Annotated in this window: 36 protein-coding genes and 2 pseudogenes; 9 read left to right on the forward strand and 29 right to left on the reverse strand. The window is 65.0% G+C overall.

Annotated elements, in window-relative coordinates:
* From CcI49_RS38045 to CcI49_RS41285, 4 genes are all read right to left on the reverse strand, one after another.
* Nucleotides 1-645: CocE/NonD family hydrolase (locus CcI49_RS38045; protein WP_158230886.1), on the reverse strand; the 645-nt coding region annotated here is incomplete at its 3' end.
* A gap of 398 nt (nucleotides 646-1,043) precedes the next feature.
* Nucleotides 1,044-1,385 (reverse strand): hypothetical protein, encoded by a 342-nt coding sequence (locus CcI49_RS41840; RefSeq protein WP_131831297.1) that lies wholly within the window; start codon nucleotides 1,383-1,385, stop codon nucleotides 1,044-1,046.
* 196 nt (nucleotides 1,386-1,581) lie between these two features.
* Nucleotides 1,582-3,822, reverse strand: coding sequence for an alpha-L-rhamnosidase (locus CcI49_RS38050; protein ID WP_076834519.1), 2,241 nt, complete (start codon nucleotides 3,820-3,822; stop codon nucleotides 1,582-1,584).
* On the reverse strand, nucleotides 3,791-4,627 hold the full coding sequence (locus CcI49_RS41285; RefSeq protein ID WP_076834520.1) for a hypothetical protein: 837 nt from the start codon (nucleotides 4,625-4,627) through the stop codon (nucleotides 3,791-3,793). Before CcI49_RS41285 ends, CcI49_RS38050 begins: the two co-directional genes overlap by 32 nt.
* Before the next feature lie 655 nt (nucleotides 4,628-5,282).
* On the opposite strand from CcI49_RS41285, the pseudogene CcI49_RS44645 reads away from it, so the two are divergent.
* Both CcI49_RS44645 and CcI49_RS38065 read left to right on the forward strand, forming a co-directional pair.
* A pseudogene (locus CcI49_RS44645) lies at nucleotides 5,283-6,644 on the forward strand (NF041680 family putative transposase); the annotation flags it as partial.
* 107 nt (nucleotides 6,645-6,751) lie between these two features.
* Nucleotides 6,752-6,994, forward strand: a pseudogene (locus tag CcI49_RS38065) (IS5/IS1182 family transposase); the annotation flags it as partial.
* A gap of 97 nt (nucleotides 6,995-7,091) precedes the next feature.
* Here the strand turns inward: CcI49_RS38065 and CcI49_RS38070 are convergent.
* The 9 genes from CcI49_RS38070 to CcI49_RS38110 all read right to left on the reverse strand — a co-directional run bounded on the left by CcI49_RS38070 (nucleotide 7,092) and on the right by CcI49_RS38110 (nucleotide 21,546).
* Nucleotides 7,092-8,798, reverse strand: coding sequence for an AMP-binding protein (locus CcI49_RS38070; RefSeq protein ID WP_076834522.1), 1,707 nt, complete (start codon nucleotides 8,796-8,798; stop codon nucleotides 7,092-7,094).
* Between the two features lie 332 nt (nucleotides 8,799-9,130).
* Nucleotides 9,131-10,393, reverse strand: coding sequence for an alpha/beta hydrolase (locus tag CcI49_RS38075; RefSeq protein WP_198955749.1), 1,263 nt, complete (start codon nucleotides 10,391-10,393; stop codon nucleotides 9,131-9,133).
* A gap of 419 nt (nucleotides 10,394-10,812) precedes the next feature.
* Nucleotides 10,813-11,718: an SMP-30/gluconolactonase/LRE family protein gene (locus tag CcI49_RS38080; protein WP_076834526.1), complete on the reverse strand. Its 906-nt coding sequence runs from the start codon at nucleotides 11,716-11,718 to the stop codon at nucleotides 10,813-10,815.
* Nucleotides 11,719-11,809: 91 nt separating this feature from the next.
* Nucleotides 11,810-13,279, reverse strand: coding sequence for an FGGY family carbohydrate kinase (locus CcI49_RS38085; protein WP_076834528.1), 1,470 nt, complete (start codon nucleotides 13,277-13,279; stop codon nucleotides 11,810-11,812).
* A 15-nt stretch (nucleotides 13,280-13,294) separates the two neighbouring features.
* Nucleotides 13,295-14,488, reverse strand: a complete 1,194-nt coding sequence (xylA, locus tag CcI49_RS38090; RefSeq protein ID WP_076834530.1) for a xylose isomerase — start codon at nucleotides 14,486-14,488, stop codon at nucleotides 13,295-13,297.
* Nucleotides 14,489-14,744: 256 nt separating this feature from the next.
* Entirely contained in the window at nucleotides 14,745-16,265 is a 1,521-nt protein-coding gene (locus CcI49_RS38095; RefSeq protein WP_076834532.1) for a long-chain fatty acid--CoA ligase, read from the reverse strand.
* Nucleotides 16,266-16,627: 362 nt separating this feature from the next.
* Nucleotides 16,628-17,782 carry an acyl-CoA dehydrogenase family protein gene (locus CcI49_RS38100; protein ID WP_076834534.1) on the reverse strand — a complete coding sequence of 385 codons (1,155 nt, stop codon included), beginning with the start codon at nucleotides 17,780-17,782 and terminating at the stop codon, nucleotides 16,628-16,630.
* A 207-nt stretch (nucleotides 17,783-17,989) separates the two neighbouring features.
* Nucleotides 17,990-20,416 (reverse strand): glycoside hydrolase family 2, encoded by a 2,427-nt coding sequence (locus CcI49_RS38105; RefSeq protein ID WP_076834563.1) that lies wholly within the window; start codon nucleotides 20,414-20,416, stop codon nucleotides 17,990-17,992.
* 542 nt (nucleotides 20,417-20,958) lie between these two features.
* Complete coding sequence (locus CcI49_RS38110; protein ID WP_158230887.1) at nucleotides 20,959-21,546, reverse strand: TetR/AcrR family transcriptional regulator; 588 nt, start codon at nucleotides 21,544-21,546, stop codon at nucleotides 20,959-20,961.
* Between the two features lie 266 nt (nucleotides 21,547-21,812).
* Between CcI49_RS38110 and CcI49_RS38115 the strand changes: the two genes are divergently transcribed.
* Nucleotides 21,813-22,997, forward strand: a complete 1,185-nt coding sequence (locus tag CcI49_RS38115; protein WP_076834538.1) for a serine hydrolase domain-containing protein — start codon at nucleotides 21,813-21,815, stop codon at nucleotides 22,995-22,997.
* A gap of 91 nt (nucleotides 22,998-23,088) precedes the next feature.
* Here the strand turns inward: CcI49_RS38115 and CcI49_RS38120 are convergent, their stop codons facing one another.
* The 4 genes from CcI49_RS38120 to CcI49_RS38135 form a co-directional block, all read right to left on the reverse strand.
* Complete coding sequence (locus tag CcI49_RS38120) at nucleotides 23,089-27,987, reverse strand: diguanylate cyclase (protein WP_076834540.1); 4,899 nt, start codon at nucleotides 27,985-27,987, stop codon at nucleotides 23,089-23,091.
* Nucleotides 27,988-28,464: 477 nt separating this feature from the next.
* Nucleotides 28,465-29,160, reverse strand: coding sequence for an SDR family NAD(P)-dependent oxidoreductase (locus tag CcI49_RS38125; protein WP_076834542.1), 696 nt, complete (start codon nucleotides 29,158-29,160; stop codon nucleotides 28,465-28,467).
* Complete coding sequence (locus CcI49_RS38130) at nucleotides 29,157-31,952, reverse strand: FAD-binding and (Fe-S)-binding domain-containing protein (RefSeq protein ID WP_076834544.1); 2,796 nt, start codon at nucleotides 31,950-31,952, stop codon at nucleotides 29,157-29,159. Before CcI49_RS38130 ends, CcI49_RS38125 begins: the two co-directional genes overlap by 4 nt.
* The gene (locus CcI49_RS38135) at nucleotides 31,939-33,669 is read right to left on the reverse strand and encodes an IlvD/Edd family dehydratase (RefSeq protein ID WP_076834546.1); all 1,731 of its coding nucleotides are present in this window, start codon (nucleotides 33,667-33,669) and stop codon (nucleotides 31,939-31,941) included. Before CcI49_RS38135 ends, CcI49_RS38130 begins: the two co-directional genes overlap by 14 nt.
* 126 nt (nucleotides 33,670-33,795) lie before the next feature.
* Between CcI49_RS38135 and CcI49_RS38140 the strand changes: the two genes are divergently transcribed.
* From CcI49_RS38140 to CcI49_RS38160, 5 genes are read left to right on the forward strand one after another with little or no spacing between them, the layout of a single operon-like run.
* Nucleotides 33,796-34,563, forward strand: coding sequence for an IclR family transcriptional regulator (locus CcI49_RS38140; protein ID WP_054571312.1), 768 nt, complete (start codon nucleotides 33,796-33,798; stop codon nucleotides 34,561-34,563).
* Nucleotides 34,560-35,471, forward strand: a complete 912-nt coding sequence (locus CcI49_RS38145; protein WP_054571311.1) for an SMP-30/gluconolactonase/LRE family protein — start codon at nucleotides 34,560-34,562, stop codon at nucleotides 35,469-35,471. Before CcI49_RS38140 ends, CcI49_RS38145 begins: the two co-directional genes overlap by 4 nt.
* A gap of 51 nt (nucleotides 35,472-35,522) precedes the next feature.
* Nucleotides 35,523-36,386: a fumarylacetoacetate hydrolase family protein gene (locus CcI49_RS38150; protein ID WP_054571310.1), complete on the forward strand. Its 864-nt coding sequence runs from the start codon at nucleotides 35,523-35,525 to the stop codon at nucleotides 36,384-36,386.
* The gene (locus tag CcI49_RS38155) at nucleotides 36,383-37,411 is read left to right on the forward strand and encodes an alcohol dehydrogenase catalytic domain-containing protein (protein WP_076834548.1); all 1,029 of its coding nucleotides are present in this window, start codon (nucleotides 36,383-36,385) and stop codon (nucleotides 37,409-37,411) included. Before CcI49_RS38150 ends, CcI49_RS38155 begins: the two co-directional genes overlap by 4 nt.
* A gap of 49 nt (nucleotides 37,412-37,460) precedes the next feature.
* On the forward strand, nucleotides 37,461-38,729 hold the full coding sequence (locus tag CcI49_RS38160) for a lysylphosphatidylglycerol synthase transmembrane domain-containing protein (protein WP_083749967.1): 1,269 nt from the start codon (nucleotides 37,461-37,463) through the stop codon (nucleotides 38,727-38,729).
* Between the two features lie 18 nt (nucleotides 38,730-38,747).
* On the opposite strand, the gene CcI49_RS38165 is transcribed toward CcI49_RS38160, so the two are convergent.
* The 12 genes from CcI49_RS38165 to CcI49_RS38210 form a co-directional block, all read right to left on the reverse strand.
* The gene (locus CcI49_RS38165) at nucleotides 38,748-40,034 is read right to left on the reverse strand and encodes an ABC transporter substrate-binding protein (protein ID WP_083749968.1); all 1,287 of its coding nucleotides are present in this window, start codon (nucleotides 40,032-40,034) and stop codon (nucleotides 38,748-38,750) included.
* Nucleotides 40,031-41,167, reverse strand: a complete 1,137-nt coding sequence (locus tag CcI49_RS38170; protein ID WP_076834552.1) for a serine hydrolase domain-containing protein — start codon at nucleotides 41,165-41,167, stop codon at nucleotides 40,031-40,033. Before CcI49_RS38170 ends, CcI49_RS38165 begins: the two co-directional genes overlap by 4 nt.
* 94 nt (nucleotides 41,168-41,261) lie before the next feature.
* Nucleotides 41,262-43,823 (reverse strand): alpha-L-rhamnosidase, encoded by a 2,562-nt coding sequence (locus tag CcI49_RS38175; RefSeq protein WP_076834554.1) that lies wholly within the window; start codon nucleotides 43,821-43,823, stop codon nucleotides 41,262-41,264.
* Entirely contained in the window at nucleotides 43,823-44,806 is a 984-nt protein-coding gene (locus tag CcI49_RS38180) for an alpha/beta hydrolase (protein WP_076834557.1), read from the reverse strand. Before CcI49_RS38180 ends, CcI49_RS38175 begins: the two co-directional genes overlap by 1 nt.
* A 9-nt stretch (nucleotides 44,807-44,815) precedes the next feature.
* The gene (locus tag CcI49_RS38185; protein ID WP_241840525.1) at nucleotides 44,816-47,056 is read right to left on the reverse strand and encodes a glycoside hydrolase family 3 C-terminal domain-containing protein; all 2,241 of its coding nucleotides are present in this window, start codon (nucleotides 47,054-47,056) and stop codon (nucleotides 44,816-44,818) included.
* The gene (locus tag CcI49_RS44650) at nucleotides 47,053-47,316 is read right to left on the reverse strand and encodes an alpha-L-rhamnosidase C-terminal domain-containing protein (RefSeq protein WP_198955751.1); all 264 of its coding nucleotides are present in this window, start codon (nucleotides 47,314-47,316) and stop codon (nucleotides 47,053-47,055) included. The genes CcI49_RS38185 and CcI49_RS44650 overlap by 4 nt, the downstream gene beginning before the upstream one ends.
* Before the next feature lie 10 nt (nucleotides 47,317-47,326).
* Nucleotides 47,327-47,473: a hypothetical protein gene (locus CcI49_RS42905; RefSeq protein WP_198955752.1), complete on the reverse strand. Its 147-nt coding sequence runs from the start codon at nucleotides 47,471-47,473 to the stop codon at nucleotides 47,327-47,329.
* A 20-nt stretch (nucleotides 47,474-47,493) separates the two neighbouring features.
* The gene (locus tag CcI49_RS38190) at nucleotides 47,494-48,336 is read right to left on the reverse strand and encodes an ATP-binding cassette domain-containing protein (protein WP_076834559.1); all 843 of its coding nucleotides are present in this window, start codon (nucleotides 48,334-48,336) and stop codon (nucleotides 47,494-47,496) included.
* Entirely contained in the window at nucleotides 48,333-50,183 is a 1,851-nt protein-coding gene (locus tag CcI49_RS38195) for a dipeptide/oligopeptide/nickel ABC transporter permease/ATP-binding protein (protein ID WP_076834560.1), read from the reverse strand. Before CcI49_RS38195 ends, CcI49_RS38190 begins: the two co-directional genes overlap by 4 nt.
* On the reverse strand, nucleotides 50,180-51,118 hold the full coding sequence (locus tag CcI49_RS38200; RefSeq protein ID WP_076834561.1) for an ABC transporter permease: 939 nt from the start codon (nucleotides 51,116-51,118) through the stop codon (nucleotides 50,180-50,182). The genes CcI49_RS38195 and CcI49_RS38200 overlap by 4 nt, the downstream gene beginning before the upstream one ends.
* Before the next feature lie 60 nt (nucleotides 51,119-51,178).
* On the reverse strand, nucleotides 51,179-52,693 hold the full coding sequence (locus tag CcI49_RS38205) for an ABC transporter substrate-binding protein (RefSeq protein WP_076834140.1): 1,515 nt from the start codon (nucleotides 52,691-52,693) through the stop codon (nucleotides 51,179-51,181).
* Nucleotides 52,694-53,494: 801 nt separating this feature from the next.
* Entirely contained in the window at nucleotides 53,495-54,175 is a 681-nt protein-coding gene (locus CcI49_RS38210) for an SGNH/GDSL hydrolase family protein (protein ID WP_054571300.1), read from the reverse strand.
* A gap of 267 nt (nucleotides 54,176-54,442) precedes the next feature.
* On the opposite strand from CcI49_RS38210, the gene CcI49_RS38215 reads away from it, so the two are divergent.
* Nucleotides 54,443-55,069: a TetR/AcrR family transcriptional regulator gene (locus tag CcI49_RS38215; protein ID WP_054571299.1), complete on the forward strand. Its 627-nt coding sequence runs from the start codon at nucleotides 54,443-54,445 to the stop codon at nucleotides 55,067-55,069.
* The last annotated feature ends 80 nt before the right edge of the window (nucleotides 55,070-55,149 follow it).

Raw genomic sequence — 55,149 nt, forward strand, 5'->3', positions numbered from 1 at the left:
CATCGGAGCCCAGTATTCTTCGTCGATATCGTCGCTGTTCATCCGCTCAAGCACCCAGGGACGATCATCTTCGAATAGAGGCTGGGCGGCGGACAGCACAGGAACCGACTTGATGACCTCGTCGATCGCCCTTCGGAACTCCCTTTGCACCTTCAAGTTGCGGAAAGGGTTCCTGCTTACGGGTGGCCCGCCAACTTGTCCGCTCCACCCAATCAAGTCGGTGCGAAACGAACCAGACCCCCACGTGTACTCGGCGAAGTCGTGCGGTCCCATGACAACGACGGCCGTCGCGAGGTCATGCGGTGGGTCTGCCATGAGCGCCCACTGCGCGTAGCCGTGGTATGAGCCGCCAGCTGCGGCGAAGCGGCCAGGGTACCAGCACTGGCTGCGCATCCACGCGACGATGTCCTGACCGTCTTGCGCGTCAGTGCGCATGGGGTCGAGTTCGCCACCTGAATCGGCGGTGCCCCTTGTGGACGCGAAAACGACCGTATACCCCTGCCCCGCGAACGCTCGCGCAGAGCTCACTGTGAATACGAACCCACGACCGTACGGACCCACGATCAAAATCACGCCCCTGGACGACGCGAGCGGCTCATAGACATCAGCACCCAGAGTCACACCGTCGCGCATCGGAATGCGCACGGGCCATACGCGCCAGGGTGCCGGTTTCGGTATGCCGGTGCGGCGCGCGTGCCACCGATTCCACAGCGGAAGAGTAGGCTTCAACATTCGTTCACCTGCCATCGTGCGCCCTACCGCCGGGATGGACTCTATCGCGGATCCGACCGGCCATGATCCTCACGCCGCTGCCACTGCGTCGTCACTCGGTGCCGGGTAATGGATCCCGAATGCAAGGTAGTCGACGGAGACGGCTACGGCCCCCGCTTGGACCCGGACCTCTTGCACGGCGGCCTCGGCATCATGTAGGTCAAGTTTTTCGGAAATGAACGACCCTCCCAGGCACGAGACGAGCGACGGACCTCCGCCGCCGGCGACAGTTTGAAACACGTAAGTGTGTGGGACAATTCCGCCGCCTTCTATCATTTCTTTGCACCACCCATCCTCGGGAGGATGTACTCAAGCCTCCCCGGCCACGGACCAAGCACATGCATGATTAATGAGGTTTCGTCACTTCCCGGTTGATTTGCCACCTCTGCCACGCAGCACTTCATCCGTTCAAAACTCATATTCCACACCTCTCGCTTCGTCTCAGATCCCATCAAAAATCCGTTCAAGATCTCGCCTGCATCCGGCGTCATCACCACACCGACCACCGCCCATGAGGTGGGTGCGAAGGGCTTGCCCCGACCGATCCGTCCAGACAGCGGGCCCGAGATCTGAGGATGAAAATGATGGCCCCAGCCGTGAAGTCCGTCCGACATGCGCACCACCACACGTCCAACTTCCCCCTCGAAACGCTGCGTCGTCCAAGTATCTAGTGTCCTGAGTCGTTGATACGAACTAAGTCCGTGATCATTTGCCAAATTTACGACTCAGGAAACTACCCACGGCAGCAGTTCCACCTTCTGTTCGATTGTCAGCGTCACACCACCCCATCCTTCGTGCTGTCGTTCTTCACTACGCGCCCTTCTCCGTTCGAATGCGATGTGACCCGCTCGTGAGCAGGCGGGTAGTTCCATCGGGCAGGTACAGGTCCGCCTCCACGCCGTCGGGGACGACGCACTCGATCGTGATGACGCCATCGCTGTGTCGAGTCCATCCGCACTCCACCCGTCCGCGCCGGGTTTCCACCTGTCCGCGTGCCCAGTCGAGTCCGGGCCCAGGGATCGGCGCTAGGTGCAGGCGTGCGTACCCAGGCTGGGCGGGACGGATGCCGGCGACGCACTTATACAGCCAGTCGACGACCGCCCCCAGGGCGTAATGGTTGAAACTCGTCATCTCACCCGAATTCACCGTGCCATCAGGTAGCAGCGAATCCCACCGCTCCCAGATGGTGGTCGCCCCCATCGCCACCATATACAGCCAGGACGGCGGCTCCTCCTGCAGCAGAAGCCGATACGCCACCTCAGCATTCCCGGTCTCGGTCAGCGCCCACACCACAAACGGTGTCCCGGCGAATCCGGTCCCGACCCGATATCCGCCCTCCGCGATGAGACAGGCGAGTCTTTCGCCAGCCTCCGCCTTCTGCACGTCATCGAGCAAGCCGAAGTGGATCGCCAGGGCATACACAGCTTGGGCATCCGAGGTGATTCGAGTACCCTCCACGACATATCGCGCCTGGAACGCCGACCTCGTACGCTCTGCGAGTTTCCGCCATCGTTGCTCGTCCGCCTTCAGGTCGAGATGCGCGGCAGCATCTGCTGCGATCAGGGCAGTTCGGTAAAGACRCGCTGTGGCGATGACCGAAGGGTCGGCCGTTGCAGCGAGTGGCTGTTCCGGAGGCGCGGTGGGATCCAGCCAGTCGCCGAACTGGAATCCCGTATCCCAGACCCCCGTCTCGGATAGACGCGGCAGGATCGATTCGAGGTGCAGAACCATCGCAGGATAATGTGCGGCGAGGCGTTCCAAGTCGCCGAACGCTTGCCACAGCGCTTCTGGTACCCAGACAGCCGCGTCGCCCCACACAGCGGTGGGGCCGACGATGTGCGCGTGCGCTCCCAATGCTTCTCTCGGCGCAAACTTCAGGACGTTCGGCACAACAAAGGGCACGTAACCGGCGACCTCCATCTCCGCGCGCAGGTCCTCCAGCCATCCGTGGAGGAGGTCCGCGCAGTCGAACTGGTAGCATGCGGTCGCCGCGTAGACGGCAATATCACCGGTCCAGCCGAGACGCTCATCACGCTGGGGGCAGTCGGTGGGAACGTCGAGGAAATTGCCCTTCTGGCCCCACAGCGAGTTCATGACCAGGCGATTGACGCGCGGGTCCGAGCACTCGAACGTTCCCGTCCGCCGCATCCGGGAGTGCACCACAACCGCCTCGACGGCCGCGGGATCGAGTTCCCCGGGTAGTCCAGTGAACTCCGCGTAGCGGAAGCCGTGGAATGTCAGCGTCGGCTCGAACAGGTCCTCCCCACCAGAGAGGATGTATGTATCGGTGGCACGGGCCCCGCGCAGCGGGCGCGTCGCCAGTTCGCCGTTCTCGAGGACCTCGGCATGCCGGACGGTAATCGTCGTTCCGCGCGGACCGGTCACCCGCAGTCGGGTCCAGCCGACGAGGTTCTGCCCAAAATCAATCAGCGTGCCACCAGATGGTGAAGTCCAAATCCGTCGGGGTGGAATCACCTCCTGGCGCTCGATCGGCGGTTTGATCTGCGGAACCAGCACCGCACGGTCGATGGGCAGTGCCTCCACTTCCAGCCTCCGGGGTTGCGCAGACGCGTCGATCCGCACGCCGTCGTAGATACTGTTGTCGGAAATGGCTGCGGTGCGGGCGGTCCATGTGGTGTCGGTGCTGACCCGCTGGGTACGCCCGCTGGCGTACGTGATCTCGATCTCTCCAATGAACCCAATGCGGTCGCCATAATCCAGGCCCAGGCCTTCGAAGCCCAGCTTGCCGCGCCACCATCCGTTACCGACGAGGATCTGCAGCTGAGCGCCGTCTCGTATCAGCGCGGTGACATCGTGTTGTTCAACTGGCAGACGTCGGTCGTATGCGCTCCAACCCGGCGCGAGGACCCCACCGACTGGCTGTCCGTCGATGCGTACTTCGAACACGCCGTGGGCCGTGCCACGCAGTGTGGCCGCACGCACCTGGTCATGGTCCAGGGTGATGAGGGTGTGCAGAGTGAAAGCGCCCGGCGCGTCTACGGCGGTTATGAGCTCAGCGTCAGCCAGCAAGGTATTCTCCTGTCGTGTCATGCCGTGGGCTTCTGCAAGCGTGCGGCGGCGCGCTTCCCGCGCCGCCTAGTCGTCCGGATCCGAGACCGGTGCGGCGCGGTCGGCTGGTCCGCGTCGTCGGCATAGACGGGCGACCCACACCCGCTTCTCCAAGGTGGTCCCACGCGGTCCAGGCGAAGTCACCGATGACCTGCGGGTGCCGCTCCACCAACTCCCAGAGCACGTCGAGTGCTCCGGGGAAGGTCTCGGAACCAACCAGGATACGCTCAGGAAAACGCTGCGCGTCCAGAGCGTAACGTGCCTCCGAGTAGTTGATGCCGCAGACATCGGCCTGAGAGTGCGTCTCCTCGGTCCTACGCGTGACCAGCTCCGATGCACCAAAAGCGCTCACGCCACCCTTTGACAGGACGGCGTTGATGTCGAAAGGCTCGTCTGTCGGGCTGGTTCCGAGAAGCACGTCCGTTGCCGCAAGTAGGCCATTGACGGCGTTCGTGACAAGGCGCGAGGCATCGAGTGAGCGGACCTTGTCCGCGATACGACGTCCCCAGGCCGAGCCAAGAGGGCGACCGACCTCGAGGATCTCGTTGCCGATCGAGCACGTGATCACGCACCACTGGCTGTCGTCATGCGCCCCGAGCTCCACCCTGATGACGTTGTCCCGCCCGAAACGCAGGAGGTGATCCAGCGTGAGCGAAAACGGACTGTAACCATTGGGCCGCTGCACGACGAAGTTTCCGGTGACGTAGACCGTGGCATCGCGGTAGACGTCCTCGAACGCGACGGAAGCAGCCTTGTCACGCCATTCCGCGGGATGATCTAACGTCATCTCATAAGCAAGGTACGCGCTCGGGAGGTAGCCACTCCCACTTCCGCTCGGACCGGCCGGATCCCGATCCAGATCCCGCAATTCGTCGCGCGGCAGGCACAGGGTCGCGATGGTGTACCAGCAGCCAGCGCCGCATAGAGTGACTCCCTCGGCGCGACAGTCCAACCGTCGTTGAAGGATTTTTGAATCACCGGGGCTCCCCGAACTAACCACCTGCGTCCATACATTCGTCGCGCCTGCTCCAGGATGGGGAACCACAGGTGCCCCCGACGGCCCGGCGACACGATCATCGCGCTGCGTTAGGACCGCTCCGCGCCGCGATGCACTCACTTGGTCGCGACTCCTGTACCGCGCGAGCGCCAAGGCAGCACCCGCAGTGAAGCCCGCCGCAGATCCTAATCGCAACAAGGCCGATCCTCTGCTCCTCCGAGACTAGCGAGCCGCAAAGCATGACGTGATCAAGATTACAGCAAAAATCTTCCAAATGGAATGGATTCGCGCGGGCGCTCGAAGCCACCGGCGTACGCACCGTGCACGACCGAGATCATCTGCCGCACCCCTCAACCAGGACAGCCAGGGAGAGATCTGCCGACCTCCACCAGCTCGAGAGCCCAGCACGAAGACCCGCCCCCTTCCGGACTTTGCCGACCGAGAGATCACGTCGAGCGTTGCAGCCGCCACCCGGGACTGCAAACCGGAGGCGGTGCTGTGCACCGACGGCCCGATCCGGACGCTGGTCGACCTGACACTGGCCCCGGAGCACCGTCGCGGCCATGGAGCCTTGTACGACGGGCTGAACAGCGGCCGATGAGAGATTGCCCGGCTGCGACGTGCGCTCGCGGACCTTCCTCTGCCCGCGGCGGCCGACGGACGACTCGTGCTGGCCGTCGACGTCAGCCCGTGGCTGCGTCCGGACGCCTCGACCAGCGCGGACCGGCTGTTCTGCCATGTGCACGGTCGGGCGAAGAACCAGTCCCAGCTGATCCCGGGCTGGCCCTACTCCTTCATCGCCGCCCTCGAACCCGGCCGGACGTCGTGGACCGCGGTCCTGGACGCGGTGCGCCTCGGCCCCACCGACGACGCCACAGCGGTGACCGCCGACCAGCTCCGGGAGGTCGTGGGCCGTCTGATCACCGCCGGGCACTGGCACGACGGAGACCCGACCATCCTGATCGTGATGGACGCCGGTTGTGACGTGACCCGGCTGGCGTTCGTCCTGGCCGACCTGCCCGTCGAAGTGCTCGGCCGGATCCGTTCCGACCGTGTCCTGCGCCTGGCCAAACCACCGAGGCAGCCGGGTACCAACGGCCGTCCACCCAAGCACGGCCCCGAGTTCGCCCTCGACAGGCCCGCGACCTGGCCCGAACCGCAGCACACCACGATCACCAACACCAGCCGCTACGGGCAGGCCACCGCGACCAGCTGGGACCGGCTACATCCCCGGCTGACCCACCGCACCTGCTGGCTCGACCACCCCGGAGACCTGCCGATCATCGAAGGGACCCTCATCCGCCTACAGGTCGACCACCTGCCCGGCGACCGCGACCCCAGGCCCGTCTGGCTGTGGTCCTCCGCGGTTGACGCCACCGCCGCCGACATCGACCGCGCCTGGCAGGCGTTCCTGCGCAGGTTCGACCTGGAACACACCTTCCGGCTGTTCAAACAGACCCTCGGCTGGACCCGCCCGAAGATCCGAACCCCGCAGGCCGCCGACCGCTGGACCTGGCTGATCATCACCGTCCACACCCAGCTCCGCCTCGCCCGATCCCTGGCCCGCGACCTACGCCGCCCCTGGGAGAAACCCTCCCCACCAGGACGACTCACCCCCGCCCGAGTCCGACGAGGATTCCGGAACATCCGCGCGATCACGCCCCTCCCCGCCAGCGCACCGAAACCCACCAAAGCTGGCCCCGGCCGCCCTCCCGGCTCCCGCAAACGTCAGCCCGCACCCCACCACGACGTTGGAAAGACCACCCGACGGGACCTCACCATGACCGCCCACCAACACCGAACAGGTAAAAGATCAAGCTTAATCCATCCCCGTACTAGCCAGGAGTGCGGGAACCGGCCTGTCGTCCGCTTACCCAACCCGGCGGCGGTCGCCGGTGACAAAAGTAACTCGTACGGGCCAACCGTGCCTGCCTGCGCCGCCGTGGGATCAGGGCGGTCGTCCCGCAGAAGGTCGACCAAGCCGCGAACCGGCGGAACAAGGGCCGCGAGGGTGGCCGTTCTTTCTGTCACGACGCCAAACTGCACCGGGAACGGAACACCATCGACCGACTGATCAACAAACTGAAGGCCCGGCGAAGAGTCGCGACTCGCCACGACAAGACCTGGAGCCGACAGCTTGCGCGAACCGCACCTTGATCATGAACAGATACGCACCCAAACGCACTCCAGGTGCTCTAAGTGCGCCACGGAGTGACGGATGCATCTGGACGAACACTGGTTCAGAACCGACCGGTCAGCCCTTGAGGCCCGGGAACTGATCGTCGCGCCACTCAGTGCTGGTGCCGTCGGCCGGGCATTCGTACAGGTCCTTCTCACGAGCGCGGAGCTCGACCCGGCGGATCTTCCCAGAGATCGTCTTGGGTAGTTCGTAGAACTCGATGCGCCGGACTCGCTGGTAGGGAGCCAGCCGCTCACGCGCGTGCCGCAGGATGGACTCCGCGGTCGCCGCGGTCGGCTCCACCCCGGGCACCAATGCGACATACGCCTTCGGGACGGCCAGGCGGACGGGGTCCGGCGCGGGAACAACCGCCGCCTCGGCCACGGCGGGGTGTTCGATCAGGACCGATTCCAGCTCGAAAGGACTGATTTTGTAGTCACTGGCCTTGAAGACATCGTCCATACGACCGATATATGTGATGTATCCGTCGACATCGACACTCGCCACATCCCCGGTATGGTAATAACCGCCTGCCATCGCCTCCGCAGTGCGCTCCGGATCGTCCTGATAACCGGTCATCAGTGGCAGGGGACGGGCCGAGAGATCCAGGCAGATCTCACCCTCGCCGGGAGCGACCACCGGCTCCCCGGAGACCGTATCGACCAACACCACGGGCACCCCGGGCAGCGGCCGGCCCATGGAGCCCGGTCGAACAGGCGAGCCGGGTGTGTTACCAACTTGGGCGGTGGTCTCCGTCTGCCCGAAGCCGTCGCGGATCGTCAGCCCCCAGGCTGCGCGAACCCGTTCGATCACCTCAGGGTTGAGCGGCTCGCCTGCGCCGAGCACCTCCCGCAGCGCCGCGGGTCGCTCGGACAGATCCGTGTTGATCAGCATGCGCCAGACGGTCGGGGGCGCACAGAACGTCGACACCTCGTATTCACGGAGGCTATCCAGCAGAGGTCCGGCCTCGAAGCGTCGATAGTTGACGACGAGTATCGTCGCCTCCGCGATCCATGGCGCGAAAAAGCAGGACCAGGCGTGCTTGGCCCAGCCTGGCGACGAGATGTTCAGATGGACGTCACCAGGCCGCAGGCCAATCCAGTAGACGGTCGACAGGTGCCCGACCGGGTAGGAGATCTGTGTATGCCGCACCAGCTTGGGCCGCGACGTCGTGCCCGAGGTGAAATAGAGCAGCAGCGGGTCGTCCGGGGCGGTCCCCGGGTGCGGCGCCGGTACCGTCTCGATGGCCTCGGCCGCCTTGATGTCGAGCCACCCCTGTGCCGCGCCGACGCTGAACCGAGAGTAGCCGCCTGGGACATCGTTGAACTTGCTCGTGTCCTGCGCGTTACAGATGACATGTCGGACGGCGCCCCGAACGGTCCGCTCGATGAGGTCCGAAGGGCCGAGGGCGGTAGTCGTCGGCATGATGACGGCGCCCAGCTTCATCACAGCCAGCATCGACTCCCAGAGTTCGACCTGATTTCCCAGCATGAGCAGCACCGGGTCGCCCCTGCCGACGCCGTGGCCGGCTAGCCAGGCCGCAAGACGGTCCGAGGAGGAAGCCATCTCGTCGAACGAGCGGCGCGTCGAAGAACCGTCCACCTCGACGATAATCAGCGCCGGACGGGAATTTCGGCGTGCAATGACATCGAACCAGTCGACCGCCCAGTTGAACCGTTCCCCGAGCGACGGCCACCGGAATTCCTGTACTGCCCGTCCATGATTCCCCGAAAGCTTCAGTAGTTCGTCTCTACTCTCCCGGTAGACATCGGTCGCCTTCATTGTCGCTCCCATTCTTTTTGCCGAAGTGCAAGTAGTCAGCGCATGAGCGCCGGAGTCGCAGGTGCAAGGATGTGCCTCCCTCGTCTAGAGCGACCCCGCCGGCTGGCACCTTCCCGCGCTTCCCCCGCGCTGGGGTAGCACCACCGGTGACGCCCGTGCCTCGCGGGCATGGGGCTAATTGGCGGACGTCATTCACTGGGGGAACCATGGAAGACGCCRCCGCTGTCCGTCGCCATGTATCGATCGAACTCTCCCGGAGCCGACGATCTAACCACCACGATAACGGACATGGGGTGCGACTGTCCGCATCCTCGCCCCGCGCTTCGAAGTCACTACCCGAGAGAGTCTTGTGCGGTCGCGGCCACATCAGCCAACTCATCGTGGGCCTTCTTTTCCTCCGTTTCACCGATGCCCGAGTGCGCCTCAAACCAGTTCACGGTCAACTCGATGATTGCCTTGCTACCGGCGCCACTCAGGCCGATCAGGTGTCCCGTCCAGGGGACTGGAACAGCACTCACAGCGGCACCCATCGCGCGTGCGTGTTGAGCGTATGTCAGTATTCCTTGGCTCGGCACCAGCCAGTCGTTGGGGCCATACACAAGCAATGTCGGCGGCGAGGCTTGGCTAACAAAGTTAGTAGCGGAGACGGCCGCGTATCGCTCGGGGAACTCCTCCGGGGTACCACCCGTATATCTCTGTGCAAAATGTCGAGCCAGGGTTCCGGAGATCGCAAATGGGTTGCCTTCGGCGAAGCCTGGATCTACGGCGGGGATACTCACGGCCACCGCTTTTATCACGGGCATCTCACCCTCATGACCGAAGGATTCTCCTCGCGCGATGCGATTCACCACGAGTGGGGCAAGATTTCCACCGGCAGAACCGCCGGTAACGTAGAAGTGCCGCGAGGAACCGCCGTACTTCTCGCTCATTTTTCTTGCCGTCGCCAGCGCGCACGCAATCTGGCGCGGAGCTAGCTCCCAGGTCGGAAAACTCTCGGTCGCGAGCGTGTAGGTGGGGGCAAACACGAGGAATCCGCGATCCGTGAGATGCCGGGCGAACGCCGTATCGATCGTCTCACTGCCCGCCGTCCAGCCCCCACCATGGATGTGGACGACAACGGGCGCAGCAGCGACAGACGTTCGTGGCATATATACAGCCATACGCGGTGAATGGCCGTCGACGGGACCATAGGTGACGATGTCGTCCGGACCATTCTTCGACCAGGAAAGCCGGCCAAAGTAATCCTTCGCCGATGATCGAACACCAAACGATTTCAATTGCCGACGCTGATCGACAATTACCTTGACGCCGGCCGCAGCCGAGAGGACACAGAACGCGATCATGATCAGGGCCACAACAGAGGGGTTCAGCAGCCACGCGCCGATGCCAGCCGCCGCTCCCGCCGAACTCATGACGAGCAGCCACCCCGGAACATAGCCACCAAGTGAACCGACAAGCCCGATCCCCGGAGCCTGCCAGGCAAATGTGCCGACCGCCAACACCATTGAGAGCGCAGCCAGAAGGCCGCTTACCCAGATCACGTTCAAGTCCTCCGCTAGCCTGCTGCGCAGCACTGCCAGCCGCGACTCGTCCATAAAACCACACATGCGGGTGGTTTTCACCCCCGGGCCAAGCCGTGGCCGATCCTCCCGCGCGTCCGCTGGAGCCGCCACGAACAGGGCGAGGCCGGCCTCACGGGGCACCAGGCCCGGTGCTGGTGGCGGTGTTCACCGTCGCCGCGACCCGGCAGCGGCGGGTCACCGCGGGGGTGGCGGCGTTGGTGTTCACTGCAGGTTGGGCCTGCCCGGCAGCCCTTCGGTCAGCAGCGAGTGTCCTGGAAGGGCGTCCAGCCCGAAGCACCAAGCTCTCTCGATGGCGAGCCACTTTCCGACTTTCGATTGCCAACCCGCCGCCCCAGGACCACTGACGACCAGCCGGTTGGTCGGTCAGTTGCGGCGACAACGGACAGCCTGAGCTGGCATTTCCCGACCTCACTGGGAGCCCCCGAAGCCCACTAACCTGCGAACAGTGAGACCGGCAAACCGCGCACGCCCACTTGGGCGGCGTACACGGCCCCAGCGGCGGGATGCCGCTCGCGATCGGTCTCCGTCTGTGAGGTGGTGATGTAGAGCGTGTCCAGGTTGTCACCGCCGAAGGTGCACGCGGTGACGCGGGGCACCGGAACCCGGAGCACTGCGTCCATGCGGCCCCGCGCATCGAAGCGGCACACCGCCCCACCCCCGCAGAGTGCAACCCAGACTCCGCCATCCGCATCAACGGTGAGTCCGTTCGGTGCACCGTCCGTCGCCGACGCGACTGCCCACGGTCGGCGGCTACTCAGCCCTGTGTCCGGGTCGTAGTCAAAGACGTCGATGCAGCCGGATGCCGCGTCGATGTGGTAGGCGCGAGAGCCGTCCGGGCTCCAGGCAAGTCCGTTGGAGATGCCGACGGAGGTCAGCGCCACGGTGGCAGAGCCATCGGTGTCGAGGCGGTAAAGTGCCGCTGCCCCGAGTTCCGAGCCGTACGCCAGGGAGCCGCAATAGAAGTTCCCGTTCGGAGCACATGCGCCGTCGTTCATACGTATCCCGGCCTCCACGGACCAGAGCTCCGGCAGTAGGCGCAGCGGCGGAGACCGTCGACCGTCCCGACCCGCGCCGAAAGGCGAGCGGCCCACCACATCCGACGGGTCCAGAAGCGCGAAACCTCGCTCCATCGCCAGCACGGCTCCGCCGTTGGCTCGCGGGCGCAACGCGGCAACGATCGTGCCGAGGTTCCTGCGCGATACCGCCGCCGTATGAACGTCGAGCGAGAGGACGTCGCCAGCCAGGAGATCAACGAGATGGAGACCGCCCCAGTCCGGCGCCCATACCGGACTCTCCCCATGGGACGTGACCGAGGCGGTTACCCGTTCTATCTCCATAGCCGCAGGCCTGCCTGACTACCTTTCACAGAATTGCGCCGTTGAGGCAACCGCCGCGGGTTCTTCTCCTCCAGCGCGGGAGACATGGAGATCATTGATTCCGTGCCGCCTTCGCCGCGGCGGCTCGGTACCGGTCAAGAACCTTAGGCGGGGCCGGCGCGGCCGTGTGTGTGACGGCCTCGATCTCCTCCCAACAGGGCCGGTGGCCCGCGAGCACCGTGGCGGCCTGGCGGGCGGCGCCGGTGGCGACGTACTCCCCCGGCCTGGGGGTTATCACGTCGATCCCGAGTACTTCCGGCGCGATCTCGCGAACGGCCAGGGAGCGGGCGCCGCCGCCGACCAGGGTCACCCGTTCGACAGCCATGTCCTGTGCGCGCAGGACCTCCACACAGCCCGCCAGATGACCGAGCAGGCCCTCGACAGCGGCGCGGGCGAGGTTCTCCGGCGTCATCGAGGCCAGGGTCAGCCCGTGCAGGCTCCCGGTCGCCGTCGGCAGGTTCGGGGTGCGCTCCCCCGCCAGGTACGGAACGAGGACCAAGCCGTCGGCGCCAGGCCGGGCGGCAAGAGCGAGATGGTCGAATCCGTCATGGTCGACGCCGAGTAGCCGGCGAGTGGYGTCGAGCACGCGGCTGCCGTTGAGTGTGCAGGCGAGCGGGAGGTGGTGGCCGGTGGCGTCAGCGAACCCGGCGATGCCACCAAAGGCGTCCGCCGTGCTCGCCGTGGAGACGGCGGCGACCACGCCGGAGGTGCCCAGCGACATCAGGCAGTCCCCGGGCCGCAGGTCCAGGCCGAGCGCCGCACCGGCGTTGTCCCCGCAACCTGGGCCCAGCAACAGATGGCCGAGACCCAACGCGGGGTCGCCACGCCCGACCGCGTCCCAGGGCCGCACAACCGCGGGCAGGACGATCCGGTCCGCATCGGTGTGACGGTGGCGCAGTGCGAGCGCGAGCAGATCACGTCGATAGCGGCCGCCGGGCGGATCGTATGAGCCAGTTCCCGATGTGTCGTAGTAGCCGGTTCCCGAGGCGTCGGAGCGGTCGGTCCGCAGTGAGGCGAGCGCGTGGGCCCCGGACAGCCTCCAGGTCAGCCAGTCGTGGGGCAGCGCGACAGCGGCGATCCGGGCCGCGGCGGCGGGCTCATGGTCAGCGAGCCAGCGCAGCTTCGTCACGGTGAACGACGCGACCGGCACAGACCCGACCGCGGCGGCCCAGGCCTGGGCGCCCCTGGCCTGATCGCCGTTCCCGAGGTCGGTGACCAGGTCACGGGCGGCCCGCGCCGACCGGGTGTCGTTCCACAACAGCGCCGGCCGGATCACCTGCCCGGCGCTGTCCAGGCAGATCAGCCCGTGCTGTTGGGCAGCGACCGACAGGGCCGCCACATCCGCGAGGCCACCGGCCCGCTCCACGGCAATCAGCAGTGCGGTCCACCAGGCCTCGGGATCGACCTCCGTCCCGTCGGGATGCGGCGCCGTCCCGGATCTGACGACGCGGCCGGATTCGGCGTCACAGACGACGACCTTGCACGTCTGGGTGGACGAGTCGATGCCCGCGACCAGCGTCACAACAACCCGTCCCGCTCAGCCGAGGAGGTGTTCGACGGCGAGCTGCTGGAGGTGGACGAACCCGAGATCACGCTCGGCAGCCTTATCCGGGTCGAAGTTGTCGACGGCACCGGTGGCTCCGCTGGCGAGCAGGTCCGCGGCGGTCTCCCCCGGTGCGAGCGTCGGCTCGGCCAGTTCCAGCACACCCGAGTACGCGATGGCCTCACGCACCCGCGGATCCGCCCGGAACCCGGCCGCCTTCTCGGCGAGCATCAGGTAGGTCGACATGCAGGCCGCGGCCGACGCCCACACTCCGTCCAGGTGCTCGGTACGGGACGGCTTGTAGTCGAAGTGCCGCGGCCCGGTGTAATGGGGGCCATCCGGGTAGCCGGGGAAGCCGTTCTCGATCAGATCGACGGTGAAGAACGCCGACAGCAGATCACCGTGCCCGAAAGCGAGGTCCTGGTCGTACTTCAGCCCGCGTTGGCCGTTCAGGTCGAGGTGGAACAGCTTGCCGCTCCACAGCGCCTGGCCGAGCGCGTGCGTATAGTTCAGGTTCGCCATCTGCTCGTGCCCTGTCTCCGGGTTGAGCCCGACGATGTCGCGATGGTCGAGTTCCGCGATGAGCGCGAGCGCATGCCCCACCGTCGGCAGCAGAATGTCGCCGCGGGGCTCGTTCGGCTTCGGCTCCAACGCAATCCGCAGGTCATAGCCCTGCGAGCGGATGTAGCCGGCGACGGTGTCGATGCCCTCCTTGTAGCGTTCCATCGCCGCGTAGATGTCCTTGGAGCCGTCGTACTCGGCGCCCTCCCGGCCGCCCCACATCACGAACGTCGTCGCGCCCACCCGCGCCGCCAGGTCGACCGCGCGCAGCACCTTGCGCAGCCCGAACCTGCGCACTGACCGGTCATTGGCTGTCAGCCCACCGTCCTTGAACACCGGGTGGGTGAAGGTGTTGGTGGTCACCATCTCGATCACCAGCCCGGCGTCGTCCGCCGCCGCCTTCAGCCTTCCCACCCGCGCGTCCCGTGTCGTCTCATCCGCGTCGAAGGGGAACACGTCGTTGTCGTGGAGCGTGATCCCCCACGCCCCCAGCTCGGCGAGCCGGCCCGCGTACTCCCACGGGTCGAGCGGCGGACGGGTCGCCGCGCCGAACGGATCCGCGCCGGTCCAGCCGACCGTCCACAGGCCGAAGGAGAACCTGTCCTCACGCGTCGGCTGCCGCACCATCTCACACCTCTCGCCATTGCCGGCAGCCTTGTACTGCCGAAAACATGAAGCCGCCGGGACGGATCGCCCAACGTCATGCCGAGCCCTGCCCTGGCCTGGATCGCAGCTATTGCGCCGGGCACGGATGCGGCACGTTCGAGATCGCCGAATAGTTTCTGACCTTCCAGGATTGGACTGTCCGGCCACGGTCGAGCAGGATCGTGACCAGCACGCCTGATATTGTCGGAATGGGTGAACTCGCCGGAAGCGGACCGACTCAGGGCGTCAACTCTCTCTTAAGAATCTTGCCGGTAGAACCCTTTGGCAATTCAGCCACAAAGCGGATCTCGCGGGGATACTTGTAGGCCGCGAGTCGCTCCTTGGTGAATTCAATTAGTTCATCGGCGGATACCGATACACCCTCCGCGCAGGCAACGAACGCGAGGATCTCCTCACCCAACCGGTCGTCGGGCTTCCCGATCACGGCTGCCTCAACCACAGCGTCGTGTGCATACAGGACCTCTTCGACCTCACGCGGGTAGACGTTGTAGCCACCCCGGATGACAAGATCCTTCTTTCGGTCGGCAATATAGAAGTAGCCGTCACCGTCAGTGTAGGCCAGATCGCCGGTATGGAACCAGCCGTCGCGGAGGGCCTCAGCAGTGGCTTCGGGTCGCTTGTAATATCCCTTCATGATGTTGTGACCCCGAATCACAATCTCGCCGATGTGCTCAGGTCCAGACGGCAGTTCATTGCCCTTCTCGTCCACCACCCGAACTTCGACCCCCCAGATCGGCTTGCCGACCGAGAGCACCTTGCGCTGCTCGGCGTTGATGTTGAACGTCGTCGCGCTAGCAGACTCCGAAAGCCCATATCCCTCGAGGATGACGCAACTCTGGAACTTCTTCTCGAAGGATCTGATCACATGACCGGGAAGCGAGGAGCCGCCAGCCACCCCAACCCGAAGGCATGACAGATCTCGCTGCGTGGTGTCGATGCTGAGCAGACCGGCGTACATCGTCGGCACGCCCGAAAACACGGTGCACCGGTTCTTCGCGATGGCATCGATCACGGCTTCGGGTTCGAACCTGGGGACAAGCACCAGCGCCGCGCCGTGCCGGACTGTGCAGTTCAGCACGCTGGACAGTCCAAAAACGTGGAACAGTGGCAGCACCGCGAGATGGATGTCCTCGCGGTGCAGCCCGAGCAGCTCCCCGGTTATGGTGCAGTTCATGTACAGCTGAAAGTGGGTGAGTTCGGCGCCCTTGGGCTGCCCGGTGGTTCCGCTCGTGTAGATCAGAACCGCGGTGTCGTCGGCGTTCGTCGGGTGGAGGTCTCGACCGTCCTCGGCGAAGTAGAGCTCGTCGTAGTGTTTCGCCCCTTCCGGGAGCGCGGTGCTGTCCGGAAGGTTGACGACATACGTCGGAACGCCGCCGGCTTCCACCGCGCCACGCCGCGCCTCTGCGGCAAACATTTCGAAAGTCACCAGGAGCTTGGCGTCGCAATCACGCAGATGGTATGCAACCTCAGGGGCCTTCAGCAGCGGGTTCAAGGGAACCAGCACCAGACCGGCCTTGAGGACCGCGAAGTATGTGAAGACGAACTGGGGAAGATTGGGCAGCTGAACCGCAACCTTGTCACCCGGCTCCAGTCCCAGTCCCAGCAGGCTCGTTGCGATTCGCCCGGAAATCTCGTCGACCTGCGAGTAAGTGAAGGGCGTCTCATTGATCTGACACAGAAGGCTTCCTGGACGCGCTTTGGCTGATTCACGGAGGATGCCGGCCAGATTGAACGACATGAGTTCTCCTTAGGAGGGTTCGCGGGTAGGAGGGGCGTCGAGGAGCAGCCACAGTGAAACGACCTTCAGGAGATTTTCCGGCCCACCACAGACCAGACTCCAAATCAGGATCACACCGGCCGGCCCGGTCGGATCAGCAGTCATTCACAGGGGTAGAGGTTCGCCAGTTCGAGGATCGCGACGTTCAGTCACCGACCACGGGTGCGGAGTTTCGGTAGCTTTCACCGACCCAAGAGCCCAGCAGGAAACACGTAGACGTCCGCGACGCGATCGGTCCGCAGCATCAGCGCTAAGCTATTTCCCCACAACAGGGGCAGTTGGAGCAGCAGACCGGTTGGATTGGGGGGACCGGAGATGTTGCACTATAGACCCATATCCTTGGCTATGAGCATCTTCATGACCTCCGAGGTTCCCCCGTATATGCGGTTCACGCGGTTGTCCGCGTACAGTCGCGCGATCGGGTACTCGTTCATGTATCCGTAGCCTCCATGAAGCTGCAGACAGCGATCTACGACGCGGTGAGCAACCTCGGTGCAGAAAAGCTTGGCTGAGGCAGCCTCAGCGGCGGTCAGCTCGCCGGCGTCATAAGCCTCGATCGCTCGGTCGGAGACGGCCTGTGCGGCGTCGACTTCCGCCTTACATGACGCCAGCTCAAACTTGGTGTTCTGATAGTCCGCGACCGGACGGCCGAACACGGATCTGTTCTGGGTGTACTCGATCGCGAAGCGTAGGGCGGCAGCTGCCTGCGCCGCAGAGGAGATCGCAATCGTGAGCCGCTCCCGAGGCAGGTGCCGGATCAGGTAGTTGAAACCCTCTCCGACCTCACCCAGCACATCCTCGCTGGGCACCTCGACCGAGTCGAAGTAAAGCTCAGCCGTGTCGGAGACCTTCAGTCCCAGCTTGTCCAGCTTGCGCCCCACGGTATATCCGGGAGCGGCCGTGTCGACGACCAGAAGAGTGATTCCGTGGCGCGGGTTCCTATCGACGGGAGAAGTGCGTGCGCACACGATCACCCGGTCCGCGAGCACACCTCCGGTGATGAAGGTCTTGGAGCCGTTGAGGATGTAGTGCGAGCCGTCCTCCGACAGTGTCGCCGTGGTCCGCATGCCACTTAGGTCCGAGCCGGCGCCGGGTTCAGTCATGGCTATCGCGAACATGGTTTCCCCGGAGATGAAGTCCGGAAGCCACCTCATCTTCTGCTTTTCTGTCGCGTGCGCCAGCAGGTATGGCAGGCAGAGGGCAACGTGCACTGCCGAGCCGCCGAAAGCCACTCCAGCCCGGGCCAACTCCTCGGACTCGACTGCCAGATACTTGATCGACTCGATCCCCGCACCGCCATACTCCTCTGGCACCTCGATCCCGAACAGCCCCAAGGCCGCCAGGTGCTTGTAGAGTTCCCGTGGCACCTGACCAGCTTCCAGCCAAGCAGAATAGTGTGGCTGGACCTCGTTCTCGATGAAAGTGCGCAGGATCTGCCGAAAAGAATCATGATCTTGAGTAAACACAGCACGACGCATTAGATAAGTTCTCCTCATTCAAGGACGGTCAGGCCGGACCCGCACACCAATATTCTGCGTGAGCCCGAAAGGGAGGCACCTGCGCCACAGACATAACGATAATCGGCAACACCATGCTTCCCACCGGCCGCCATGATGCGACATCTGTGCCACGGATCGTCGCTCCGACGTCACTCTTTAAAATATATGTATCTTGGTCACACAGATTCATCCCTCGGCTACGGCTGTCACCGAGACCGATGTACCGGGAAGATCGTCCGCCTCAGCTGTGAGCAAGATCCGGCCTGGCCGGGTCGGCCGCAGGATCGCGAGCACGCGACCTTCATAGGTCGTATGAGCATCGGAGCCGAACGGTTCGGTGTTGTCCGGTCGCGCGCTGGCGAAACCCACCAACTCAGCAGCGCCGTCAACCCTGAGGCTGACGAGGGCCTCCACCTCGTTCGCGACGGTCCCGCTCTCATCAGCGATCGCGATCTCGACGTACGCCAGGTCAGTCCCATCGGCGGCGATCTGGTCCCGGTCGATGGACGCGACAAGCCTCAGGTCGCCCTGTCCGCTCCGCAACGAAGCGCGGCCCACTTCCAGCCCGTCTCGATACGCCACTGCCGTCAGCGTGCCGGGCTCGTATGCCGTCTCGAATCGCGCGATACAGGACTTGACTGCTCCGACCGACGCTTTGCCAAGCAGCCGTTCGTTCAGGTGAAGCTCCACCTCGTCGGCATCGCTGTAGACGTCGACGATGATCGGCGAGCCGGGGGCGACCGCCCAGTTCCAGCTCTCGAGCGCGTCGTCCCACGACCACGCGGTGAGCCGCACCTGGCGCCCGTGGAACTGCGGGCGGTGCACCGCGATGTACGGCTCCGTCCGCAAACCCCAGACCGTCTCCCGCCAATAGGAGATTGGCCGACGCCGTCCGGTGATGTCAATGGTCCCAGCACCGGACAACAGCCACGGATAGGGCGATACGAGCCCGGTCGGCTGGTCCGCGTCGTCGGCATAGACGGGGCGGCCCACTCCTGCTTCCCCAAGGTGGTCCCACGCGGTCCAGGCGAAGTCACCGATGACCTGCGGGTGCTTCTCAACCAACTCCCAGAGCACGTCGAGGGCTCCGGGGAAGGTCTCGGAACCAACCAGGATGCGCTCAGGAAAAAGCTGCGCATCGAGGGAGTAGCGCGCCTCGGAGTAGTTGATGCCGCAGACATCGGCCTGAGAGTGCGTCTCCTCGGTCCTACGCGTGACCAGCTCCGATGCACCAAAGGCGCTCACTCCATCCTTTGACAGGATGACATTGATGTCGAAAGGCTCGTCTGTCGGGCTGGTTCCGAGGAGCACGTCCGTAGCTGCAAGTAGGCCATTGACGGCGTTCGTGACAAGGCGCGAGGCATCGAGTGAGCGCACCTTGTCCGCGATACGACGTCCCCAGGCCGAGCCGAGAGGACGACCGACCTCGAGGATCTCGTTGCCGATCGAATACATGATCACACTAGGGTGGTTGAAGTCCTTGCGGATCATCGCCTCAATGTCTCGTTCCCACCATTCGGGAAAGGTGAGCGCCGCATCGTGGGAGGTCTTGCTCTCGGTCCACACATCGGCGAGCTCGTCCATGACGAGGAGGCCGACGCGGTCGCACGCGTCGAGGAAGGCCGGGCTGATGGTGTTGTGACCGCTACGCACCGCGTTGAAGCCGGCGGCCTTGAGAATCTCAGCGCGACGGTACTCCGCGCGGTCGATGGCAGCGGCTCCGAGCGGGCCATGATCGTGATGTACACAGCCGCCGCGCAGCTTCACTGTGCGCCCGTTGAGGCGCAGGCCGTTCACGGGATCGACCTGCACCGTCCTGAAACCGAAGGTGGCCGCCGCCTCGTCGAGCTGGGCGCCGCTCTCGTCGGTGACCACTGCCTGTACTGAGTAGAGCGATGGCTCATCGACGTCCCACAGCTGCGGATGAGTGACATAATGCCGCAGGCGCGCTATCGCTGGCTCGCCTGGCAGCACAGTCAGCGGAATCGACGACCGCGAGGTCGAGCGCCCGGCCGCGTCCCGAATCTCGCTGTGGACACGGACGGTAACCGCGTGCCGCAGTGGATTTGCGACCTCGACATGCACGGCAGCGACGGCGAGATCACGCTCGATGTCGGATGTACGGACCTGGACACCGCCGAAGGGGATGTGCACGGGGTCGGCAACCCCGAGCCACGTGTTGCGATATATTCCCGCGCCGGTGTACCACCGGCTATCGTCATGCGCCCGGAGCTCGACCCTGATGACGTTGCGCTGACCGAAGCGCAAGAAGGGATCCAGCGTCAGCGAAAACGGGCTGTAGCCATTGGGTCGCTGTGCGGTAAAGTCTCCGTTGACGTAGACCATGGCATCGCGATAGACRCCTTCGAACTCGACGGCAACAGTCTTGTCACGCCATTCGGCGGGAACGTCGAACGTCTTCTCGTAGGCAAGGTGTGCGCTCGGGAAGTAGCCACTCCGACTTCCGCTCGGACTGGCCGGATCTCGATCAAGATCTCGCATTCCGTCGTGCGGCAGACGCACGGGTCGCGATGACACACCACCAGCCATCACTGCATAGAACGTTTTCTTGGGCGCGACAGTCCAGCCTTCGTTAAAGGATTTTCGAATCACCAGGGCTCCCCGCACTCGCCGCCTGCATCCGTGAACTCGGCTCCGCCTGCTTCAAGATGGGGAACCCAGGTGTCCTCGACAGCCAGGTGTCCCGATCACCTCACTGGGCGGCACCGCCCCGACCCGCGACGTACTCGCCTGGCCACGACTCCTGTATCCAGTGAGCACCAAGTCTGCGTCCGCGGTGAAGCCTTCCGCGGACCTTAATCGCAACAAGGCCGACCCTCCGCGACTCCGAGGCTGGCGAACCGCACAGCATGACGTGATCAAGATTACAGCAAAAATCTTCCAAATGGAAGGGATTCGTACGGGTGCGCTAGAGGCACTCCGGGACACACCGGGCACGCTGGGTCACCTGCACACCTCTCGACCAAGACGGTCCGGGAACGATCCCCGGCCCCTACAGGCTCGAGGGCCCAGCAGGAACACGCAGCCCGCCTCAGGGCTTCAACCGGCCGATAGATCACGCYGAGCGCCGCAGCCGCCATCCGGGGCCGCGAAAACAGTGATCATCCCTCAGGGCAACAGCCCGAGGCGCGAGCTCAGAGCTGGACCGTGACCAGCGTCTGAACCGATCTCCGCAGCTCTTCATGCAGGTTGATCGAGCGGTCCAGCAGCCACATCGACTGCAGTCCGATGGTGCATGCCACGACCATCCGGGCAGCACCCTCCGGGCTGAACCCACACACCAGCTCGCCACGCTCCTGAAGGAGCACGAAGGCCCGCTCGAGCAGCGCGATCGCGGCCATGCGCTGCTCACGGAAGTAGTCGTGCGCCGGGTGATCGGGTGCCACCGCCTCGGCACTGAGTGTCATCTCGAGCTCTACCAGCACGGGCGTGTCGGTGTTGTGTTGGATGGCCCCGATCCAGACCCGCAGCAGGTCGAGCCCTGCGGGTCGACCCTCGCCGCCGCGCGCGAGCGCCTCCTCATCGCGCCAGGCTAGAACCGCTTCGAGTAGCTTCACCTTGCTCGGGAAGTGGTGGCGGATGCCGGCGTGGGTCATGCCCGCACGCTCGGCAACATCACGCAGCGAGCCGTCCCGAAACCCGTTCTCGGAGAAGACCTGGACTGCGGCGGCGATGATGTCCCGCCGGCGCTGGGCGGTGCCTGCGTACTCGCCGCGAACCACGCCTGCCATGATCCGCCCCCTTGCCATCCGAACTGGGCTCGACGCTCGATGGACACCTCTGTTCCTCATGAGAGTACTCAGGAGGGTACAGTCACCATCATTCAAACCCTTCCACATGGATAGATTTAACCGTAGCGTCGACGCGTCCGGATGGCCGGATCAACCGGCTGGGCGCGCCGCCCAGACTCGCGCATCGATGCGAGTCCGACCACCTCCGTCTCCGAGGAGAGTCGTTGAGAAATGTCCAGGGAACGTTCCCTGAAACGATGGAGCCCGTCGTCGAGGCCTTCAGCGCGACCTTCGACCCCGTAACAGGTGGTGCCGCCCTGTCGATCTGGCACGACGGTCAGGAGGTCGTCAACATCTACGGCGGCTTGGCCGACGTCCGGACGCAACGCCCGTGGGCGGAGGACACCAAGACAGTCCTGTTCTCAACGACCAAAGGACTCGCGGCTCTCACGGCCGCCTGGCTGGTGGCGAACAACCGCCTGGACGTCGACGCGCCCGTCTCCCGCGCGTGGCCCGAATTCGCTGCTCAGGGCAAGGAGAGCATCACGGTCGGCGACGTCCTCGCCCACCGAGCTGGCCTCATCGCCCCGGACGATGACATGACGGTCGACGACCTGATCGACATCCGAGCCTTCGCGGCCCGACTGGCAGCACAAGCACCCTTGTGGCCCAGCGCCTCGAAGCACCTTTACCACCCGTTCACCTGGGGTCCCCTCATCAGCGAGATCCTGCGTCGCGCCACCGGTGAAGATCTCCCGGAGGTCTTCGCGCGGGAGATCGCCACACCTCTGGACGCGGCCGTCACCCTTCGGGCCGACAACCACGACGTTGAACAGGTCGCGCACGTTACGACGTCGACGGAATGGAGCAATCAGGCTGCCCTGATCAAGACCGTGCTGCCGAAGGCGGCGCTGCGTGCGTTCACCGCCGGCGGCGCGCTACCGTCGGACCTGGTCGGCGCAGGCGGCGTGAATGATCCCCGGGTGCAGAAGGCTGGCCTCGTCAGTGCGGCCGGGCTTGGTACGGCATCTGGCCTGGCCCGGATCTGGTCGGCGACGGTCGCCTCGACCCACGGTGTTCGACTTCTAGGCGATGAGGATGTGAAGCGTCTCGTCGCGGTGCGGAGCGAGGGCCCCGGCTGGGACGGCCTGTCAGAGGACGACAGCGAGCAGCGACTCGTCACTCCGGACGGCGAGCTGAGTGGCGACGACAGCGTGTCCGGGTCCCACCCACGCTGGGGCGCCGGTGTGCAGCTCGGCTCCGGCTCGATGACATGGCTCGGACCCAACTCACTCGGCCATGACGGCGCCGGCGGCCAGACAGCCTTCGCCGACCCTGACTATGGCATCGCGTTCGCTTACCTCACGAATCACGTGCGCGCCACTCCCCCGTTCGGTCCGATCGTCGATGCTCTACGTATTGCTCTGGACAACGGAAAATGACAAAAGATAGTTATTCCGTTATAGCATGCGATAAGCAACCGTGCGCGGTCGCCGCGACGGTCCGGCTATCCGATATGACGGATCCGCCGGGCTATCGACGTGCCACGGCTACCCGATTGCGGCCGCGGCGCTTGGCCTTGTAGAGCGCGGCGTCGGCGGCCTCGAAGAAGGCATTGAGATCGCCGTCGGGGGTGGGAGTCGTCGCCGCGACACCGATACTCACGGTGACGACTCCCCTGTCGACCAACGGATGTGGTTCGGCCAGCTCCTCGACTGCAAAACGGCTCCGGTGAGCGAGCCGGGCGGCCGCACCCAGGCCGGTGTGTGGCATCACAATGGCGAACTCCTCGCCACCATAGCGAGCAACTAGATGGTTCTCACAGACATTCCTGGCGAGGCAGGCGGAGACCTTTTTGAGGCACCGGTCGCCTATGCCGTGCCCAAAGTGGTCATTGTAAAGCTTGAAATGGTCAATATCGACCATTGTCAGCGCGATTTGGGTGAGATGGCGTCCCGCGCGGTTCCATTCCACATCGAGGACCTCGCTGAGGCGCCGGCGGTTGGCCAGGCCAGTCAGCGGATCGGTAGTCGACAGCTGTAGCAGCCGGCGGTTCACGACGGAGAGCTGTTGGGTTCGTTCGGCAACCTTGCGTTCCAGCGATGCGTAGATCTGGGCGTTGTCCAGCGAGACCGCCAACTGCCCGGCAACCAGCATGATTCCGTCGAGGCGTTCAATCGTGAACGCGCTTCGGATCATCCGGTTCTCCAGGAGAAGCATCGCTCCCTGCGTGCCGCGAATTGTGATCGGCAGGGCCAGTAGGGAGCAACGGTCAAGATCTGCGAGGTAGGGGTCGCGGCGAAACCTGTCGTCGTGGGTCGCGTCGTCGATGACCAGGGGCTGGCGGGTCCGATCGACGTACCAGATGACCGAGGCCGGCAGCATATGCCGCCGGCCGGCCTCGTCGAGTGAGACGGTGCCGCCGTCGCCTACCGGCACGGACCAGCCGGCTTTCGCCTCCTCATGCAGCAACAGGTGGACGCTGGTGGCCCCGGTCATTTCCGACAGGATTCCTCCGACCCTTGCCCGTAGACCGTCAATGGTGGTCTCCGCACCGAGTGCCTGGGACGCGGCCGCGATACCGAACAGGTCGATGGTTCGGGTCGTGGCGGCGGGCCTGCACCCGGCGGGCTCCGCCAGCCGCCGCGCATCGGGATCCATGGTGGTGAACTCGATGCCCTGCACCGGATGGACCCAGTCGAGCTGGYTGACCTTCGCCGTCGCGCCCCAGGCCAGATACTGACGGCGGGCAGCCGCGAGCGGAGCGCTTCCGGCCTCCAGCATGCCGTGGGCGAAGTAGAACCGGGCGGTGCGTTCGAGGATCAGCGCTCGGTGCCATGGGCGTTCCCTCGTCGACGCCTCGCGCTGCGCGATGTCGAACGTGTACGCCGCCTTGCGGAAATCATCGACAGCCCAGGCCTGTTCTGCCTCGACCAGACGCAGCAGGTGGAGGAAGTTGACCGGCGCGTCGGCCGCGCGCGCGGACATCCAGGCGACCAACTCGTCCAGCTCGGCCAGCAAGGCCTCACGCTGACCGCCTTCAGTGGCCCGTGCCTGTGCCGCGAGCGACATAGTCCTAAGCAGGCGTGCTGTCGTTGTCACATACATCGGCTCGACCACCGGAAGCAACCGCATCGACGCCGCCGTGTGCCGCGCCAGCCTGGTCGGATGATCGAAGATTGCTGCGGCGAGCGCCGAGGTGACGTGCAGGTGAGCGAGTGCGAGCGGGTTGATGGCCAGCCTGTTCAGGGCAGACGCCTCGTCGGCTTCCGATTCGACGGCCTCTCCACGCAGAATCTTTATCAGATGGCGGCACGGCTGGACGGTCTCCACAAGATGCGCATTGCCCGTGCTCACCGCAGATGCGAGCGCCGCGTCGGCCTCGGTAAGAAGAGCGTCGAGAGACGGGGCGCAATCCAGCAGGTTGTACGTCAGCATGTAACGTGTGAAGGATGCATTCTGCAGATCCCCACTGTGGACAAGCGCCTCCAAGGCACGACGGCCCCTGGAAATATTGTCATCGAGGGAGTCGAACCAGTGTCCGGCACCGGCCGCGTAGAGGAACTGGGCACGTCCGATCTCAAGGTCATAGCCGAGTTTCCTGCTCACCGAGAGGAGGCGCTGCACGACGCGGTACCCGGTGTGATAGTCGCCATGGCGGCCGATGGTCACAAACGCAGCGCAGGCGGCCGGACCGAGGAAGGTGGGATGCGGGCCATGCTGTGCCCACATCTCCAATACCTTCACGGTCAGCCAGCCCAGCATCGCCTGATCGCAGAAGTAGGCCGCGGGCAGAAGCCGGTCGATGACCCTGCAGGCGGCGAGTAGGGAGTGGTCGATACAACCCGCCCGTCGAAGATCATCCGACTCGTTGGTCCGATCGATCCACCGACGGAGCTCGTCGAGCCCGCGGTCGATGTCCGCGTCCAGATGATCCCGCTCCGGGAAGGCGAAACCGAGGTGCCCGAGCTGGTCGAGGCCGAGCCGCATCGCCTCCCGAGCCAGGCCTCGGTTGGTCAGGCTGACAACCTGCGCCTCGACGGCCGCGGTGCGTTGGGCTGGATGGCTACAGAGCCGACAGACAGCTTCGTAGGCCTCATCGGCGTCTTCCAGCAGACCACGCCGGTAAAGGGCGGCGTGCCGCTCGGTGCCGACCGCGATCAGCTGCTCAGTATCAGCCGGATCGATGAGCGGCACCGCCGCGGTCAGGAACCGTTCCTCCAGCGAGTAGTTACTGAGCACCCGAGCCTGGCCGGCGGCCCGTCGGAAGAGCCTGGCCATGAGCTGCCGCTCCTCCGTGGCCTGAACCACGTCGGCGACCAGCAGATACTGCGCCGCCGCCACAGCGAAGAACTCCTCTCGTTCGGCCAGACGCCGGGCCAGGCACAGCCGGATGGCACGCTGTTCGGTCGCGGTGATCGTGTCCAGGAGTGACTTCTGCGTCCGATCGTGATGAAACCGGATGGCCGGCCGGTCGTCGTACTCCCGCACCAGCAAGGCGGCGGCGTAGGCGGGCGCGAGCCGTCGCTCGACCTCCTCGGCTGCAAGCCCGGTCCCCACCGCCAAGAGATCCAGCTCCACCCGCCCGGCCAGGCAGGCCATAACCATGAGCACCTCGCGGGTCTGCGCGGGCAACGATGCCACGCGGGAGGCCAGCAGCTTCCTGATGTCTAGGACGGCAAGCCGGCAACGCAGTGCGGCCCGATCCGACTGCCAGCCGCTCGCTCCAGGAATGAGCAGGCCCTCGTGACGCAGCGCGTTGAACAGTTCAACCGTGTCGTATGGACTACCCTCGGTAATAGGTTCAATCATCCGCGCCAACTCCGCGGCCGACTCAGGGGCAATCCGCAGGACGTCGGCGACCATGGCCCTCTGCCCCGCGGGCGACAGGTTCCCCAACCGCTGATGACGAGGTTGTACCGGCAGGTGACCCCAGCGGTCGAGCATCGGTGTCAGCGGGTGAGCGATATCTACCTCGTTGTCCCGATAGGCACCGACCAGAAGTAACCCCTCTGCCTGTTCCTCACTGCCGAGGATCAGGTCGATGAAACCCAGTGGTGTCCGCCCAGCCCACTGCAGGTCGTCGACGAAGAACACCACCGGCCGCCGCAAGGACGCGACGGTGCGCAGTACCGCGACTGAAGCGTGCTGTAGCCGCACCTGGGCCGTCATCGGATCACCCGGGTCAGGAGCGACCTTCAATAGCGCGGCCAGCTCCGGAAGGGCAGCGGCAACCAGTTCGGCGTTGGGTCCCAACGCCTCCAGGAGCTGGCCTCTGACCTTGGCCAGATACTCTTCTGGCTCGGCCAGCAACAACCGGCCTAGTGCCCGGAACGCCTGGCGAACACCGTCATACTCCTCGTCCCGGCGAAACTGGTCGAACTTGCCGGCCACAAACCAGCCGTTGTGTCCGGCCACAATCGGCCGGAGCTCGTTGACCAGGGATGTCTTACCTACTCCCGGCGCGCCGCTGACAAGGACACCGCGGCAGCCGCCCGCCATCGCCTCCGCGAACGCCTTATCCAAAGCCCGGATCTCGTCCTCCCGCCCGGCCAGCCGGGACGGTGTCAGGGGGCGCAGCGGAGAGTCGTGCGCGCCGGGATCGCGTACCCGCTCACCGCGGCGGAGCCGAGCGAGATCATGCACCAGCCCATCGGCAGTCTGGTAGCGATCGTCCGGCTCTTTCTTCAACAGATGCATGATGATCGCCGAGAACTCCGCCGACAGCAGCGGGTTCACCGCCGCGGGTGGCACTGGAACCCGCACCAGGTGATCCTGGATGATCCTTGACGGGTCGCTCGAACCGAACGGCGGCGCGCCGGTAGCCAGCTCGTACAAGGTGGCCCCGAGTGCATACAGGTCGGCCCGCTGGTCGACCAGGCGGGCGGTCCGCCCGGTCTGCTCCGGCGCCAGATACGGCACCGTTCCCACGATCTCTCTGTGATGGAGAAACGCCGGCCGAAGCTCGGCGATACTGGCCGCAAGGGCGAAATCGACCAGATACGGGGCACTCCCGTCCCCACACACCACGATGTTCGCCGGATTGATGTTCTGGTGCACCACACCCAGGCGGTGCACCCCGGCCACCGCGCGCGCAAGCGACTCAGCCAACTCGACCAGTCTGGCCGGGGGTAACGGAGCGGGGAGCTCTCGCAGAGCAACTCCCCCGACGTCAGTCAGGAGGATCGATCCAGGGCAGAGCGGCGCATCAGCCGCCAACTGTGCCACCCCGTCAACACCGGACAGCCGCTTCAGGATCTCGATCTCATGACCCAACCGCCGTTCCGCACCAGGCCCCAGCGGCTCCTTCCGGATCAGACTCCCAGCCGGCAACATCACCCGGGTCACTCGGGTCCGTTCCGTCTCGTGTAGCACGTCCATCCGCACTATGCCTGGCGGATGTCGGCCCAGCTCCGTCCTCTCTGATCCCATCTACACCCCGCACCTCGTGCCCCGTCTCGGCCTACGTTCAACCCATCCATCCAGTCTGCATCTGGCCCGATTGACGGCAACAACACTGTCCGATAAGAGATGTTTCCAAGGTTTTAGCCATCGACCTGGCCGGGCGGAATGATCCACGACCGACCGTAGCCGGCGATGAACCCGACATGCGGCGAATCTCCGCCCGCCCACCACATCCGGGCCGAAGCCGGCGTCCCATGCCATCTTACGTACAACCGGACAAATATCTAGCCGGACAGCTGGTCACGTCGGTTCATGCCGTGGACGGTGGGAAATCCCTAATGATTCCCGTGACGGCAGATCTTCCGTTTTTCGGCCCTGGCAGGCGAACGGATTCACGGCTTTCGTCCGCGACAACAAGGTCCGGCTTGGCGCCTGGCAGGCTGACTCGAATTCACCGCACGGAAGGCGGCCATGTGGAATCCACGCATCAATAGGTCATCCACCTCAGTAGGTGGCGCGGCCGCCGCTGATGTCGTAGACGGCGCCGGTGGAGAAGCTGACGCGAACCGAGGCGAGGAAGGAGACAAGCTCGGCAACCTCTTCGGGGCGTCCGATCCTCTTCATGGGAATCAGGCTAGCGATGTGGTCAAGCACCTCTGGTGCCGTGGTCGCGTTCATGGGCGTGGCTATCACCGCGGGCGCGATGGCGTTGACCAGGACGCCGGTGGTGGCGAGCTCCTTGCCAGCGGACTTGGTCAGGCCGATCACAGCCGCCTTGGAGGCGGAGTACGCCGCGAGGTTGGGGTTGCCATCCTTACCAGCCATGCTCGCGACGTTGACCACCCGCCCCCAACCACGCTCGACCATTCCCGGGACGAAGGCACGCATGCAGTTGACGGTGCCAAGCACGTTGATGTCGAGAGTGCGCCGCCATTCGTCCGCTCCGGTGTCGAGCAGTGGCCTGTTCGGGCCCACGATGCCGGCGGAGTTGACCAGAACGTCAACCGGCCCCGCCTCCCGCACGATGTGGTCGACCGCGGCCTCGTTGCTGACGTCGGCGACGAAGTCCGCCCCGTCAGTGAGGTCGAGGGTAAGCACCCGTAGGCCGTCAGCGCGCAGCCGCTCGGCCGCGGCGGCACCCAGGCCACTCAGTCCGCCCGTGACCAGGGCCGTCCTGGCGGTCACGTCCGGTGCGGTCATGAGCTCGTTACCTCCGCAAGGATTTCGAGAACGTGTCTGTAAGGGCGGCCGGTTGCCCGGCTCATCCCGAGTTCGCAGGTTCGGTTGAGCGATGCGTAGGCTGCCGCGTCCACCATGGCGACAGTGCGCACCTGCGCCGCGGTCGCCGAGGCGGTGAGCTCCGGGTGCAGGAGCCCGCGGTCGCCCGCGAACGCGCAGCAGCTCCAGTCCTCCGGCACCACGACCTTCTCCGCCACCACCGCCGCGATGCGCAGCAGCGCCGGGTTGAGGCCCAGCTGTGTGGAGGAGCAGGTCGGGTGCACGACCAGCGAGGACAACGCACGGCGGACATCGAGTCGCGGCAGAACCATCGCGTCGACGAACTCGACGGCGTCGAGGACCCGCAGCGAGGCGTCGTCTGCGAGCAGCGTGTGGAGGCCTTCCGTACAGGAGGCGGCGTCCACCACGACCGGCAGTTCACCACCGTTCGTGGCCCGCTGCAGAAGGGGCATGACCTGGTCGCGCATCGCCTTGTGACCCCGCGTGAGTCCCTTTGACTTCCACGGCGTGCCGCAACACAGGGAGGCGATGCCTTCGGGCACGCGGACCGGGACACCGGCTTGTGCGCACAGGCCCAGGAAGGCCGCCTGCACCCCGCGGCCTTCGGCCGCCGGCCCGAACATCGTGGAGACACATGCCGGGAAGTAGACCGCCACCACCGCCTCGGCCTCGAACGGTCGCCGTCGCGGGCCACCGCGAGGGAGGTCGGCGGACCATGACGGTACAGCGTCGTCGCCAAGCACCTTCCGGGCCGCCGCGGTGACGGCCGTGGGGATCGGTGCGGGCATGGCTTTGGCTGCGCTGAGCGATGCTCCGGCGGCACGGCTGGCGCCGTCCCAGTGCCTGGCCGCGGCGAGCCAGCCGCGCTCCGCGACGCGCCCGACCCCCTCGGCGCGCAGACGCCGGGTGAGGTCGCCGGTATTGATGTGGACCGGGCAGGCAGTGCTGCACATCCCATCCACGGCGCAGGTCTGTACCGCGTCGTAGTCGAAGTCGGCCGCGAGCTCGTCGGCGAGCGCCGAGTCGCCGGCCTGTCGGGCGCGTACGATCTCGCGGCGCAGCACGATGCGTTGCCGAGGCGTGGTGGTGAGGTCCCTGCTGGGGCAGACCGGTTCGCAGTAGCCACACTCCACACACCGATCGACCTCGGCCTCCACTGTCGGGGTCGACTTGAGGTGACGCACGTGCACGGTGGCGTCCTCGGCGAGGAGAACCCCCGGGTTCAGCAGACCACTGGGGTCGAGCAGCCTCTTGATCTGCCGCATGACGTCGTAGAGCTCGTCGCCGTACTGCCTGCGGACGAAGGGCGCCATCATCCGCCCCGTGCCGTGCTCTGCCTTGAGAGTTCCGTCGAGGCCGAGCACGAGGTCGACCATGTCGTCAGTGAAGGCGAGGTAGCGGCCGAGGAGAGCCGGGTCGTCGAAGCGCTCGTTGAGCATGAAGTGGATGTTGCCGTCCTTGGCATGCCCGAAGATCACGCTGTCGGCGTAACCGTGCCTGGTGAACAGTATGGTGAGCTCGCGGCAGGTGGGCTCCAGGTTTCCGACCGGGACGGCGATGTCCTCCAGCAGCGCGGTCGTGCCGGAAGGCCGAGCACCCGCGACCGTGGCGTAAAGGCCTTTGCGGATGTGCCACAGCGCGGACCGGCCGGCCGGATCCCGACTCAGCTCCCCGGGGGACTGGAGCCCGAGCGTGCCGAAGAGCCTGCCTGCCATGGCGATCCGGTCGGCCAGTGCGTCTGCCGTCGGCTGCTGATGCTCAACCAGCAACGCGGCGTGGTCGCGAACCGCAAGGCCTCTGAGCCCTTGGCCGGCCTGCGGGTCTCGCTGCGCGACACGAAGGCTTGTTGCGTCCAGCAGTTCGATGGTCGCGAACTCGGCAGCTACCAGCTCGGGCAGCGCCGCGGTGGCCTCAGACAGGTCGGAGAAGAGCAGAAGTCCCGTGGCGGCATGCGCCTGGACGGGGACGGTATGGAAGGTAGCGGTGGCGACGAACGCAAGTGTGCCCTCGCTGCCCACCACCAGCCGGAGTAGAAGCTGGACAGGATCATCGTGGTCGAGGAAGGCGTTGACGCCGTACCCCATGGTGTTCTTGATCGAGAACAGCCGTCGGATCGTGGCGACCGAATCGGCGTTGCTGCGGACCCGGTCCCGCAGCGCCAACAGGCCCGCGTGGATGTCCGGCTCGAGGGCGCGCAGTTGCTCGCCCGCGTCCGGCTCGGCGGTGTCGAGGACGTTTCCACTGGGCAGGACGAGGACCGCCGACTCCAGCGTGCGATATGTGTTCTGCTCGGTGCCGCAGGCCATCCCGCTGGAGTTGTTCGCCACGACGCCGCCGATTGTGCACGCGGACTCGCTCGCCGGGTCCGGACCCAGCTTGCGTCCATAGCGGGCCAGCCGAGCGTTGACCGCACGCACCGTCGCGCCGGGTTGCACCCGTACCCGGAGCCCGTCACCGAGGATCTCGACGCCTTGGAAGTGCTGGCGGGCGTCGACGAGCAGTCCGTCGGTGCCGGCCTGACCCGACAGGCTCGTGCCGCCTGAGCGGAAGGTGAGAGGCACTCCCTGCTGGGCACTTACCTGAAGCAGCCTGGCGACGTCCCCAGTATCGCGGGCGACGACGACGGCCTTGGGCTCGAGCAGGTAGTGCGACGCGTCGTGCGCGTGTGAAAGCCGGTCCGCCGCTCGGGCCCGGACAACGCCGGCGCGAGCCGCCTTCAGAACGGCGAGCAGAGCCGTGTCAGTGGGACTCACGACTTACCCGCGATCCCGACGAGCCGACGAGGAAGTCGAGGTCGACTCCGGTGTCGGCCTGGAGGACGTGGTCGACGTAGAGCCGTTCCCAGCCACGCTCGGGGTTGGCGAACCCTGCGATGGTGGTCTGGCTCGGCGTTCGCCGCGCGAGTTCCTCGGCCGGGACGTCAACGTCAACACGTCGGCCGGGCACATCGAGGACGATGACGTCACCGGTGCGTACCAGGGCGAGCGGACCGCCGGCGGCGGCCTCCGGAGCGACGTGCAGGACGACGGTGCCGTAGGCCGTGCCGCTCATCCGGCCGTCGCAGATCCGGACCATGTCCCGGACTCCCTGCTCGAGCAGCTTTTTGGGCAGCGGCATGTTGGATACCTCGGGCATCCCGGGGTAGCCCTTCGGCCCGCAGCCACGCAACACGAGGACAGAGTCGGCGTGCACGTCGAGGTCGGGGTCATCGATCCGGGCATGGAAGTCCTCGATGCTGTCGAAAACCACGGCACGGCCCCGGTGTCGCAGCAACTGGGGCGAGGCGGCGGCGGGTTTGACGACCGCGCCCGCCGGCGCGAGATTGCCGCGCAGCACGGCGATCCCACCGTCACCCATCAGCGGCTCCGCGCGGGAGCGGATGACCTCGGAATCCCATCTCGATGCCTTCCCCAGGTAATCGACGAGCGGTCGGCCCGTGACCGTGAGAGCTTCCGGGTCGAGCAGGTCCTCGACCTCGCGCAGGACCGCCAGCAGCCCGCCGGCGCGGTGGAGGTCGTCCATCAGGTAGCGCCCCGCGGGCAGCAGGTCGACGAGCACCGGGACGCCGGATCCGATCCGGTCGAAGTCGTCGAGGGTGAGCTCGACACCGAGCCGACCGGCGATCGCGAGCAGGTGCACCACGGCGTTTGTCGAGCCGCCGATCGCCGCCAAGGTGACGATGGCGTTGCGGAACGAGCCCTTGGTGAGGACGGAGCGCGGGCGACGGTCCGCTCCGATCATCTCGACCACCAGCCGACCCGTGTCGTGGGCACCCTCCAGCAGGCGGCTGTCCGGGGCAGGTGTGCCGGCCAGGCCCGGGATCACCGTGCCCAGCGCCTCCGCCACCAGTGCCATCGTTGACGCGGTCCCCATCGTGTTGCAGTGCCCCCGGCTGCGGATCATGGACGACTCCGAGCGGGTGAAATCCGCTGCCGACAGGGTTCCGGCGCGGACCTCCTCAGACAGCCGCCACACGTCGGTGCCGCAGCCCAGGGGCGTGCCGCGGAAGGTCCCGGTGAGCATCGGGCCGCCCGGGATCACCACGGCTGGCAGGTCGACCGAGGCCGCCGCCATGAGCAACGCCGGGATCGTTTTGTCACAGCCACCGAGGAGCACCACGCCGTCGATCGGGTTAGCGCGAAGCATCTCCTCGGTCGCCATCGCGGCCATGTTGCGCCAGAGCATGGCGGTCGGCCGGACCTGGGTCTCCCCCAGAGACACCACTGGAAGGTCCAGCGGGATACCGCCGGCCTCGTAGACCCCGTTCCTGACCGATGCCGCCACCTCGTTCAGGTGGGCGTTGCAGGGCGTGAGGTCCGACGCCGTGGTGGCGATGGCGATCTGAGGACGCCCGCTGAACGCGCTGGGCGGCAGCCCCCGGCGCATCCACGCCCGGTGGATGTAGGCGTTGCGGTCATCCCCGCCGTACCACTGCGAGCTGCGCAGGCGACCTGGTCGCCGTTCATCCACAGAGCCCACCTTCGTTCCAACTATTGGAATTCAATCTGCGAAACACGGACCCGACGAGCAGGAGGCCAATGCCGGCAGCCTACCGCCCTGTTCCATTCACTGGAAAGGTAGTCTAAAGTTCGGAACGTGACGGTGGACGACGAGCGGTTGGTCGGGGCCGATCGRGTGCTGGCCGTGCTGAAGGAGCTCGCCAGGCATCCCGACGGTGTGACCCTGGACGAGGTGACGCGCGCGATCGAAAGCGCCAAACCGACGGTGCACCGGGCTCTGGCGTCGCTTCGGCGAGCAGGCCTGGCGAGCCAGGACAGCCGCGGCCGCTACCTCCTGGGCGACGAGCTGCTTCGCATGGCGTTCACGTATCACGAGGCGCGGCCGGATCATGTCCGTATCCGGCCGGTGCTGGACACGCTGGCGGAGCGGTTCGGTGAGACGGTGCACTACGCCGTGCTCGACGGCCGCGAGGTCGTCTACCGGGCCAAGGTTGATCCGCCTACCGGAGCCATCCGTCTCACCTCGACCATCGGTGGACGTAACCCAGCGCACGCCACCGGCGTCGGCAAGCTTCTGCTGGCCTACGAACTGACCTCCCTCACGGCGATCAGGAGCTGGATCGGCGGGGCGCCTCTGCCCCGCAAGACCTCCAACACTCTCTGTACCGCCGAGGCACTGCACCGCGAGCTGGATCTCACCCGAGAGCGCGGCTATGCCGTCGACGACGAGGAGAACGAGATGGGCGTGACCTGCATTGCCCTTCCGGTCGTCGAGCTGTCCGAGACGAAGCCCCCCGGGGGGGTCAGYGTCAGCGCACTGGCCTACCGCACGCCGCTTGCCACCCTGGTCAGCCGGGTCGGCGAGATCCGGGATGTACTCGCTGCCCCGGGGGCCAAGAGTTGACCGCTATCGCGCAGGTGGCGACCAAGGAATCGTTCCACCTCGCGGAGGGACCGGTCTGGGACGCCACCCGTGGTCGATTGCTCTGGGTCGACATCCTCAAGGGCGACATCCTCGAGGGCGAGGTCGTCGACGGCGGCGGGCACGGGTCCAAGATCGCCGTGACCTGTCGCCGCTCCCTCGGCGAGATGGTGGGTGCGGTGACGTACGCGGCGGACGGCTCACTACTGGTGGCTGCGCAGGAACGACTTGTGCTGTTCGGGCCGGACGGCACCCGGGTCGACGGACCTCGGGTGGTGCCAGCGGGCGTCGACCGGCGCTGCAATGACGGCAGCACCGACCCGGAGGGCCGCTTCCTGGTCGGCACTCTGACGCTCAGCAAGGGCTCCCGAAACGAGTCCCTGGTCCGCCTCGAGGAGGACGGCTCGCTGGCGACTCTGGATGACGACCTGATGTTGTCCAACGGGCTGGCGTGGTCGGCCGACGGCACCCGGATGTTCAACGTCGACACCCTGAGGCAGGTCATCTACCTGCGTGATTACGACACCGCGACAGGCGCGGTCGGTGAACGCCGACTCCATGTGCGGATGGACAGGGGATATCCCGACGGCATCGCCATGGACGTCCAGGACCATCTTTGGGTGGCCATGTGGGGCGAGGGCGAAGTACGTCGCTATAGCCCCGACGGGGCGCTCGTGGATCGCATCGCCGTACCGGCTCCGCACACCTCCAGCATCGCCTTCGCCGGCCGCGACCTCGATCTCCTCGTCATCTCCACCGCCACGAGTGAGCTCACGGCCGACCAGCATGAGCAGTTCCCGCTCTCCGGCCGCCTGTTCACCGTACGGGCCCCCGTGCCGGGCATCCCGGTCGCGCCGTGGCGACCGACCTCCGCATTCGGCGGCACCTGAGGCCCGCAGCCCACACCCAGCCAACGCCGCCCGACCCTGGAGCGACACCCCATGTACCTGATGCGCATCGGCGCGCCCGGCGCCGAGAAGCCGGTCGCACGCCTCGACGACACGACATACGTCAATCTCTCCGACGTCGTGGCCGACTTCGACGAGAGGTTCTTCGGCTCCGGCGGCATCGACCGGATCCGCCCCGTCGTCGCCGAGCGCGCCGCAGCCGGTCACGTCGCGACATTCGCGGGTGAGCGAATTGGGGCGCCGATAGCTCGGCCCCACCAGATCCTCTGCATCGGGCTCAACTACTCCGACCATGCCGCCGAGACCGGCCAGGCGGTCCCCGAGCAGCCGATCCTGTTCACCAAGTCACCCAATACGCTGATCGGCCCGAACGACGACGTCCGCATCCCGCGTGGCGCCACGAAACCGGACTGGGAGGTCGAACTCGGCATCGTCATCGGCAGGCGCACGAGCTATCTCGAATCAGTGGACCTCGCCGAGGACGCAATCGCCGGCTATGTGCTGGTCAATGATGTCAGCGAACGCGAGTTCCAGATGAACGGTGGCGGCGGCCAGTGGATCAAGGGCAAGTCCGCCGAGACCTTCAACCCCGCCGGGCCCTGGTTGGCCACCACTGACGAGATCCCCGATCCTACGAAACTGGACATGTGGCTCGACGTCAACGGCGAGCGCCGCCAGACAGGCACCACCAGCACGATGATCTTCAACCCCTCCTTTATCGTCCACCACCTCAGCCAGTACCTCGTCCTCGAACCTGGCGACCTCATCAACACAGGCACCCCACCCGGTGTCGGGATGGGCATGAACCCGCAGGTGTGGCTGCAATCGGGCGATGTCATCGAGCTGGGCATCGAGCGACTCGGCGCCGCTCGGCAGAATGTCCTCGGGCCCCGATGACCGGTGCCACCATGAGGGCCTTCGTGCTCACAGGCCCTCGGAAGTTCGCCGTGGAGCGAGTCCCCGCGCCATCGGCGGCACCGGGTGAAGCGGTGGTCGACGTCGAGCGCGTGGGCGTCTGCGGCACCGACATCGAGCTCTACTCCGGCAAGATGGCCTACATCGAGCAGGGGCACTCGTCGTACCCCCTGAGGCTGGGGCACGAATGGTGCGGTCTGGTCACCGCCGTCGGGGACGACTTCGACGCGGCGTGGGTGGGCAGGCGCGTCATGGGCGACACCATGATCGGATGTGGCAACTGCCGTCGCTGCCGCAGGGGTAACCAGCACGTCTGCGAATTTCGCGGGGAGGTCGGTGTCCGCGACGGCCGCCCAGGCGCGTTGGCCGAGCAGATCTCGGTGCCGGTGTCCTCACTCCACGAGCTACCCGCCAGCGTGGACCCGGCGCTCGGCGCTCTGGTGGAGCCCGGTGGCAACTCCCTGCGGTCAGCGCGTGCCACCGAGGTCGGGCCCGGCGACCGCGTGCTCGTCCTCGGCCCGGGCACCATCGGCCTGCTGGTCGGCATGTTCCTGCGCGTTCAGGGCGCCGAAGTCCACCTCATGGGCCAGTCGGAGCCCTCCCTGGACTTCGCGCGCACCATCGGTTTCGAGAACTGCTGGACCGAGGAGCAACTACCCGGCCTGCCATTCGATGCGATCGTCGAGTGCTCCAACGCCCCGCACCTGCCAGGACTCGCCCTCGATCTGGTCGAGCCCGGGGGACGGCTCGTGTACGTCGGCCTGGCGCCCAGACCCAGCCTGATCGATAGCCGAGCGCTAGCGCTGAAGGACGTCAAGGCCGTCGGCATTCTCTCCGCATCGCCTGGACTCGACGCGACGATTAAGGCGTTCGCTTCCGGCGAGATCGACCCAYGCCCGCTTGTTGCCGCGACCGTGCGACTGGAAGAGGTAGGCTCCGTGCTCGCCGGTGATCGCCCGCTTCACGCCGGCCCCGGCCCGAAGCTCCACGTTGACCCGCGCCTGTGACCGGCGACGACGTCGACGCATTCATCGCGGGCGCGGGCGAGACCGTGCGATGGGACTGGTCGGACCGCAGCGAGACGCGGACGTGACCGGAAGCTCGCCGCCGAACAGCAGCCAGTCCACCCAGACGTCCCGTGTTCCGCGGGATAAGGCCGCTGTTCCGGCGAATCGGGCTGCGGGCGCCGGGGCCACGGCATGGACCCGGCGGCTGCGGCTGGCCGGCACCGCCCTCGTCGTCATCGCCGCTGTCGTGATGTTGTCGCGGCAAGCCCGCTACCTGCCGAAAAGCCCGTCCGTGCTGGCCACAGCCGACGGCCGCTGGGTACTCGCCGCAGGCGGCCTGTCCGTCCTGTCCGTCCTCGCGTTCGCCGGCCAGCAACTGGTGCTGCTACGCGCGCTGGGCGCACAGCTCAGTGCCCGACGCGCACTCATGGTCACCTACGCACAGACAGCCATCACCATGATCGTCCCGGGCGGGTCCGCGGCCGGGACAGCCTACACCCTGAGCAATCTGCGGGCTGCCGGCATCACCGTCGACACAGCTCTGGGAGCACTCACGCTGTCAGGCATCGCATCGCTTCTGGGTCTGTGCGGGATGTACGCCGTCGGCGCGGTGCTGTTCGGCGCCGCTTGGCCGCCAGGAGCACCACAGGTCGCGGCGGTACTTGTGGTCATGGCGCTCATCTGCTGCCTGCCGATCGCCGTCAGATCCCTGCCGGAGAGGGCGTTCCGCCGCCGACGGCAGGCCGCCAATCCGACGCATCGCCTGCGTACACCGGCGCTCGTCGCGTGCCGATGGCGTTGGGGTCGGTTCTGGATGAGGCGTGCACGCGAGGTCGGCCGGGCGATCGTGGTGGCGACGCACTCACTGCGGGAGCGCGACTGGTTCGTCGCCGTGGGGCTGGCAGGGCTGAACTGGGCAACGGACGCCTTCGCCCTCGCCGCGGCGGCCCGAGCGACGGGCGCGGACACGGACCCACAGACCCTGGGGCTCGCCTATCTCGCGGTCCAGGTGGGCCGGTACGTCTCACCGCTGCCGGGTGGCCTCGGCATCGTCGAGCCGACGCTCGCACTGCTGCTCTCCTCTGCCGGAGCGTCGGTGACCGAGGCCAGCGCGACCACACTGATCTACCGGGCCTTCTCGTACTGGCATATCGCCGCGGTCGGGCTTCCGCTGGGGCTCTGGATGAACGGACGCATCACGCACGGGTCGCAACCGAGCGAATCTACGACAGCGGTGGCAACAATGACCAGTGCCAGTCTGGCAACCGTGAAGCCACCAGAGCCAGCTTCCATATCTCCGCTTCCTCCGGCCCCGTAGAACCCCGGAGGGGCGAGATCACCTCACTGCGGCAGCACGTCCGCAGATCTGATTGTCCACAATATCGAAATACGCCGCCCTGTCATTGACGCGGACGAATGCATAACATTGCTGAAAGGCGCCCGTCGCCGGGTCGACCGTGACGGGTCTGAGCAGGCCACCTGCCGCGTAGTTAACAATTTCGTCCAGCGCACTATTCACTTTCTGGCTAGTCGGGCATTGGCCCGCGGCCGCGAGTGCGGTGATGAGCCTGTCCGTCTCTATGTAGGCACGGACCGCGATCTCCTGCTCCACCCGTCCGGCGTATGGAGCATATCGGGCCATCGCATTCTTGTACCTATCGACTGCTGGCCCTCCAGCCTCGAGCGGGGCATGGTACAACATCACCGACAATCCGGCCATGGCAGCCTGATCTGTCTGGACCAGATTCCCGTCGTACCCCCAGAAGGACAGCGCAACCCTGACAGGAGCGCCCATCCGATGCAAAGACCGCATGACATCAACAGAAACTTCTGGATCCGAGAGAAATATCACGGCGTCCGCATTCAGCGTGACAGCTCWCTGTGCAACCTGGTCAGGGCTTCCCACCGCAGATGCATAGACCTCGGTTCCGATGGTGGCGATACCAGCCCCACCCAGCGCCTGGCGAAGATAGTCCCCAAATGAGCTCGCGGGCGACAGACCGTCGGAAACGACCACCAGGACTCTTTTGCTATGGCCTTTCTGAATATACTGGCTCCAGGCGTCAGCTATCGTTGTCACCAGATCAACCGCGGTGAACTTTCTGCCACTCACCGATATTTTCGAGTCCACGTACAGGCCGGTCACCGGGACCTTCCGGTCCGTCAGGTACGATGCCGATGCACCCGCGAGGAAGCTGCTCGTCACCAGACCCGAGACGCCGACGTTCTCAACGAGGTCCGCGACGGCGCGCTTGCTGACATCAAGAGACATCTGATCGTCCCGCCAAACGTATACCACCTTGCGCCCGTGTACACCCCCCTCCTCGTTGGCCAGGCCTATACGTGCGTCGACGCCGGCCCGGGCCATACCGAAAGCCGTGGAGGACGTGCCGGTATCGGAATACATAAGACCGATTCGGATTTCATCTGGCGTCACACCCGGCGCGTCGCATACACTGATAGCCTCATGCCCTGGGGGGCCATCGACGGCGCAGCCAACTGCTCCGATCAAGAGTAAACCTACCCCGAAAATCGGCAGCCATTTCCCGCGTCGAGCCGAGCTCACGCGTTCCTGGCAACCGCCTCTCCTTCGCTGAAGTACCATTTCCCCMAACCTCGTCATGTCATCGCGGAGACAGCCGCCGCAACGATGTCCTGCTGGTTGTTAAATGCCGCAAATGCATCACGATCGATAACATTGGATAGGAAACAGAAGGAAAACCCGGTCTCCGGATCCGCGAACGCGATCTGCCCACCTCCACCGCCATGCCCGAAGGTCGACGGCGACACCGCGGGACCGAACGGATGCATCTCCAAGTCGATGTGGTGCTCCGGAATACTCAGCCTGGGATTCTCGTCGGTCGCGACGAGAAGTCCTATCGTGCGGTTCGCCGGCGCTCCGAGACGAAGTGGATCCGGCATCCGGTTCCGGATGTTGGCAGTGGCGTCGGCGAGAATCTCCCGGCTCCACAGCCGTTCGGGGTTGTGCAGCAGCGCCTGATAGAAGAGCGCCACGGATGCTGCATCCGAGATCGCACCTCCTCCGGGCGCTCCCGCCCCGATCACGACAGGGTCGTTCGCGAAGGAGCGGATGTCGAACAGCACCTTTTCCTCGGACCCCGCGGTAGATGGCTCGCCCGTCAGGGCCTCGAGGATGTCGAACGGGGCTGACCGGATATACCGGACGGGCCGGATTTCRCCGATCCGATCACCGGAGACACCGAGTTCGAGGCGAGCGATTCCTAGCGGATCGAGAACGAGCTCTCGGAGCGCCGTGCCGTGATCCAGCCCGGTCACCCGGGCCACGACTTCGCCGAGGACCCAGCCTGCCGAGAAAGGGTGGTACTCGTACCGGGTGCCCGGCTCCCACTCAACCYCCCACTGCTCCATGTGCCGAGCACGGCCCTCGCGTGTGCCCACGGCGTCACGCGGAATCATGGGGCTTGGGATCCCTGCGGTGAAGACGAGTAGGTCCTCGATCGTGATCCGGTCCTTCCCGTGAGCACCGAACTCCGGCCAGATTTCTGCGATCTTTGTCCGGAGGTCCAACTTGCCGTTGTCAAGCAGACGCCACACCAACGAGGCAAAGATGGGCTTGGTCGAGGAGAAGATGCAGAAGCGGCTGTCGAGCGTGGCCTCGCCGAACGCCTGGGCGGTGACGATGAGACCATCACGGCCGAACGCGTACTGCCCATCCGCAAGCTGGCCGTCTGACACAAGCCCTGCGATCAGTTGGTCGAGCTCTTCGAAGCTCATCGTCACGTTGTCCTTCGCGGTGGAGGGTTGGCGGGGTTACCCGGAGGAGCGCCCCGCTCGGGGCCTGTGGGACATCTGTCTTCGCGACAGCCGCTTAGAAGCTATATCGGCCGCTGCCGATCTCATGTCTTTGCCCGTTCCAGAGAACGGTCGCGGTTGTGTTGCACGGCACCGTGACCTCCAGCCGGTCTCCTGTCCACCGCACAGCAAGTTCCCCGAACTCGGTCAGAAGGGTCCGCGTGCATGAGGTCAGACGCGTGTCGGTGCGCGGGGCGATAACGGTATGCTTGTATCCTGCGATTGTCGCCTGAATCCCCGCTACCTCTCTGCAGATCCAGTCATCGACGCACCCGAACGCGTAGTGGTCGAAGCTGGAGATTGCCGGCGTGCCATCGGGGGACATCGCGTCCCAGCTCTCCCAGATAGCCGTTGCACCCATGTCGACCTGGTATAGCCACGATGGCTGCCGGGTCTCCCAGAGCAGCTCGACCGCGAGATCCGCCCGACCGATCTCCACAAGGACGTCCAGCAGATACGGCGTGGCGAGAAAGCCCGTGTCGAGGAGGCCGCCGTTCTCCTCGATCAGCTGGACCAGCTTGGCAGCGTAGGCGTCCCTGCGGTCAGCGGGAACGAGGTCGAACGCGAAGGCGAGGACGTAGCCACCCATAAGATTCGTCGGAAGCTCGTCACCGGCCATAAAAACCTGCTGAATCGCGTCCTTCATCCTGGCCGCCTGCGCAGCATAGAAGTCACAGTCGTCTACCCGGCCAAGCACGTCCGCGACATCGGCGAGGAGGCGAACGGCCCGATAGCCGAAGAAAGGCGCTACGTACGCGCTAGACTCCCTCGTGAACTCGAAGTCCCCMTCCTCCTGTTTCCGGCTCGGGATGAGCCATTCACCGAAGTGAAAACCAGTGTTCCAGAGATAGCGGTCGAGCTCTTCTGGGATGCTGTCAGGACCGCGCCGGTTCCGCGCTGTGGTGATTATGCTGTCGCACCAGGACTTCATCGAGGAAAATGCATCGCGCAGAACAAGGGTGTTCCCGGTCGCACGATACATCTCCCAGGGAACAATCACCGCCGCGTCGCTCCATCCTGCAATTCCAGTCACGCCCTCGCCGCCGAACTGCTCGCTGGTGCGGAGCGAGAGGCGCTCGTAGAGATTCGTGAACGGAACGGTCATCGGCACGACACCGTCCGCGCGCTGCTCAGCCGAGAGATTTCGCAGCCAGGCGGACAGAAACGAAGTCATGTCTTCGTTGACGAAGGCTGCGGGAACATATATCTGGATGTCGCCAGTGAAGCCCGCCTTCTCCCGTGTCGGACAGTCGGTGGGGATCGACATCATGTTGTTCCGCTGCGACCAAAGAATGTTCTCGTGGAGCCGGTTGAGGCGCGGATCCGAGCTCTCGAAGGTGCCGGTACACTCTTTTGGTGTCGTGAGAACGACGGCCGCGAAGTCGTCCTTGCTCACCGACGGCAGACCCGACACGCGAATGTACCGGAAGCCGTGGAACGTAAACAGGGGCTCGTACTCGCGAGGTGCACCGTCCGAGACGTACACATCCTTCTGACCCGCGATCATCGAGTTGAAGTAACCTCCGTCGGCGGTGGTCACCTCGAAGTGCTCGAGGGTGATCTCGGTTCCCGCCGGCGCGTCGATCTTCACACGAGACCGGCCAGCCACGATCTGACCGAAGTCGACGATGAGATCCCCTTCCGGGGACGCATAGGTCACCACGGCGGGCAGGAGCGCCACCGGCCGGATCGGATCGATTGGCTGAGCCACGAGATTGCTGTAGCCAAGATCGACAATCTTGACCGGTCGCGGATCACCGAACGAAGCCCTCGCGTCAAATCGCTCGCCCCAGTACAGGTCCGATGACTGCACCGGGCCAGTTCGGCAGATCTCGCTGCCATCCGAGAAGATTGTCTCCGTCGAATCATTCTCGTATTCGAGTTCCAGCTGGAAGAGAACCGCTGGAAGTTCGCGAAGCTCGTACGAAAGCGGACGCGTCACCGGGCAGAAATACCATCCGTCACCGACGTACATCGATAGGGTGTTCGCCCCCTCCCGCAGCTGGGCGGTGACGTCGTAGGTCTGGTAGTAGAGCCTCCTCCGATAGACCGAGAACTCGGGGGCGAGTTCACGGTCATCGGGACGGAGCCCGTTGAGGGTCAAGCGGTAGACGCCGAGTGCCGTGGCGTAGAGGCGGGCGGATCGAATTGGGTGGTGAACCGCGAAGTTCCTGAGGAACTCGACGGCGGGCGGCTGTGTCCCGTGCCCCCAGCTCTCAGCTGCGGGCCGTGGGATCGTGCTCTCCACCCACCTCGCAGTCCAGGCCGTGTCGAGGAAGGCCGTCTCGAAACCCGCGGAGGCCGTATCAGTGTTGCCGTGGTTGTCCTCGACCGTGACCGCCCAGCGATAGCGGGTCCGGCTGCGAAGAGGGCTGCCTGAGTATTCGACGAACGACTGTGATTCGCTGGCGACGAGCCCGGTGTCCCACACTGTGCGATCACCGTCCTCGACCGTGATCCGGTACGAGGTCTGCAGGGTGTCACGCTCGGGGCTGGAGATGCACCATGAGAACTCGGGGACCTGGTCGATGCCGACCGGCTCGATCCGGTGGAGTGTGCGGAGACGCTCGACTCGCATCAGCGGGTCACCGTAGGCGCGTGGCGATGGGTGGTGATCCATTCACTCATGCGAGTGAGGGTCTCGTCGGCCTCCGGCAGGCCCGGTCGGTTCAGATGTCCATGAAGCACAGCTGGCACGGTTCCTGAGACCACCTCGACACCTGCAGCACGGAGCTGCTCGGCGAACTTCTCTCCGGAGGCGCGTAGCCCGTCGTACTCACAGTTGAAGATGAGTGTCGGTGGCAGCCCGAGGAGATCAGCCGCCAACACTCCGGGCGTCGCGTAGGCCGCCGCCTCGTCGGCCGGCGATCCCAGGTAGTTCTCGAGCACGGGGGTGAAAATCTCGGGGGCGAAGGCCATCGCGGGAGTGAGAGAGGCCAGCTTCTCCGCAAGCTCGGTGGACGGCATCGGAAGCACAGGATGAACTACCGGGTAGGCAAGGATCACGGAGGCGGCTTGGGCCTCACCGGCGTCGCGTAGGCGAAGCGCGGCTCCAGCAGCCAGGCACGCACCGGCGCTCGCGCCGCCGATGCTGACCCGGGCGGGGTCCGCTCCCAACGCTTCCGCGTGCTGAACTGCCCAGCCGAACGCCGTGACCACGTCGTCGTTGGGCGCCGGGTAGTGCACGCCCTCGACACACAGGCGGTAGTCCACTGAGACGACCACGGCGTCTGCCCGAGCAGTCAGCTCACGTGCGACGGCATCTGCCTCGGGCATGTCAAGGTCGCCGCCGAGGAACGCCCCGCCATGGCTCCAGACGAGTAGCGGCCGGTCGGCCCCAGCGGTGTAAGGCCGATAGATCCGGATCCTGAACGCGTCTGAGGCCACCCTTATGGTGACCTCGCTGACCTCCGCGGCCGGCGCCGCATAGCCGGCTTCCGTGGGCCGCGGCCGCATCAGCCGTGCTATCAACTCCGGGTCGCCTGGCTGCTGTGCGTCCGGGCGGACGGCCTCAAGTTCCATGTGAAGAGCCCGGATGCGGTCGAAATACGGGTCACTCATCGTATCTTCCTACTTTTCCGAGTGCACGGTCATCGCCATCAATGACTCGATGGCCCCGGGCGGAATCCCCTCGCCAACGAGATTGACAATCTTCTGCATCGGAAGCGATCCGAGCACACGTAGTGTGCCCGGCTGGGCGAGACCGAACAACAGTTTGGACTCCAGCGTTTCGAGTAGGATCGGCCCCACGACCGGATGATCGAACCACTCCTGCACCGTCGACCGCAGGGTGAGTTCGCGGACAATATGGTCGCCGCCGAGAATCACGGTTTCCTCCGCATCCGAGGTGAGCGCGTCACGGCCAAGAATCACTCGGTACTCACCTGGTGTCACACACCAGTCCGAGAGCTCGGTGTCCCAGTAGGCGAAGGCCCTCCGATCGAGCGCCAGCTCGAGGTCGGCAGACCGACCCGCCGGAATGAAGACCTTCGCGAACGCACGCAGCTCGCGGGCCGGCCGCTGCACAAACCCGCGGGAGGACGCATCCACGTAGATCTGAATGACATGTGCACCGTCGCGGTCACCCACGTTTTCGACTGCGACGGACACCGTGACCCGGTCGGAGCCGGTAACCGAGACCTGGAAGCGTCGGACACGGAAAGTCGTGTAGCTCAGGCCATGACCGAACGGATAGCGAACAGCAACCCCGGTCGTCGCGACGGACCGGTATCCAACAAAAAGTCGTTCACCGTAGACTACATGGCCTTGCTCACCCGGAAAATTGGTGAATGAGGCCGTGTCCTCGAGCCGCATCGGAATAGTTTCCGCAAGCTTGCCGGAAGGGTTCACGACGCCGTAGATAATCTCCGCGAGAGCGCTGCCCCCAGCCTGACCGAGAAGAAACCCGTCGACGATCGCGTCGACATCGTCGTGCCATCCTTCGAGCCCCACTACCCCACCGTGCGACAGCACGACCACCGTCTTCGCGGAAACCGTGCTCACCGCCCGGATGAGCGCAGTCTGCGCTTCCGGAAGGTCGATGGAGGTGCGATCGAAGCCTTCCGACTCATCCGCCTCACCGAGTCCGACGAAAATGACTGCGACCTCGCACGCGGCGGCCGCGGTCACTGCGGCCTCCCGCAGGGGTCGGGGGTCACCATCCCCATCAACGTCATAGCCTGCCGCGAACTCGATCGGACCGCGGGCGTGCTCTTCGGCCGCGCACAGGAACGAGTCGATCCGGGTGGCGTTGACATGCGAGCTGCCCCCACCCTGGAAGCGCGGAGTTCTGGCGAACTCGCCGATGACCACGATCCGAGCATCGGGAGAAAGGGGCAGGACATCCTCGTTCTTCAGAAGAACGGTGCAGGCCGAAGCCGCTTCCCGTGCGATCGCATGATGAGCATCTGGATCGACAGCATTCGTCTCGCCCAGGCCGTATCTGCCGAGCCGGCGCACTCGCTCGGCACTCTCACTGACCACCGCCTCGTCGAGCTCACCTGCCACGACGGCTGCCATCAGTTCGCGGACGCTTCGTCCCCTGGTCCCAGGCATTTCGAGATCCACCCCGGCGCGCACCGCCGCTGCCGGGTCGTGAACGGCACCCCAGTCCGACACCACGGCACCGGTGAAGCCCCACTGACGGCGGAGGACTTCGGTCAGCAGCCAGCGGTTCTCCGAACCGTAAACCCCGTTTATCTTGTTGTAGGCACACATTACCGTCGCGGGCTCTGCCTCTTTGACCACCCGCTCGAATGCCGGGAGGTAGATCTCACGGAGCGTCCGTTCATCCACATCCGCGCTGACCCGCATGCGGTCGGTTTCCTGGTTGTTGGCAGCGAAATGTTTCACCGACGCACCGACTCCCGTACTCTGGACGCCCTTCACGTAGGCGGCACCGAGAACACCTGAGAGCAAAGGATCTTCCGATAGATACTCGAAGTTTCGCCCACACAAAGGGGACCTCTTGATGTTCACCCCGGGCCCTAGTATGATATCGATGCCAGCAGCCTGAGCCTCCCGTCCGAGGGCCTCACCGACCTTCGCGACGACCCCAGGATCCCAGCTTGATCCAAGCGCAACCGCAGGGGGAAAACAGGTCGCGGGCAGGCTTGGCAGGAATCCCAGGGGGTCGCCGCCCTCTTCCTGAACACGCAAGCCGTGTGGCCCGTCCGAAAGCCGGACTGAGCGGATACCGGCGCTTTCTACTGGCTGCGTCGACCACGTGTCTCGTCCCGACAGAAGCGTCACCATCTGTTCTGTCGTCAGCGTGATTGTATGCTGTTCCTGGTTCTCCGTGGTTTCAGTCACCTCTGTGGGTCCTCTCTGAGCGAGATCTCGTAGGAGCCTCCCTCAAGCATCCGGGCGCTTCCGTCAGGTAGGTGTAGCTCCGCAGCGAGGCCCTCGAGAACGGCACAGTGGACCGTGACAGTCTGGTCGCGATTGCGTCGCCAGACGCACTCGACCCGTCCGGACCGTGTCTCAAGTGCACCCTTCGCCCAGTCCAGGCCTCGGCCGGGAAGCGGCGGATCCTGGAGTACCCAACCCGGCGCCAGTACACCTGCGCTCACCGCCTTGCCGTCAGTACGAGCTTCGAAGACGCCGTGGGCGGGTGCCTCGCAGGACGGCTCTCCTGATCGGCTCCGTGGCGTCGAGACCGGTCTCGACACTGGGAACGAAGGCCTGGAACTCGTCCGCCGCGGTGACCATCTGCACATTGTCAAGCATGCGAGTGATCAACTGAGTCCTTACGGTTCTAGACCAGCGTCAAGGGCCACGAGCTCACGCCGCTGGGCACGCCGTTCACGCTGTGCGTCCGGGTCCGATACTGGCGCCGCGAGGAACAACCGCTGCGTGTAGGGATGTGCCGGTCGTGCCGTGACCTGATCTCCGTCGCCGACCTCGACGATCTCGCCGCGATACATCACCGCAACTCGATGGCTGATGTGCCTTACAACAGAAAGGTCGTGCGATACGAAGAGATAGGCAACGCCGGTGCGTTCCTGGATCTCGATAAACAGATCGAGCACACGCGCCTGGGTCGACAGGTCCAGGGCCGACACCGGTTCGTCGCAGACGATGACGCGTGGGTTGAGCGCTAGGGCTCTGGCGATTGCGATCCGCTGTCGCTGGCCTCCGGAGAACTCTCGAGGCAGCCTCGAGCGTGCGCTGCTAGGAAGCCCGACGCGATCGAGCAGATCCGCGATCTTCTCCCGGGCCACCCGCTTCGGCATCCCGGTAGCCGTCAGTGGCTCGGACAGGATGCTCTCGATTGTCATTGACGGGCTGAGCGAGGAATATGGATCCTGGAAGACGGCCTGGATCTCGCGGCCGAGCAAGCGTCGGTCCCGACGGCGCAGATCCGTGATCTCCCTCCCGTCGTAAGTGATGCTTCCGCCTGTCACCGGTGCGAGCCCGAGTATTGCGCGGCCGAGCGTGGTCTTACCCGAGCCGGATTCACCGACAAGGCCGAGGGTCTCGCCAGAACGGAGCTCTATGGACACGCCGCGCAGCGCCAGCAACGACGCTGCGCGGAAGCCCTTGCCGCGATAGGAAACCACTACGTCGCGGGCTTCAAGGATCGAACTCATACTTCGCCGCCTTGGGCATCTTTCCGGGCTGAGCGCGGTGGGGTGTCTTCCAGGAGGGCTTCCAGCAGCGATTTCGTGTACGGCTGCCGTGCGGCCGTCAGTACCTCGCGTACAGGTCCAGACTCAACGAACACACCGTGCCGCATGACCGTGACACGATTACAGAGGTCGGCAACGACGCCAACATTGTGCGTGACGAGGAGCATCGTCAGGTTACGTTCCTCCTGCAGGTCACGCAGGAGATCCAGCACTTCGGCCTGAACGGTGACATCGAGCGCGGTGGTGGGCTCATCTGCGATAAGAACGTCCGGATCCATGGAAACCGCGCCAGCTATGAGAATTCGCTGCGCCATGCCGCCCGACAGCTCGAAGGGATAGCTGTCAAAGGTCCGTACCGGGTTGGGAATACCGACGCGCTCCAGCAATCCGAGCGCGCGGTCCCTAGCCTCGCGTCTTCCTATGCCCATCCGGAGCCTGAGCGGGTGCACGAGCTGGCTACCCACGGTGAAGGAAGGGTCCAGATTACTCATCGGCTCCTGTGGGATGTAGCCGATCCGCTGGCCGCGAATGCTAGAAAGCGTTCGGTCGTCCGCCCCCTCCAGTTGCACGTCGTCAAAAATTATCTCACCGGAGGTGACGCGCCCGCCACGAGGCAGTAGACCAATGATCGATAGCGCGGTTTGAGTCTTACCGGAACCGGACTCGCCAATCAGTCCGTGGATCTCTCCCTTACGTAGCTCGAGCGAGACACCGTGCACCACTTCGATCTCGGATCCGTCGGGCCGGCTGTAAGCGACCCTGAGGTCGCTCATTCTAAGGACTGCGCTCGCATCCTGAGGTTCTGGCTCCTCGTGAATGACGAGTGCACTGTTCTCGGCCTTCTCATCGAGAGCTGAGTCGAGGTCGTCGGCACTGGCTGGAATCGGTGTCTCCGCAGCTGTGACGGCCTGTTTGGTGACCGCCATAGTGCGGCGCTTGTTGCGGCGTGGAGACGCCGTGCGCTCGAGCTCATCCCGAAGTCCGTTACCGAGCAGGACGAATGTGATGCCCGTGATCCCCAGCGCGATCGCGGGGCCGACTACAAGCCATGGGGCGGTGTAGACCTGTTGGAAGCCCGCGGAGAGGAGCGATCCCCAGGTGGGCTTGTTCGGGTTTCCGAGCCCGAGAAACTCGAGACCCGCGAGCAATGCGACTGACATCCCGGCGACAAGCGCCGCCTGGACGATGATCGGCGCACGCACTGCCGACAGCACGTGACGGCCGATTATCCGGGCGTCGCTGAGCCCCGAGACGCGCGCAGCGTCGACGTAGAGCTCCACCCGTACAGCACGGACAGCTCCGTAGACAATCCGGAAGAACACCGGGGAGATGAAGAGCCCCAGCAGGAACATCATCGATAGCATCGAGGGCCCGAGGATCGCTCGGGCCGCGACGATCATCACCATGCCAGGCAACGCCATCAGCATGCCTACAACCCAGCACAGCACCGCATCGAGCCAGCCCCCGTAGTACCCGGCGACGAGGCCGGCACCGACACCGAAGACGACGGCAGTCACCAGAGTGAACAGGCCTGACCCGATCGTCAGCGGCGCTCCGGCGATGACCCGGGAGAGCGCGTCACGACCTTGGCCGTCGGTACCCAGCAGGTGCGCTGCACTCGGTGACGCGAGGATGTCATCAATCGACGTCAGCGACGGGTCGTAGGGAGTGATCCACTGCCCTAGCACGACGACGAGGCCTATGAGCGCGAGGAGCCCGATGGCCACCGCGCTCAGCGGGCGCCGAAGAAGCCGACGGAACAATACCGGCTGCGCATCCACTGAGGTGGGAGCGACGATCTCAGTCATCGGCGCGCTCTCGGGTTGAGCGCACCTTGCGCGAGGTCGATGAGCAGGTTGCCAACGACGACGACTACGGCGATGACCACCACCACACCCATTACCACCGGGACATCGGTGGACAGGGTTGCGTTGATAGCCAGCTGACCGATCCCGGGAAGCGCGAATATCTGTTCGACGAAGAYGGCGCCGGCAATTAATCCGATGAACTGCAGGCCGAGGATCGTAAGCGCGGGCCCGCTAGCATTTCTGAGCACGTGGCGATAAAGTACATGGTTCATCGGGAGTCCACGGCTACGCAGGGTCCGTACATAGTCCCGATCGATCGTGTCGAGAATCGAGCCCCGGATCTGCTGGGCGACGCCGGCGATGGCGCCGATCGCGAGCGCTATGACCGGCAGAATCACGGACGCGAGCCAGCCGCTGAAAGACTGGGTCATCGGTGTGTACCCGGTCGCGTGGAACCAGCCAAGACCCACCGCAAAGATTAGCACCAGCCAGAGCGCGATAAGGAAACCCGGGATCGCGAGCGCGACCACGCTGAGGATCTGGATCAGCGAGTCCACCCAACCCCCACGATAGGCCGCGAGCATACCTAAAAAAATCGCGATGATCGCTGTGAGCGCGACCGTTAGAACGACAAGGGACAAAGTGACAGGAAGACGGCTTTCGATGGCATCCGAAACGCGCTGACCATTCACCCACGAGCGGCCAAGATCACCCGTGACCGCAGACGAAACCCATTCCCAGAATTGCTCCCAGAGAGGCCGGTTCAGTCCCAGCTCCTCGGACTTCCGCGCCACCGTCTCAGGAGTTGCGGATTCACCGAGGAGGCGGCGAGCAATATCTCCACTGGAGCCGTAAAGCATCGCAAATGTGCCGAACGCGACGACAGCCACCAGCATGATGCCGGAGAGTGTCCGCCCGGTGATGTATCTAATCATAATGCCGTCCAAGTCCCTGTCGGCCAGGGCCGGCCCAGTACCGGCCCCGGCGGGATGGTACTACTTGGGCTGGATATCAAAGATCGAGGGATACGTCGTCATCGTCGGCGGGGTGACAGATACATCAGGACTTGAGCCGATAAGGGAAAAGCTGCCCTGAATCGGCGCGAACCACGCATGCTCCACGACATACTTGTTGATCTTGCGCCCCGCTTCTGCCTGAGTGGCCTCATCGCCGGCCTGCAGCTGCTGGATGAGTTCATCCAGCGCCGGATCCTTCGTCTTGAACGGATTGAAGGCGGCGTTCGGCGTGATCACCTGCTGGACGGTTCCCCAGTCAGTAGCGTCGCCCAGCGCGAAGTACACCGCCGAGAACTTCTTGGACAGGATGTCCGTGATCGAGTTCTGCAGCTGGCTCTCGCTCCACTCGACCTTGATGTCCGCCTCGCCGAGCATCTGCACAAGGATCGCATAGTTGTCCCGGTTACCGAAGTCCGGAAGGGTGATCGTGACACCGTCGGGGTATCCGGCCTCGCTCAGCAGCTTCTTCGCCTTTGCAGGGTCGTGGGGATAGGCCTTGTCCAGTTCGGCGTCGTAAGCACGGCCGGCCGTCGGAAAGATCTGCGTGGTAGGACTACCGACACCCGCATTGAGGGCCTTTATCAGCGCCGGACGGTCCAACGCATAGTTGATCGCCTGCCGGACCTTCTCCTTCCCAAGCGGCTCCGAGACCTCGCCGTTCCGATCGAAGAACATAAGTCCGGTAAAACCTCCGGAGTGGATCTCGTTGATTGTCCAACCGGCGCTTCTTGCGGGGCTGACCGCTTCCTTGGGAAGCTGCACGATGTCCGCCTCACCCGCAGTGACCGCGTTCGCGATACTGCCAACGTTCTGCAACGCCTTCACGGTCAGCTCGTCAAAATGCTGGACATCTGGGTTCCAGTAGTTAGGGTTCTTGGTGTAATGATACGTGGAACCGATTACTGTCCCCGACTTGTCCAGCACGTACGCACCGGATCCGACCGGGTCGGTCGCGAGGTCAGGATCTGCAAGCGCCTTGCCTGAAGCGGTCAGTCCGGCGTCCGATGCCAGGTAGAAGAGAAAGTTGGGCTCGGGCTGCGACAGTGTGATGACTACTGTCTTGTCATCAGCCGCCTCGACAGCCGCGACAACTGCCAGCCGGCCGGCGTTCTGCGCGGTTCCGGCCTTGAACCTCTCAAGATTCGCGACTACGACGTCCGCGGTGAGTACGCTCCCGTCCGTGAAGGTCACGTCATCGCGCAGCGTGAGGGTCAGTTTGGTTCGCTTGTCGTCGTAGGTCCATTTCGTCGCGAGCCACGGCTGCAGCTTTCCCGCCGAGTCCAAACGAAGCAGCGTGTCATATACCGCCTCGTAGTAGGCCGCCATCGGGCCCATCGAGGCTGCGGCAGGATCAAGCGAGCCCGGAGCGGCGACGGTGATCAGCGTCGCCGCTCCGCCACCTTTCGAGCCGGTCGCTTCTCCTGCCCCGGAGCAGCCGGTCACTGCGAGAGCGAGAACTGCCGCCGCGCCTACTATCGACTTCCATCTGAACATCGTGTCATTCCCCTTAACCCGAACCGTTCCGCGGGCCAGCACCTCATCTGGGCCCGGGGATTCAAGCGAGATCCATCCGACCAAATGCGCCTGTTGGAAAAATTCTTGAACGCCGAAGGTACAAACTTTCCTAGCGGTACCGGGCGAGGATTCATATGGGAACCTCGGCCGGATCAGAGGCCGGATGAGCCCGGGATAAGCCCTGGAACCATGAGGCCTCGCGATCCGTTTCACAGCTCTTGTTGTCGCTCTCGCCGTTGGTTTCTGGCGACTTGCAGCCTGGATGGAGCTGGGCGCTGGCGAAAGAGTCGGGTCAAGACTCAAACCGGAGTTCGATCGACGAAGCGGGCCTAGCTCTGACACCGTGCTCGCGCGGCACGGACCCGGTGCACCAGATACTCGGATGCAGAAGTATTGGCCCATTTTCTCCGGCGTCCACATTGATGGTTTGGAACGACCTGCGGCAACGAAGCCCGGTACACCGGCCGCCCCTTCACGGTCGATACAGGCGGACGTGGAGTGGTGCGGCAGCAGCCAGGAACTGTCCACCAGAAGTACAGACCGGGCCGCTCGACACAGGTGACCTTCTCTGCGACCACCGTGCCGCCGTTCCGGTTGAAATTTACCACTGGTCGAGGAGCAGTATTGATCTCCGCCTAGCTGCAGCCGCACCCGTTCACCTCCCATCTGATGGCAATCGCATATTTCAGTCAGATCAGCCGAATAGGTTGATTGTCGACGTAGGGTCGCCTACCGCCTTACTCGGCTCTCTATGATTACGTGGGCAGATAGGGGTTCAGATCAGCCGGTAGCTGCGGTAAGCGCCGCTTGATAGCCGTACCGGTATCCGTCCGCGTTGGGGTGCAGCGGAGCAGGGAGACTGAAAACGGGCAAGATCCACGGGTTGACCGAGCAGCGGGCGTGCCCGTTGAACTTCGCCTGGGCGTCGACGAACTGGAAGCCGGCCTGCGTCGCGCGCTGGGCGATGCTGCTGTTGAGCGCGTCGGTACCCTGGTTGATCACCACACGCTTCGGCTGGCTGAGAGCAGGGAACTCGAAGCATGTCCAGGTCGTCTCGAACAAATGCGGGTACCCGAGCACGTAGACCTGCGCGGTAGGAGCCGCCTGGCGGATCGCCGCGTAGGTGGTGTCGAGCTTGGCGTTGAGGGCCGGCAGGCTGGCCTGGAACTGCTGGACCGCCTGGGCACAGCCCTGGTCGGTGGCTAGTAGGCAGTTCGACACCAGTGATCCCAGCCCGACGTCGTTGCCACCGATCGTGATGGTGGCAACGTCGGTCTGCGCACTCAGCCCCGAAACCTGGTTGGCAAGCACGTCCTCAGTCACCGCCCCAGCGCAGGTGACGTCAGTGAAGGTCGTGATGCCGTGAGCGTTGGCCCACAGTGTCGGGTACCCCTGCGGGCTGCGGCCACAGTCAAGGCTTACCCCTGAGCCTCCGAGGCCGGAGGAGTAGGAGTCACCCATCGCCACGTACCGGGTGGCCGAGGAGTATGGAGGCGGCGCCGCGCCGGCGGGAGCGGCAACCACCGTGAGTGCGGACAGTAAGCAGAGAGGGGCCGCAAGTAGGGAGAGTAAGCGGAAGCGGCGTCGTTGCACGGTGTCTCCAGTGGAGGTCGTAGGCCCGTCGGAGGTGGTCAGGGTCGCGCGGCCGCAGCGACATGTGTTAACGCCGAGTGAAGCTATCCATGTCTTTACTTGGAGTCAAGGCTCTATCTTCGTAGACTCCTCAAGGTGTCCGCGTACTCAGTCAGCAGTCTCAGCGGTCGCCGATTCGACGAAGATGACCTCCTCGACGCGGCGCGTGCTGTCTTCCATGCAGAGGGTTACTCATCCGCGCAGGTTGCGGACATCGCACGGCGGGCCGGGACGACCAAGCCGACTCTCTACGCTCGGCTCGGTAACAAGGAGCAGATCTACCTGCACGTCGTCCGACGCGAAGCCACGATCTTCTGGGACTGGGTCGCTGACGCCTACGAGCAGGGCAGCAGCCTCCCCCTCACCGAACTGGCAGCAGTGGGCACCGATCCGCTCTTCCGTTTCGCGGCAGAGCGGGCCGAGGGCTTCGATCTGCTCTTCCGGGGCGACCGGACCGGCGATCGGCCGGCTACGCTACGGAAGGAGGTCGTCAACGGCGTGACCCAGCAACTCACCGCCCTCATCACGCGCCGACAAGAGACTTTCGGACCCAGCCTCGGAGCGAACGCTCACACACTTGCCGCTGCCTGTGTCGGCGTCACCCTCCAGGTCTGCGAGCACACCATCGACCACGGCGGCGACCTGAAGGCTGCCCAACATCTCGCAGCCCGCTTCATCGAGAACGCGTTCCGCAATCTGGATTTTGACGCGCTGACCACGTGATCCGGCCCCTCAACGGAGGCTCGGTGTTGCCGTGGCTCCTCGATGCCGGCCCAGAGCCTTTGAACGCCGGTCGCAGGCAC

Origin of the sequence: Frankia sp. CcI49 (genome assembly GCF_001983215.1) — a bacterium.
Taxonomy (GTDB): Bacteria; Actinomycetota; Actinomycetes; order Frankiales; family Frankiaceae; genus Parafrankia; species Parafrankia irregularis.

Bases quoted from the DNA above. Each gene is read 5' to 3' on its own strand.
- CcI49_RS38095 (WP_076834532.1), bottom strand. From the start codon at position 16,265: ATGTCGTTCAATCTGGCCGGCATCCTCCGTGAATCAGCCAAAGCGCGT.
- CcI49_RS38180 (WP_076834557.1), bottom strand. From the start codon at position 44,806: ATGAGTGACCCGTATTTCGACCGCATCCGGGCTCTTCACATGGAACTT.
- CcI49_RS42905 (WP_198955752.1), bottom strand. From the start codon at position 47,473: ATGCTTGACAATGTGCAGATGGTCACCGCGGCGGACGAGTTCCAGGCC.
- CcI49_RS38160 (WP_083749967.1), top strand. From the start codon at position 37,461: ATGGGACTGGTCGGACCGCAGCGAGACGCGGACGTGACCGGAAGCTCG.
- CcI49_RS38070 (WP_076834522.1), bottom strand. From the start codon at position 8,798: ATGAAGGCGACCGATGTCTACCGGGAGAGTAGAGACGAACTACTGAAG.
- CcI49_RS38075 (WP_198955749.1), bottom strand. From the start codon at position 10,393: ATGGACGAGTCGCGGCTGGCAGTGCTGCGCAGCAGGCTAGCGGAGGAC.
- CcI49_RS38100 (WP_076834534.1), bottom strand. From the start codon at position 17,782: ATGCGTCGTGCTGTGTTTACTCAAGATCATGATTCTTTTCGGCAGATC.
- CcI49_RS38195 (WP_076834560.1), bottom strand. From the start codon at position 50,183: ATGACTGAGATCGTCGCTCCCACCTCAGTGGATGCGCAGCCGGTATTG.
- xylA (WP_076834530.1), bottom strand. From the start codon at position 14,488: ATGGTGCGGCAGCCGACGCGTGAGGACAGGTTCTCCTTCGGCCTGTGG.
- CcI49_RS38080 (WP_076834526.1), bottom strand. From the start codon at position 11,718: ATGGAGATAGAACGGGTAACCGCCTCGGTCACGTCCCATGGGGAGAGT.
- CcI49_RS38115 (WP_076834538.1), top strand. From the start codon at position 21,813: ATGGAGCCCGTCGTCGAGGCCTTCAGCGCGACCTTCGACCCCGTAACA.
- CcI49_RS38150 (WP_054571310.1), top strand. From the start codon at position 35,523: ATGTACCTGATGCGCATCGGCGCGCCCGGCGCCGAGAAGCCGGTCGCA.
- CcI49_RS38210 (WP_054571300.1), bottom strand. From the start codon at position 54,175: ATGGGTGACTCCTACTCCTCCGGCCTCGGAGGCTCAGGGGTAAGCCTT.
- CcI49_RS41840 (WP_131831297.1), bottom strand. From the start codon at position 1,385: ATGTCGGACGGACTTCACGGCTGGGGCCATCATTTTCATCCTCAGATC.
- CcI49_RS38190 (WP_076834559.1), bottom strand. From the start codon at position 48,336: ATGAGTTCGATCCTTGAAGCCCGCGACGTAGTGGTTTCCTATCGCGGC.
- CcI49_RS38125 (WP_076834542.1), bottom strand. From the start codon at position 29,160: ATGACCGCACCGGACGTGACCGCCAGGACGGCCCTGGTCACGGGCGGA.
- CcI49_RS41285 (WP_076834520.1), bottom strand. From the start codon at position 4,627: ATGACGTTAGATCATCCCGCGGAATGGCGTGACAAGGCTGCTTCCGTC.
- CcI49_RS38205 (WP_076834140.1), bottom strand. From the start codon at position 52,693: ATGTTCAGATGGAAGTCGATAGTAGGCGCGGCGGCAGTTCTCGCTCTC.